The sequence below is a fragment of the Streptomyces pilosus genome, from assembly GCF_014649835.1.
Classification (GTDB): Bacteria; Actinomycetota; Actinomycetes; order Streptomycetales; family Streptomycetaceae; genus Streptomyces; species Streptomyces pilosus.
Window position 1 is genome coordinate 57444 of the sequence record NZ_BMTU01000009.1, and the last position, 57671, is coordinate 115114.

A 57671-nucleotide genomic window follows, 5' to 3' on the forward strand; every position below is an offset into this window, starting at 1 on the left:
CGCGTCCCTGCGGGCCAGCGAGGCGGCGCGGCGCGGAGCGCCCGGCGAGGTCCAGCCGTGCACGTCGGCCCGGATGAGGGCGCCGATCCACTCCTGGTACGGGTTGTCGTACGTGGCCGTCAGCGGGGGCCTCAGTCCGTTGGCGAGATTCCGGTAGGCCACCCGTTCCGCCGTGAACGTCTGGAGGTACGGCAGCCGCAGCAGCCACAGGTCGCCCACCTGCTCGGTGCTGAACCCGAAGCCGTGCGTCTCCAGCAGGTGCAGACCGAGGACCGCGTAGTCGACGTCGTCGTCGCGGCAGCTGCCGCGGACCCGGCCGCGGACGCAGGCCCGCCACTCGGGGCGCAGGTCGCGCGCCTCGCTCTCGGACGGCGGCTCGGGCAGGTAGTCCGTCAGGGGGAGGGCGTCCGCGCGGCGCAGGTAGCGGTCGATGCGGGCGCGCGTCCACACCTCGCCCTGCTCGACCGGCTTGCCGAGCATGTTGCCCGCGATCCGGCCCAGCCAGCCTCCCAGGATGCGGTCGGCGAGTCCTGACTCCGTGCCCACGGCGGTCGTAGCGGTCATGCATCCGGTGTACCCGGTTCCGGGCCGTCCGCGCCGTTCCACGGGGTGGGCGGGCCATGGCGGCGGCCGTGCGCGCCGGTTAGGGTCACAGCGGCGCGAACGGCCCCGGCAGGTGGGCGGGGCCAGGAGGAGCGAGGGGAACACAAGTGGCGGACGCTGCAGCAAGCGGCACGCGTACGGCGCGATCGGCACCACGGGTGCTCGTCGCCGCGGACAAGTTCAAGGGATCGCTGACGGCCGTCGAGGTCGCCGGGCGGGTGACGGCCGGGCTGCGCCGGGTCGTGCCGGACCTGGCGGTCGAGGCGCTCCCCGTGGCCGACGGCGGCGACGGCACGGTGGCCGCGGCGGTCGCGGCCGGGTTCGAACGGCGCGAGGTGCGCGTCACCGGTCCCGCCGGGGACCCGGTGACCGCGGCGTACGCGCTGCGGGACGGCACCGCCGTCGTGGAGATGGCGGAGGCCAGCGGGCTCCAGCGGCTGCCGGGGGGCGTCCTCGCGCCGCTCACGGCGTCGACGTACGGCTCGGGGGAACTGCTGCGGGCCGCGCTGGACGCGGGCGCGCGGACCATCGTGTTCGGGGTGGGCGGCAGCGCCACCACCGACGGCGGCGCGGGCATGCTGTCGGCACTGGGGGCCCGGTTCCTGACGGCCGGGGGCGAGCCGGTGGGGCCCGGAGGCGGCGGGCTCGCCGAGCTGGCGTCCGCCGACCTGTCCGGCCTCGACCCGCGTCTCGGGTCGGTGGGCTTCGTCCTGGCCAGCGACGTCGACAATCCGCTGACCGGTCCGCAGGGAGCGCCGGCCGTGTACGGGCCGCAGAAGGGCGCGTCGCCGGAGGACGTGGAGCGGCTGGACGCGGCCCTGACACACTTCGTGAAGGTGCTGGAGAGCGCGGCCGGGCCGCGGGCGGCGGAGCACGCGTTGTCACCCGGCGCGGGGGCGGCGGGCGGCGTCGGGTTCGGGGCGCTGCTGCTGGGCGCCGGGTTCCGGCCGGGCATCGAGGTCATGCTGGACGTGCTGGGTTTCGCGCCGGCGCTGGAGCGGGCCGACCTGGTGATCACCGGCGAGGGCTCGCTGGACGAGCAGACCCTGCACGGCAAGGCCCCCGCGGGTGTCGCCGCCGCGGCCCGCGCCGCCGGCAAGGAGGTCGTCGCGGTGTGCGGACGGCTGGCGCTGCCGCCGGAGGTCCTGGGCCGGGCGGGGATCCGGCGGGCCTACGCCCTGACGGACCTGGAGCCGGACGTGGCGCGGTGCATCGCCGACGCGGGACCGATCCTGGAACGCACGGCGGAGCGCGTCGCCCGCGACTTCCTCCTCTGACGCGGGGCGGGTCCGGCGGCCCCGTCCGGACCTGACGCGGCCTCACCGGGCGGGCCGGCCACGGCCCCCGCCCACGGGCCGGGACCGGGTTGCGGTCGCTCCCAGCAGTGGTTTAGTGGAGACGAAGGCACACGTGCAGGCAGACGTCCCAGACGTCCTCGCCGACACGGAGCGGCGTCACCACCCGGCCGCTGCGACTTCCGGCGTCCCGCGGCGTCTCGCCGAAAGGCGCAGCACGGAGGGAACCACGCCATGCCCACCAAGGTGATCCGCAACCCGGAGGGCAGGGAGCGGCCTCGGAACACCGCCTGGTACACGCTCTACCCGAGGCGGTGGCTGCGGCGCACCGCGCAGGCGGTGGGCAGACGGTGGCGCTCCTTCAGGACCGGCAGGGAGGCGCGCCGGAGCATCGTCCCGAACCGCAGCTGGCACCCCTGGCGGGTGTCCCTCGGCAGGCTGCTGCGCGCCTTTGCCTTCCTCGGGACGGCGATGCTGCTGACCTATGTGGCGCTGTCGGCGTACGACTCCTCGCAGGACGAGAAGTCGTGGTTCAACGGCGTGCGCAAGGCCGCGTGGTTCACCACCGTCCTGGGCTTCGTCAGCCCCGTGCTGACCGGGGCGCTCATCCTCGCCTTCTTCCTCCTGTACTGGTACCACAAGGCCAAGCGGCCGCTGATCAGGAAGGCGCGCACGCGACCGCACGACCTGGTCCCCACGGCCGGAACGCTCGTCGACCGGATCGTCGGCCGCCGCGAACTGGCCCAGGTGATGGCCCAGACCCTGCGCAACCGCAAGACCCGCAAGCCCTACCTGCTCGTCGGCGGGGTCGGCGTCGGCAAGACGGCCGTGCTCGTGGAACTCACCCGCATGCTGGCGCAGCAGTCCGCCGTCCCCGTGCCCCTGCGCCTGCGCGACATGGACGGGGACGGTGAGCTCGACTTCGAGAAGATGGCGCGGCGCCGCTTCGCCGAGGAAGCCGACCAGGGCGTGTTCGCCGTCGGCAACATCGACAAGGCGTGGCGGCAACTCCGGCTGGACGACAAGGCCGTGGTCATCGCCGACGGCCTCGAGGAGGCCCTCCTCGACGAGCGGTACCGGGAGGACCGCGACAACATCATCCGGCGGGCGATAGAGCGGGCGGACCGTCAGAGACTGCCCCTGGTCATCGCCTCGCGTCCGCACGCCCCCCTGGAGGGCACCAGGGCCGCGATCACCGACCTCGAACCGCTCAGCGAGGAGGCGGCCCTGGAGTACCTGGTCCGGGAACCGAGCGGGGCGGACGAACGCCGGCTGGACTGGGTGGTGGAGACCGCCGAGGTCTCCGACTCGCCCATCTACCTGCGGATCGCCCGCCTGCTGCAGGAGCGCGGACTGCTGGAGCACCTGACGCTGCGCAAGGACGACGGCCGGCTGAACACGCGCAGCAACGACTGCTCGACCATCAGGCTGTGGCTCCTCGACACCTACCGCCGGGCCCTGGAGGACGGCCTCATCTGCGACAAGCTGGTGATGGACCGTGAGGAACGGCGCGAGACCCTGTGGGTGGTGTCGGCACTGGCCTGCCTGGGGCTGCTCCAGGACAGCCTCGAGGTGTCGTTCGACGACTTCGTCGGCGCCCACCTGAACGACCTGCGCGAGCGCCGGCAGACCGGGGAACCGCCCGGTGAGGCGCCCGCCTGCAACTGGCGGGACGCCGTCCGTGCCGTCGTCTGCCCGGCCCAGCGCGAGGCCCTGTGGGACGTACTGGCCCGGAAGGTGCACGAGTCGTCGTCCTGGGGCAACCCGCTGGACTACCCCACCGAGTGCTACACCGAGCTGGCGAGGTACGCCGCCAACGGACAGCTCCTCGGACTGGTGAAGGGCTTCGAGAACAAGGTCCGGTTCCCCCACAGCATCGTCCAGGCCTATCTGGGTCACCGCCTGCTGACGGAGGTGGGGGAGGACCGGGTCGCCGACGTCGTCGAACCGGCCCTGCACAGCCCCGGCCCGTCCCGCGAGCTGCTCATCGCCCTGGTGCTGCTGTCCCGCCACCGGGCGGCGTCCACCGCCGCCCGGCGGGGCGCCGGGCCGGGCCGCGACCGGTGTCCGCCCCGGGGGGAGGACACACCACCGAGGCTCGCCGAACTGCTCACCGGGGCCGCCGCGAACCGGCACGACGCGAAGTACTTCGACCTGTACGCCGCCGCTCTGGAGATCGACAGCGTGGATCCGGCGCCGCTCCAGGACGCGCTGGCCCGTGACCTGGACGAGCAGTGGGCGGACCTGGAGATCAGGGGCGACCAGCGGACGGTGGAGGACGCGAAACTGGGGCTGGTGCGCCGTTTCGGCGCCGCGCTGCGCGAGCGCGACCGCCGCCGGAGGGAGGGCGGCCCGCGAACGGAGGAGGGGGACCCGCCGCCACCCCTTCCCTACGAGCAGCTGTTCAGGATCGGCACGCACGAGTCGTCCCACGCGGTCCGTACGGCGATCGCGCATCAGATGGCCGCCGGCGGGGACGCCTCCTTCCAGGCCGTGCGGCAGCTCTTCCCGCTCGACACCGACCCGGTGCACCAGTACCTGGACTGGAGCCACGAGGCCAAGCGGAAGCTCAACCGCGACTACACCGCCTGGCTCGCGGAGGTGGACGCCGGACGCGCCGCCGATCCCGGGGCGGTGGAACGCCGGGAGCGGGAACGCGCCCGCTTCGTGCGGGAACACGAGCGGCGCCGCACCACCCAGTGGCGTCACTTCGCCCTGCGGGCCTGGCTGGTCCCCATGTACGTCGCGTCCGTCTCCGTGAAGTACCGCGACGAGACGAAGGAACGCCTCGACCTCTGGCTGCGGCACCTGACCACCACGGCCGGCGGGGCCGGCACCGGGCCGCCACCCCCGGGGGCGGGCGAGCCCGACCTGCCGCTGTCCATGGAGAACGCGATGGCCCAGGGCTTCAAGAACGCGGCGAACCGGCGCAGGCGGCATCCGGACGCCTACGAGGAGAGCCGGGCACACCTGATGAAGCAGGCCGAGCGGATGCTCGTCTCCAGCCGCTCCTGGTACTCGCAGCTCAGCCTCCTGCACGCCCTGTGCCTGTGGGAGCTGCCCGACACCGCCGGGCGCACGGACGCCCCCGCGGCGCCGGCCGCTTCCGTCGAGCCCGTGCGGGCGGTCACCCGGTGGCTCACCATCGCCGGGACCGCCCGGGCGGGCCGGCCGGACGGGCACGGGGCCGGCGGCAGGATGCTCCACCCCTTCGTCGCCGAGGCGGGCGATCTGGTGACCCTGGCGCTGGAGACGGGACACCCGGAGCAGTTCCTCTGGATCGACGAGCACGGCGCCATCGGCAACGTCGGCTCCACGCCGGCGGACCCGGAGCGCTACCGCAAGCACAACCTGTGGATCGCACCGTCGTCCGGCTGGACGAGCCTGCACCCCCGGGCGCAGCGCCTGCTCGCCGACGCCCTGATCATGCTCAACCTCACCGAGCGGGAGGGCAGCCCGGACGACATCGAGGAACGCCTGGAACGCGCGAACAAGAACACCCTGCCGCCCTGTCTCACCCACGACCGCGGCCCGCTCCACCCGGAGCGCAGCGTGGGCCGGGTCGACCGGGACGAGCCGGGCTCCACCTGCCTGCCGACCTGCACCTTCCGTCTGTGCCCGTACCCGCCCAAGGCGAGGAGGACGCAGAAGGAGATCGACGAGCCGTTCTGCCGGCAGCAGCAGGCCCTCCTGCACAGCCGTCACCGCTGGCACCTGCCGGCCGTCACCCGGCGCACGGCGCCGTGGGTGAGCATCCCGGTGCGGGAGCTGCACGCCTTCTGGGAGGTGATGGCCCACCGGAAGCGCAAGGCCCCCGCGGAGGACGAGCAGATCCTCTGACACCCGCGGTGACGCGGGGGCACTGCGGGACGTGAGCGACGGCCGGTGACCAAAGAAGGGGCCCCGGACCCGGCCCGGGTCCGGGGCCCCCTCGGGGCGTACCGGTCTTACGGCAGCTGCGCGGCCCTCGCCTCGCGGCGGTTGTCGCGGAAGTTGTTCACCCGGCGGGCCGTGGCGAACAGCGGGATCACCGCGCCCATCACCAGCTGGAGCGCGCAGCCCGTCTGCAGCAGCAGCTGGCCGCTCGGCGCGTCGAACGCCCACGCCGCCAGCAGACCCATCGACAGCACGATCCAGGAGAGCATGGCCACCGCGAGGCGGCCCCGCGGCTTCGGGTACTCCACCCGGCTCACCATCAGCCAGGCCGTGCCGAGGATCGCCAGCAGCGTCGCCACGAACGGCAGCTCCAGCAGCACGATCGACACGACGGTCAGGGCGCCGAACGGGGACGGCATGCCCTGGAAGGTGCCGTCCTTCACCGTGACGCAGGAGAACCGCGCCAGTCTCAGCACCACCGCGAGGAGCACCACGATCGCCCCGACCGCGGCCACTCTCTGGTGCGCGTCGTCCGCGACCATGCCGTAGACCAGGACGAAGTACGCCGGCGCCAGACCGAAGCTGATCAGGTCCGAGAGGTTGTCCAGCTCCGCGCCCATCGGCGACGAGCGCAGCTTGCGCGCCACCAGGCCGTCGAAGAGGTCGAAGACCGCCGCGCACAGCATCAGGATGACGGCGGTGGCCGCGCTGTGGCGGGCCATGCCGGTCTCCTGGCTGCCCTGGAGGTGCGGGATCAGGATGCCGGTGGTGGTGAAGTACACCGCCATGAAGCCGCAGGTGGCGTTGCCCAGGGTGAGGGTGTCCGCTATCGACAGGCGGAGCGAGAGGGGCATCTCCTCCTCGTCGTCCGCCTCGTCGGCCTCGGGCACCCAGCCGGCCTGTGTCTCCGGATCAACCACGGTCAATGCGAGTCACCCCAGCCACGGTCTTCTGACCCACTTCGACGTCGACCTCCACGCCCTCGGGCAGGTAGATGTCGACGCGCGAGCCGAAGCGGATCAGACCGATGCGCTCGCCCTGCTCGACCTTGGTGCCCTGGGGCACGTAGGGGACGATGCGGCGGGCGACGGCGCCGGCGATCTGGATCATCTCGATGTCGCCGAGCTCGGTGTCGAAGTGCCACACCACCCGCTCGTTGTTCTCGCTCTCCTTGTTGAAGGCGGGAACGAAGCCACCGGGGATGTGCTCGACGGAGGTCACCGTGCCGGCCAGCGGGGCGCGGTTCACGTGGACGTTGAGCGGGCTCATGAAGATCGCGACGCGGGTGCGCCCGTCCTTCCACGGCATGATGCTCTGCACCACACCGTCGGCGGGCGAGATGACCCTGCCCCGGGCGATCTCGCGCTCGGGGTCGCGGAAGAACCACAGCATCCCCGCCGCCAGGGCGGTGGCGGGGACGGCGACGGCCTTCGCGGCACCCGAGCGGCGGGCACGGAGCAGGCTGACGGCTGCGGTGGCGACGGTCGGCAGGAGCCACGGCGAGGCTCCGCGCGCGAGGCGTACGCCGGCGAGGCTGTCGCGAGGTGCAGAGGTTTGGCTGTGGGGCATGGATGACCTTCGTAGCGGATGATGCCGCGCAACTGCGGGGGACGGCGGCTTTCCGGCGATCGTAGCGGCTTCCGGCCGCAACTGGGTAAGCCAGGCAACCAAGTCGACGGCTGAAGAGTGCATACGGGGTGTGATCCTCTTCTCCAAGAAAACACCCCGTACCCGGACATCTAGCCCTGGAATCGATACTCTTCGAGCAGTCGACGGCCGATGATCATTTTCTGGATCTCGGCGGTGCCTTCACCGATCAGCAGCATCGGGGCCTCACGGTAGAGGCGCTCGATCTCGTACTCCTTGGAGAAGCCGTAGCCGCCGTGGATCCGGAAGGCGTCCTCCACGACCTCCTTGCAGTACTCGGAGGCGAGGTACTTCGCCATCCCTGCTTCAAGGTCGTTTCGTTCTCCCGAGTCCTTTTTGCGCGCTGCGTTCACCATCATGGCATGGGCGGCCTCCACCTTGGTAGCCATCTCCGCCAGCTTGAACTGGATGGCCTGGTGCTGGGCGATCGCCTTGCCGAAAGTGTGACGCTGCTGGGCGTACCGGACGCCGAGCTCGAAGGCACGCTGAGCGACGCCGCAGCCACGGGCCGCGACGTTCACCCGGCCGACCTCGACGCCGTCCATCATTTGGTAAAAACCCCTGCCGGTGACCCCGCCGAGCACCCGGTCGGCGGGAATCCGCAGGCCGTCCATGATGAGCTCGGTGGTGTCGACGCCCTTGTAGCCCATCTTGTCGATCTTGCCGGGGACGGTCAGGCCGGGGCGGACCTCGCCGAAGCCCGGCTCCTTCTCCACCAGGAAGGTCGTCATCGACTTGTGCGGCGCCGTGCCCTCGGGGTGACCCTCGTCACTGCGCACCAGAACGGCGACGAGGGAGGACGTCCCGCCGTTCGTCAGCCACATCTTCTGGCCGTTCAGGACGTACTCGTCGCCGTCCTTCACCGCCTTCGACGTGATCGCCGACACGTCGGAGCCGAGGGCCGGCTCCGACATGGAGAAGGCGCCGCGGATGTCGCCGGCCGCCATGCGGGGCAGGAAGTGGTCCTTCTGCTCCTGCGTGCCGTGCTGCTTGAGCATGTAGGCCACGATGAAGTGCGTGTTGATGATGCCGGAGACCGACATCCAGCCCCGGGCGATCTCCTCGACGCAGAGGGCGTACGTCAGCAGGGACTCGCCCAGACCGCCGTACTCCTCGGGAATCATCAGGCCGAACAGGCCGAGTTCCTTCAGGCCGTCGACGATCGCCTGCGGGTACTCGTCGCGGTGCTCCAGTTCGGTGGCGACCGGGATGATCTCCTTGTCCACGAAGTCGCGGACGGTGGAGAGGATCTCCTGCTGGACGTCGGTCAGACCGGCGGTCTGGGCGAGACGGGCCATGGCCTACTTCTCCTGCTGCTTCGGTTCCGGGCGGCCCGGCTGCTCGCCGCCGCGCTCCTTGATGTACGTCTCCGTGGGCACCATCACCTTGCGGCGGAACACGCAGACCAGCGTGCCGTCCTGCTTGTAGCCCGTGGTCTCCACGTACACGATGCCGCGGTCGTTCTTCGACTTCGACGGCCACTTGTCCAGCACGGTCGTCTGGCCGTAGACCGTGTCGCCGTGGAAGGTCGGCGCCACGTGCCTGAGCGACTCGATCTCCAGGTTGGCGATGGCCTTGCCGGAGATGTCGGGGACCGACATGCCGAGCAGCAGCGAGTAGACGTAGTTCCCGACGACGACGTTCTTGCCGAAGTCCGTCGTCTTCTCCGCATAGTTCGTGTCCATGTGGAGCGGGTGGTGGTTCATCGTGAGGAGGCAGAACAGGTGGTCGTCGTACTCCGTGACCGTCTTCCCCGGCCAGTGCTTGTACGTCGCGCCGACCTCGAACTCCTCGTACGTGCGTCCGAACTGCATGGCGCTCAGCCCTCCGGGATCTCGAACTTGCCGGTGCGCCGCATGCCGGCCGCACGCCCCTTGCCGGAGATGACCAGGGCCATCTTCCGGCTGGCCTCGTCGATCATCTCGTCGCCGAGCATCGCCGAGCCCTTCTTGCCGCCGGCCTCGGACGTGTAGTAGTCGTACGCGTCCAGGATCAGCTCGGCGTGGTCGAAGTCCTCCTGCGACGGCGAGAAGATCTCGTTGGACGCCTCGACCTGGCCGGGGTGCAGCACCCACTTGCCGTCGAAGCCGAGGGCCGCGGCGCGCCGGGCGACCTCGCGGTAGCCGTCCACGTTGCGGATCTGCAGGTAGGGGCCGTCGATCGCCTGGAGGTCGTTGGCGCGGGCGGCCATCAGGATCTTCATCAGGATGTAGTGGTAGGCGTCCGCCGGGTAGCCGGGCGGCTGCTCGCCCACGACCAGCGACTTCATGTTGATGGACGCCATGAAGTCGGCCGGGCCGAAGATGATCGTCTCGACGCGCTGGGAGGCCTGCGCGATCTCGTTGACGTTGTTCAGGCCGCGGGCGTTCTCGATCTGCGCCTCGATGCCGATCCTGCCGACCTCGAAGCCCATGGTCTTCTCGATCTGGGTCAGCAGCAGGTCCAGGGCGACGACCTGCTGGGCGTCCTGCACCTTCGGCAGCATGATGCAGTCGAGGTTCGGGCCGGCGCCCTCGACGACCGTCACGACGTCCCGGTACGTCCACTCGGTCGTCCAGTCGTTGACGCGCACGACGCGGGTCTTGCCGGTCCAGTCGCCCTCGTTGAGGAACTTCACGATGGTGTGCCGCGCCTCGGGCTTGGCCAGCGGGGCGCAGGCGTCCTCCAGGTCGAGGAAGACCTGGTCCGCCGGGAGGCCCTGGGCCTTCTCCAGGAAGCGCGGGTTGCTTCCCGGGACCGCCAGACAGGAGCGGCGGGGGCGAAGGCGGTTGACCGTGGTCATGCGGGGACCTCCAAGGGGTCGAGCTTGTTCGCGTTGCGGATCTCGTCGACGATGCGGCCGATGATCCCGGTGATGTCGAAGTCCTTCGGGGTGAAGACCGCGGCCACTCCGGCGGCCCGCAGCTGTTCGGCGTCACCGCTGGGGATGATGCCACCGGCGATCACCGGTATGTCGGTGGCACCGGCCACCCGGAGCCGTTCGAGCACGTCCGGCACGAGCTGCGCGTGCGAGCCGGAGAGGATGGACAGGCCCACCGCGTGCACGTCCTCGGCGAGGGCGGCGTCCACGATCTGCTCGGGGGTGAGCCGGATGCCCTGGTAGACCACCTCGAACCCGGCGTCGCGGGCCCGCACGGCGATCTGCTCGGCGCCGTTGGAGTGTCCGTCCAGGCCCGGCTTGCCGACCAGGAAGCGCAGCTTGCCCACGCCCAGGTCCCTGGCCGTCAGGTCCACCTTGCGGCGGACCTCCGACAGGGCCGAGCCCTCCTCGGCGGCGACCGCCACCGGGGCGGAGGAGACACCGGTCGGTGCCCGGAACTCGCCGAACACCTCGCGCAGCGCCCCGGCCCACTCGCCGGTGGTGACGCCGGCCCGGGCGCACTCCAGGGTGGCCTCCATGAGGTTGTCCGTGCCGCGCGCGGCCTCCTTCAGCTTCTCCAGCGCCTTGCAGGGGCGCGGGTGGTTGAAGGGCGGCTGGTAGCGGCTGTCACGCCAGTTCTGCAGGGAGGCGATGACACGGGCCTCCACCGCCGGGTCGACGGTCTGGATCGCGGTGTCCAGGTCGGCGGTCAGCGGGTTGGGCTCGGTGCCCTGGAAGGCGTTCACACCGATGATCTTCTCCTCCCCGGACTCGATCCGGGCGCGGCGCGCGGCGTGCGAGGAGACCAGCTGGGACTTGAGGTAGCCCGACTCGACGGCGGCCATCGCGCCGCCCATCTCCTCGATCCGCTCCATCTCCGCGAAGGAGTCGGCGACCAGCTGCTCCACCTTCGCCTCGACCACCTTCGAGCCCTCGAAGATGTCGTCGTACTCCAGCAGGTCGCTCTCGTACGCGAGGACCTGCTGGATGCGCAGGGACCACTGCTGGTCCCAGGGGCGGGGGAGGCCCAGGGCCTCGTTCCAGGCGGGCAGCTGCACGGCGCGCGCGCGGGCGTCCTTGGAGAGGGTGACGGCCAGCATCTCCAGCACGATCCGCTGGACGTTGTTCTCCGGCTGCGCCTCGGTCAGGCCGAGGGAGTTGACCTGGACGCCGTAGCGGAAGCGGCGGTGCTTGGGGTTCTCGATGCCGTACCGCTCGCGGGTGACCCGGTCCCAGATGCGGCCGAAGGCGCGCATCTTGCACATCTCCTCGACGAACCGGACGCCGGCGTTGACGAAGAAGGAGATGCGGCCGACCACGTCGCCCATGCGCTCCTGCGGCACCTGGCCACTGTCGCGCACCGCGTCGAGCACGGCGACGGCGGTGGACATCGCGTACGCGATCTCCTGCACCGGCGTGGCCCCGGCCTCCTGCAGGTGGTAGCTGCAGATGTTGATCGGGTTCCACTTCGGGATGTGGGAGACCGTGTACGCGATCATGTCCGTCGTCAGGCGGAGCGAGGGGCCCGGGGGGAACACGTGGGTGCCCCGGGACAGGTACTCCTTGACGATGTCGTTCTGGGTCGTGCCCTGGAGCCTGGTGACGTCCGCGCCCTGCTCCTCGGCGACGACCTGGTAGAGCGCCAGCAGCCACATGGCGGTGGCGTTGATCGTCATCGAGGTGTTCATCTGCTCCAGGGGGATGTCCTGGAACAGCCGCCGCATGTCACCGAGGTGGGCGACCGGCACCCCGACCCGGCCGACCTCGCCGCGGGCGAGGACGTGGTCGGAGTCGTAGCCGGTCTGGGTCGGCAGGTCGAAGGCGACCGACAGACCCGTCTGTCCCTTGGCGAGGTTGCGCCGGTACAGCTCGTTGGACGCCTCGGCCGTCGAGTGGCCGGCGTACGTCCGCATGAGCCACGGACGGTCCTTCTGCCGCTCTGTCATGTCCCGGCCCTCAGATGTTCCGGAAGCGGTTGATGGCGTCGATGTGCTTCGCGCGCTTCTCGTGGTCGCGCACGCCGAGGCCCTCCTCGGGCGCCATGCACAGCACGCCGACCTTGCCCTGGTGCAGGTTGCGGTGCACGTCGTAGGCGGCCTGGCCGGTGTCCTCCAGGGCGTAGGTCCTGGAGAGCGTGGGGTGGATCTTGCCCTTGGCGATGAGGCGGTTGGCCTCCCAGGCCTCGCGGTAGTTGGCGAAGTGGGAGCCGATGATGCGCTTCAGGGACATCCACAGGTAGCGGTTGTCGTACTCGTGCATGTAGCCCGAGGTCGAGGCGCAGGTGGTGATGGTGCCGCCCTTGCGGGTGACGAAGACCGAGGCGCCGAAGGTCTCGCGGCCGGGGTGCTCGAAGACGATGTCGATGTCCTCGCCGCCGGTGAACTCACGGATGCGCTTGCCGAAGCGCTTCCACTCCTTCGGGTCCTGGGTGTTCTCGTCCTTCCAGAACTTGTAGCCCTCGGCGTTGCGGTCGATGATCGCCTCGGCGCCCATCGACCGGCAGATCTCCGCCTTCTGGTCGCTGGAGACGACGCAAATCGGGTTGGCGCCGCCGGCCAGCGCGAACTGGGTGGCGTAGGAACCGAGTCCGCCGCTCGCGCCCCAGATGAGGACGTTGTCGCCCTGCTTCATGCCGGCGCCGTTGCGGGACACCAGCTGCCGGTACGCGGTGGAGTTGACCAGACCCGGGGCGGCGGCCTCCTCCCAGCTCAGGTGGTCCGGCTTGGGCATCAGCTGGTTGGACTTCACCAGCGCGATCTCCGCCAGCCCGCCGAAGTTGGTCTCGAAGCCCCAGATGCGCTGCTCGGGGTCGAGCATCGTGTCGTTGTGGCCGTCGCTGGACTCGAGCTCGACCGACAGACAGTGGGCGACGACCTCGTCGCCGGGCCGCCAGGCGTTGACGCCGGGGCCGGTGCGCAGCACGACGCCGGCGAGGTCGGAGCCGATGATGTGGTACGGCAGGTCGTGGCGCTTGGTGAGCTCGCTGAGCCGGCCGTAGCGCTCCAGGAAGCCGAAGGTGGAGAGCGGCTCGAAGATCGAGGTCCACACCGAGTTGTAGTTGACCGAGGAGGCCATGACGGCCACCAGGGCCTCGCCCGGGCCGAGCTCGGGCAGCGGCACGTCGTCGAGGTGGATCGACTTGCGCGGGTCCTTGTCGCGGGTCGCGAGGCCCGCGAACATCTCCGTCTCGTCCTTGTGCACGGTGATCGCGCGGTACGACTCGGGGAGCGGCAGGGCGGCGAAGTCCTCCGACGTGGAGTCGGGCGACTGGATCGCGGCCAGGATGTCCTTGACGGTCACGGTGTTGCCTCCGGCGGTGAGCGCCCTGAGGGAGGGGCGCTGAGGGTTACGTCGGTGTGCTGCTGAGGGTCTGGCGGTGCCGTCGGTTCGGCGGTGGTGCTTCGGCAGCGCTTGGTGTGCGCGGGAGGGTGCCTGTGACGCAGGCGTCCGGACGTGCGGGCGGTGGGCCCGCCGGGACTCGCCCGGACTCCTTCAACGTATGGCACGCCGTGTCATCCGGCAAGGCACCGAGTGCCAGAACCTTGGCTCAGGTGAATTCTTTACCCATCAGATGAGCGATGATCGATCGAACGGCCCCGGAAGCAGCCCCTAAAAGGGGCCCTGACATGGCAAAACGGCCACCCGGTGGGGTGGCCGTCGTCACAGCGGCGAGGGGGCGGTAAAGGCGCCCCCGAGGGTGTCTCAGCGCTCCTTGAGCGCCTGCTCGATGGTCCGCATCACCTCGTCCAGCGGCGCGTCCACGTGCGCGACCGTCACCAGGACCTCGCCCTGCGCGGACGCGGAGGCGGCCGGCGGCCTCGGGGGCGCGGTGCGCCGGCCCGCCATGATGCCGCTGCCGAAGGTCTTGCGGACGATCGCGAAGGCGTGGTCCAGCTGGGCCTCCACGTCGCCCTGGCCGCCGGCCCTGAGCCAGCGCCGCAGCACGTGGTTGTGCGCGGTGACCACGGCCGACGCGGCGACCTCCGCGAGCAGCGGGTCGTCGTTGGCGTCGTCGTCGTGCGCGTGCTCGTCGAAGTGGCCGAGCAGATAGCGGGTGAAGAGCCGCTCGTAGCGGGCCACCGAGGCGATCTCGGCCTCCCGCAGGGTGGGCACCTCACGCGTCAGCTTGTAGCGGGCGACCGAGATCTCCGGCCGCGCCGCGTACATCTTCATGACCTCTTTGATGCCGCGGCACACCGTGTCGAGGGGATGCTCGTGGGCGGGGGCGGCGTTGAGCACCGCCTCGGCGCGCACCAGGGTGTCGTCGTGGTCCGGGAAGATCGCCTCTTCCTTCGAGCGGAAGTGACGGAAGAAGGTGCGGCGGGCGACCCCGGCGGCTGCCGCGATCTCGTCGACGGTGGTGGCCTCGTACCCCTTCGTCGCGAACAGCTCCATCGCGGCGGCCGCCAGTTCCCGGCGCATTTTCAGCCGCTGGGCGGCGGCACGGGAGCCCGCGGCGCTCTCCGGCGGCTCGGTCGTGGCTGGCGTACGTGCGGACTTGGCGGGCTGGGACATGCCCTGAACGTACTGCATGTGCGCAGCTCGGTGCGCGTGAGAGGGGCTTCCCCCGCCCTCGGCGGGCGGGGGAGGGGCGCTGCGGGCGGGCGGCGCGAACCGGTCGGGGTCGAGCAGTCCGCCCCACTCCGCGCCGCCTCCGAACCGGTCGCCGGGGCGCGACTCAGCGCTTGGCATATTCGCGGAAGCCACGGCCGGTCTTGCGGCCGAGGCAGCCCGCGGCCACCAGGTGCTCCAGCAGGGGCGCCGGGGCGAGACCCGGGTCGCGGAACTCGCGGTGCAGGACCTTCTCGATGGCGAGCGAGACGTCCAGCCCGACGACGTCCAGCAGCTCGAAGGGACCCATCGGGTAGCCGCCGCCGAGCTTCATCGCGGCGTCGATGTCGTCGAGCGACGCGTAGTGCTCCTGCACCATCTTGATCGCGTTGTTGAGGTACGGGAACAGCAGGGCGTTCACGATGAACCCGGCCCGGTCGCCGCAGTCCACGGCGTGCTTGCGGATCCTCCCGCACACCTCGCGCACGGTGGCGTGGACGTCGTCGGCGGTCAGCACCGTGCGCACCACCTCGACCAGCTTCATGGCCGGCGCCGGGTTGAAGAAGTGCATGCCGATCACGTCCTGCGGACGCGAGGTGGCACGGGCACAGGCGACGACCGGGAGGGAGGAGGTGGTCGTGGCGAGCACCGCCCCCGGCTTGCAGACCTTGTCCAGCGTCCCGAACAGCTGCCGCTTGACCTCCAGGTCCTCGGCCACCGCCTCGAGCGCGAGGTCCACGTCGGCGAAGTCGTCGTAGCTGCCCGTCGCCCGGACCCGCTCCAGGGTCTGCGCGGCGGCCTCCGCGGTCATCCGGCCCTTGTCCACCGAGCGCGCCAGCGACTTCCCGATACGCGCCCTGGCGGCAGCCGCCTTCTCCTCGCTGCGGGCCGCCAGGACCACCTCGTAGCCCGCCTTGGCGAACACCTCGGCGATCCCCGAGGCCATGGTGCCCGAACCCGCGACCCCCACCGAGCGCACGGTGCGGCCGGCGGCCGCGGAGGCGTCCCCGCGCGGGGTGAGGGCGTCCGGCACGACCGTCCCGCTGCCCGGCGCCTCGTAGGTGTAGAAGCCGCGTCCCGCCTTGCGGCCGGTCAGGCCGGCCTCGCTGAGCTGCTTGAGGACGGGGGCGGGGGCGTGCAGCCGGTCCCGGGACTCCGCGTACATGGCGTCCAGGACGGTGCGCGCGGTGTCGATGCCGATCAGGTCGAGCAGCGCCAGCGGGCCCATGGGAAGACCGCAGCCCAGCCGCATCGCGGCGTCGATGTCCTCGCGGGAGGCGTAGTTGGCCTCGTACATCGCGGCGGCCTGGTTCAGGTAGCCGAACAGCAGGCCGTCGGCGACGAATCCGGGCCGGTCGCCGACCGCCACGGGCTCCTTGCCCAGGTCCAGGGCGAGATCGGTGACCGCGGTGACGGCCGTGGGCGAGGTGAGCACGCTGGAGACGATCTCCACCAGCTTCATCGCCGGCGCCGGGTTGAAGAAGTGCATGCCCAGCACCCGCTCGGGGCGGGCGGAGTCGGCGGCGAGCCGGGTGACGGAGAGGGCGTTGGTGCCCGTCGCCAGGATCGTCTCCGGCCGCACCACCGCGTCGAGTTCGCGGAAGATCTGCTGCTTGACGTCGTACGACTCCGGCGCCACCTCGATCACCAGGTCGGCGTCGGCCGCGGCGGCGATGTCGGTGGAGGTGGTGACGCGGGCGAGGAGCTCGGCGCGCCGCTGACCGGTGAGCCGGCCGCGCTCGACGGCGCGGGCGGTCGAGGCCTCCAGGGCGGCGACGCACTTCGCCGTCTGGGCCTCGCTGATGTCGATGCCGACGACGTCGCGGCCGGCCGCGGCCAGGACTTCGGCGATGCCGGTGCCCATCGTGCCGAGGCCGACGACGGCGACGGTCCGCAACGGGGACAGAGGGGTGTCGGAGAGGGGAGTGGCCATCGCGGGACTCCAGAAATGAGGGTGACGACGGGAGACACGCCCGGGTGCGCCGAAGGGCGCACCGGGTACGTGCGGATGCGGGTGTCGACCGGGCTGCGAGCGCACACGCCCGGCGCCGCCGGGAAAGCGGCTGATGGATCCGACCGGCCCTGTCCCGGGGCCGAGCCGTACTGCGGTACACGGGGGTACCGAACCGACTGCGACTCACTGCGGCCGCGTCACCAGACCGCCGTGAGGAGGGTCGCGAGTGGGTAACTCGCTCGTCTGAGCTTAACTGGCGGGTAACGAGCGCGCCAGCCCCCGGGTTTGTGATGTACGTCCCGCAGACCCCGCCCGGCCCCTAACCTCGGGGACATGGACGAAGAGTTGCGATCGCTCACGGAGCGCTTACGGGCGGAGTCGGGCGGATCGGCCGCGTTCGACCGCCTGCTCGCCACGGACGACTCCGACACCCTGGCCGGCGTCCTCACCGCCCCCGGACAGCCGCTGTGGGCACGGGAACTGGCCGCGTTCCGGCTCGGAGTGGCGGGGGACCGGCGCGCGTTCGAGGCGCTCGTCCTCCTCCTCAACCACCGGGACCCGCCGCGCTGCGCCGCCGCCGCGCACGCCCTCGCCCGGCTCGGCGACCCGCGCACCGCCCGCGCCGCCGCCGCCCTCGCCACCAACGAACTCCGCGTCGCCTACGCCCTGCACCCGGTCCGCCTGCTGACCCGACTGCGCGCCCCCGAGGCGGTGCCGGCCCTGATCACGACCCTGCGCCGCAGACTGCGCCCCCACGACCCGTACCGCCGGGTCGCCCTGGCCTGTGTGGAAGGACTGGGCGAACTCGGCGACCCGCGCGCCGAACCCGTACTCGGTGAGGCCCTCGCCCACCCGGTACTCGCCGAGGCCGCGGTCCGGGCCCTGGCCCGCATCCCCCGCCAGGGCGGCACCGCCCGCGGCCGCATACCCGGACAGCGGTAGCACCGCCGCCGCCCGCCCGGCCGCGCGGGGAACGCCCGGGGTGTCCCGGGCGGCGGTGTCCCCTCGTCAGCCGGTGAGGTCCCTCGCGTACCGGACCTCCGGCACCGCGACCCCCGCCACCTCGAAGGGCTCCTCGGCGCCGTCCGGGGCGAAGCCCGCGCGCTCGTAGAAGCGGCGGGCGCGGGTGTTGTGCTTCAGGACCCACAGGTACATGCGCCGCCGGCCGGCGCCGGCGCAGCGGCGGGACGCCTCGGTCAGCAGGGCCCGGCCCACACCCCGGCCGATGCGCTCCGGGGGCAGGTACAGGGCGTACAGCTCGGCGTCCGGGGTGCGCACCTCGCCGTCCCGGTAGGGGCCGCACGCGGCCCACCCGGCGAGCTCGCCGCCCCCGGTCTCGGCGACCAGGTCGAGCACGCTGCCGTCGCCGGCCGACAGGCGCGCGCGGTGCCGCTCGGCGTCCGCCGCGACGTCGAGGCCGTCGAGGTACGACTGCGGGACGAGACCCCGGTACGCGTGCTGCCACCCGCGTACCCGGATCGCGGCGACGCCCTCGCAGTCGGCGGCGGTCATCGGGCGTATGCGGGGCCCGCCGGTCACCGGGCCCACGCGGGGCCCGGTCATGCGGCGACCACCGCGCGGGCCTCGACGTCCAGCGGGAACCCCGGGCGGACCAGGCCGGCGACCCGGACCGAGGACGCGGTCGGCAGGCGGTCGCCGGGCATGTGCCCGGCGCGGGCCGCGCGGACGGCGGGCATGTTCTCGAAGACCTGACGGGCCTGCGCCCCGGGGCCGCCCTCGCCGACGGGCGCGCCGTCCTCGTCCGGGGCGGGCCGGCCGGAGACGGCGACCGGGCGGCCGGTGCCGGCCACCACGTGGGAGTACCGGGCCGAGAGGGCCACGCCGTCGGGGGCGGGGAGGCGGGTGAGGTGGGTCATGGCGTTCATGATGACCCACGCGGCCGGCCGCCCCCCGTCCCCGACGGGGCGTCAGGCCTCAGCCGCGCGGGTCGAGCAGGCCGTGCAGCGTCGAGCCGCGGGCCGTGTCCGGTGCCGCCTTCGACGTCAGCGGCTTCGGGTCCGGCAGCCCCGCGCACACCGCCTCGGCCTCGCCGCGGCCTCCGCGCGGCACGGTCCCGTCGGTGAGGTAGGCCACCAGGTGCCGGTCCAGACAGGCGTTCCCGCTCAGCGTGATGCCGTGGTTGCCGCTGCCTGACTCCACCACCAGGCTGGAACGCCCCAGCAGCCGGTGGACGGTGACCGCGCCCTGGTACGGGGTCGCCGCGTCGTCCGTCGCCTGGAACAGCAGCGCCGACGGCAGCGCGTCGTTGTCGATGCGCTCCGGCCGCAGGGACTCGGCCGGCCAGAACGCGCACGGCGCGTTGTACCAGGTGTTGTTCCAGGTCATGAACGGTGCCCGCTCGTACATCTCCCAGGTGTCCTTGCGCCACTGCGCCCAGTCACGCGGCCAGGAGGCGTCCCGGCACTCGACCGCCGTGTAGACGCTGTAGCCGTTGTCCCCGGAGGCGTCGTTCGCGCCGAAGTTCTCGTACGCCTCCACCAGCGGACCGTCGTCCCCGTCGTTCACGTGGGCGGCGAACGCCTCCGCGAGATAGGGCCAGTAGCCGTTGTAGTAGCCGCCCGGGATGTAGGTGTCCTCCAGTTCGGCGGCGCCCACCTTGCCGCCGGCCGGGGCCTTCCTCAGCTCCGCCCGCATCGCGTACCACTTGGCCTCGATCTTCTCCGCGTCGGTGCCGAGCCGGTACGTGCTGTCGTACTTGGCCACCCAGTCCATGAAGGCCCGGTGACGGTTGTTGAAGGCGAGGTTCTGGTTGAGGTTGGAGTCGTACCAGACCTCGGTGGGGTCGACCATCGAGTCCAGGACCAGGCGCCGCACCCGGTCCGGGAACAGCTTGGCGTAGACGGCGCCCAGGTAGGTGCCGTAGGAGTACCCGAAGTAGTTGATCCTCTCGGCGCCGAGGGCCCGCCGGATCACGTCCAGGTCGCGCACCGCGGCGCCCGTGTTGATGTGCGGCAGCAGGTCGCCGTGCTTCCTGCCGCAGGCCTCGGCGAAGGACTTCGCGCGCACGAGGTTGGCCCGCTCCACCTCGGGCGACGTGGGCACCGGGTCGGGACGCACCGGCCCGAAGTGGTCCGGCGCGCAGTCCAGCGCGGGCTCGCTCGCGCCGACCCCGCGCGGGTCGAAGCCGATGACGTCGTACTGGGCGGCCACCTTCTTCGGCAGCGACGACGCCACGAACCCGGCGAGCGTCAGCCCGCTGCCGCCGGGGCCGCCCGGGTTCACCAGCAGGGGGCCCTGGTACTTCTTCGCGGTGTGCGGGACGCGGGACAGGGCGAGGGTGATGGTGCGCCCGGCGGGGTCGGCGTGGTCGAGCGGCACCTCGACGGACGCGCACTGCAGCGTCGGGTAGTCGTCGGTGGCGCACTTCTTCCACGCGGGCTCCGCCGCGTGGACGGTGTCCGCGGCGCGCGGCGTCCCCGCTTCGGCGGGGACGGCCGCGAGGCTTCCGGCCAGGACGACGGTGGCACCGCACAGCACGGCTGCGCGTCTTCTCATGGGTCCTCCCAGGACGGAAGTGCTGAGGACCGCGAGGCTCACGGCCCACGCGGCATCGTCCCGGTGCGGGGCCCCGGATGAACGTGTTGCGCCCATTGTTGACCCAATTGGGCCGCCGGAAGCGCTCGGATGCGCTGCCCGCGTGCCGGGCGGCGCCCGGGTCCTACAGGAGCGTGAGCTGGGTCGGCCCGGGTGTCCGGGGCTCGCTCGGTCCGGCGGCCCGCGCGCGCCGCGGCATGCCCGGGCGGGTGGGGCCGATGCCGTACTCCTCGGCCAGTTCGTGCACCTGACGGGTGATCTGCCGCTGGTACCACTTCGGGGCGTAGGCGCCGTCCGCGTAGAGCCGCTCGTAGCGGCCGGTCAGGTGCGGGTGGTGGCGCGCCAGCCAGGACATGAACCACTCGCGGGCGCCGGGCCGCAGATGCAGCACCAGCGGGGTGACGGAGGTGGCGCCGGCGGCCGCGACGGCCCGCACGGTCGCCCTCAGCTGGTCCGGGCGGTCGCTCAGGAACGGGATCACCGGTGCCATCAGGACACCGCAGCCGATGCCGTGCCCGGCGAGCGTGCGCACCACGTCGAGCCGCCGCTCCGGGGCCGGTGTGCCCGGCTCGACCGTGCGCCACAGCGTCTCGTCGGTGAAGCCCACCGAGACGGAGATGCCGACGTCGGTCACCTCCGCGGCCTGCCGGAGCAGTGGGAGGTCCCGCAGGATCAGCGTGCCCTTGGTGAGGATCGAGAACGGGTTCGCGTGGTCGCGCAGGGCGGCGAGGATGCCCGGCATCAGCCGGTAGCGGCCCTCCGCGCGCTGGTAGCAGTCGACGTTCGTGCCCATCGCGATGTGCTCCCCCTGCCAGCCGCGGGAGGACAGCCGGTGGCGCAGCAGCTCGGGTGCGTTCACCTTGACCACGATCTGGCTGTCGAAGCCGAGGCCGGTGTCGAGGTCGAGGTAGCTGTGGGTCTTCCTCGCGAAGCAGTACACACACGCGTGCGTGCAGCCCCGGTAGGGGTTGACCGTCCACTCGAACGGCATGCGGGAGGCCCCCGGCACACGGTTGACGATCGAACGCGCCCGGATCTCGTGGAAGGTGATGCCGCGGAACTCCGGCGCGTCGAAGGTGCGGGTGGTCACCGCCTCCGCGCCGAACAGCGCGGCGTCGGCCCGGCCGGGTCCGGAGTCCGGGGTGAGGTTCTCCCAGCGCATGACGCCTCCTCGGTAGCACTGGCCCACAGAATAGAACAAGTGTTCCCTTGATCGTGCGGGTGGCCATGTTCGGTCACATACGGAACCCCGATTTGAGCGGCCGGGCGCGGGGGTGGTTGGCTTGCCCCGACCCCGGTACCCCATGCCCTGGAGGAAAGCGATGGCGCAGGTCGAGGCCACTACGGAGCGGATCGTCGCGGCGGACGCGGAGACGGTGTTCGATGCCCTCGCCGACTACAGCGGCACCCGCGCGAAGCTGCTGCCCGAGCAGTACAGCGAGTACGAGGTCCGCGAGGGCGGCGACGGTGAGGGCACCCTGGTGCACTGGAAGCTCCAGGCCACCAGCAAGCGCGTGCGCGACTGCCTGCTGGAGGTGACCGAGCCCACCGACGGCGAACTCGTGGAGAAGGACCGCAACTCCTCCATGGTCACCACCTGGCGCGTCACCCCGGCCGGCGAGGGCCGCTCCCGGGTCGTCGTGACCACTGTCTGGAACGGCGCCGGCGGCATCGGCGGCTTCTTCGAGAAGACCTTCGCGCCCAAGGGTCTGGCCCGCATCTACGACGCGCTGCTGGCCAAGCTGGCCACGGAAGTTGAGAAGTAGGGGGCGTCGCGCGCCCTCAAGATCCGAGAACCGGCGGGGAGTTGACGTCTCACCGGTTCGAGTGATCCGCCGACGGACCGGCTCTGTCCCGTAACTCGTCGCGCTTGCTCGTAGTTGTCGCTTTTACGCGGGAAATGTCCGGCGGTGCGACGAGGGGAGCGGCACGTGGGCGGGATCACTCTGACGCAGGACGAGCCGGTCACGGCACCACCGGCCGGGGGCCCGCCGCCCCCGGCACCGGCCGTGGAGCCGGGCCTGAGCCCCCGCCGGGTCCGGCTCGTCTTCGTCGCCCTGATGCTGGCGCTGCTCCTCGCCGCGCTGGAGCAGATGATCGTCGCCACCGCGCTGCCGGAGATCGTCGGCGACCTGCACGGACTGGACAGCATGTCCTGGGCGGTCACCGCCTACCTGCTCACCTCCACCATCGGCCTCCCCGTCTACGGCAAGCTCGGCGACCTGCTCGGCCGCAAGAGCGTCTTCCAGTTCGCCCTCCTCGTCTTCGTCGTCGGTTCCGCGCTGGCCGGACGGGCGGCCACCATGGACCAGCTGATCGCCTGCCGCGCGGTCCAGGGCGTGGGTGCGGGCGGGCTGATGATCGGCGTCCAGGCGATCATGGCGGACGTCGTGCCCGCGCGGCAGCGCGGCCGCTTCATGGGACTCATCGGCGCCGCCTTCGGCCTCGCCTCCGTCGCCGGACCGCTGCTCGGCGGCTGGTTCACCGACCACCTCTCCTGGCGCTGGTGCTTCTACGTCAACGTCCCCTTCGGCCTCGTCACCATGGCCGTCGTGGCCCTGGTGCTCAAGCTGCCGAAACCGGCCGCGCGGGGCCGCTTCGACGTCCTGGGCACCCTGCTGCTGGCCGCCGCCTCCACCTGCCTGGTGCTGCTGACCACCTGGGGCGGCACCGAGTACGCCTGGGACTCCCGCACGGTGCTCGGGCTCGCCGCGGGCGCCGCCGCGGCCACCGCGCTCTTCCTCGTCGTCGAACGCTTCGCCGCCGAACCCCTCATGCCGCTGCGGCTGTTCCGCGACTCGGTGTTCAACATCACCGGCCTGGTGGGCCTGGTGACCGGCGTCGCCCTGTTCGGCGCCACCAGCTATCTGCCCACGTACCTGCAGATGGTCGACGGAGCCTCCGCCACCGAGTCCGGGCTGCTGATGCTGCCCATGATGGGCGGCATCGTCGGCGCCTCCGTCCTCTCCGGCCAGCTCATCAGCCGCTCCGGCCGCTACCGGTGGCACCCCGTCGTCGGCTCGGCCCTCTCCGTCGTCGGCATGTGGCTGCTCTCCCGCCTGGAGACCGGCACCCCCCGGCTGCACTACAGCCTCTGGATGGCCGTCCTGGGCGCCGGCCTCGGCATGGTGATGCCGGTGCTGATCCTCGCGGTGCAGAACTCGGTGCGCCCCGCCGACCTCGGCACCGCCACCAGCGCCAACAACTACTTCCGGCAGATCGGCGGCAGCGTCGGCGCCGCCGTCTTCGGCACGCTCTTCGCCGACCGGCTCACCGACGCGCTCGCCGAGCGCCTCCCCGCGGACGCGGCCACGCCGGACGCCGGGTCCCTCACCCCCGAGCTGGTGCACGCGCTGCCGCCCGGGCTGCGCGACGCCTACGCGCAGGCCTACGCGGACGCCATGCCGCGCATCTTCCTCTACCTGGTGCCGGTGCTCGTCCTCGGCCTGCTCATCGCCTTCTTCCTCAAGGAGAAACCACTGGTGTCCCACCTCACCCCCACCGCCGACCCCGCCCGGGAAGCACCGCGCTCCGACCCGCGCGTGCCGTCCGCCCGCCCTCACGCGGCCGGCGGTGCGGCGTCCGCTCCGCCGCGCCCGCCGTACACCGGAGGCATCCCCGTCTGCGGCACCGTCCAGCACTCCGACGGGACCGCCGTGCCCCGCGCGGCCCTCACCCTCATCGACGTCTCGGGACAGCAGACCGGACGGGGCGCCAGCGGCGAGGACGGCCGGTACGCGCTGGCCACGCCGGGCCCGGGCGCGTACGTCCTGATCGCCGCCGCCGGCGGCCACCAGCCGCAGGCGGTCTCCGTGACCGTCGGCGAGCGGCCCGTCGAACTCGACGTCGTCCTCGGTGGCGCGGGCCGTCTGGCCGGCAGCGTCGTCACGGCCGACGGCACACCCGTGCGGGACGCCGCCGTCACCCTCACCAACGTGCACGGCGAGGTCGTCGCCAGCACCCGCAGCGGCCGCGAGGGCGGTTACGTCATCACCGAGCTGGTGGCCGGCGAGTACACGCTCGCCGCGAGCGCCCCCGCCTTCCGGCCGGCCGCCCTCCCCGTCACCGTGCAGGCCGCCCGCGAGACCCGCCAGGACGTCGAACTCGCCGGCGGCGCCGTGCTCCGCGGCACCGTGCGGGCGGGCGGCGGGCGGCCCGTCGAGGAGGCGCGCGTGACGCTGCTGGACGCGGCGGGCAACGTCGTCGACACCCTCACCACCGGACCCGACGGCACCTTCCGCTTCGTCGACCTCTCCTCCGGCGAGTACACCGTCATCGCCGCGGGCTACCCGCCGGTCGCGACCGTGCTCCAGGTGGCCGGAGGGGGCCGTACGGAACGCGACCTCCAGCTGGGCCACGAGGACTGAAACGGTCCTCCGCACGGGGAAACGCGCGCCGGTGCGAGCACCGGCGGGCAATTCCCCTGTTGCCGCACATCGCGGCCGACCGTCCCCGTACGGTGGTCACGGCGGTACAGATCTTGCGCAGCCGGGGGAGAGAGGGCCTGGGCCATGGACCGTGGCACCGAGCGGAACGCACCTCCCCCTCGCCGCGCCGGGGACGGCACGGAGGGCGGACACGGCGGAGCCGGCCGGATCCCGCTGGCCGTGGTCGTCGTCGACCGCGACGGACGCGTCTCGCACTGGAGCACCGGCGCGCGTCGCCTGTTCTCGGTCACCAGGGAGGATGCGCTGGGCCGCCCCGCCGCCGACCTGCTGCCGGTGACCGGGGTTCTGCCCGAGGACGAGGAGGACACCCCGTACGGGGCGTACGCGCCCTACGACGGACCGGGCCCGGACCTCGGCGCCTCCCTCGGCGGCCGGCCCGCCTACCCCGCCGCGGGCCGGGCCCGGATCGCCGCGTCCGGGACGGGGCGCGTCGACGTGCTGTGGTGGGCCTACCCGCTGGCCGGCCCGGGACGCGAGCGACTGCTCGTGCTGGCCGCCGACGCGGACGGGCTGCGCACGGACGGGGCGGGGGTGTGCGAGCGCATCGCGCCCGGGTTCGCCCTGCACACCGCCTTCCCCGGATCCGAGGAACTCGCCCGCCGGCTCCCCGAGATCCTCCCCGGCATGAGCGTCGGCGACAGCGCCCGCGTCGTCGCGCAGGTCCTCGAACTGGGCTACCCCGTGCTGGAGTTCAGCCAGAACGACCGGGTGCCGGTCACCCCCGACTGGGGAGTGCCCCGGCGGGTGGAGCGCCGGGAGCGCCGCGAACGGGCAGCCCGCGCGCGGGCGGCCGGGGAACCGGTGCCCGAGCACCTGCGCGACGAGACCGAGGACCTCGAATACGCGGCCGTGCGGGAGCGCCTGGAGTTCCTCAACGAGGTCAGCTCACGCATCGGCACCTCGCTCGACCTCGCCCGCACCATCGTCGAGGTGAGCAAGGCCGTCGTGCCCCGCTTCACCGACGTCGCCGGCACCTACCTGCGCGAACAGGTGGTCGCCGGGGAGGAGTTCGACGAGGGTGTGCCCGACACCACCACCCTGTGGCACCGGGTCGCCCTGGAACACACCGACGAACCCGGCCGCTGGGACGACGTGGTGCCCGTGGGCGAGGCCATGCCCTTCCCCGAGCACACCCCGTTCTTCCGGTGCATGACCACCGGCGAACCCGTCCTGGTGCCGCGCATCAGCGAGGAGGCGGGACACGCCATCGCCTCGCAGTTCGACAAGCGCGACATCCGGCCGCTGATCACCGGACGCTCCATGCTCGTCGTCCCGCTGAAGGCACGGCAGGTCGTCCTCGGCTTCATGATCCTGCTGCGTCATCCGGAGCGGCAGGTGTTCAACGACATGGACCGGGTCACCGGCGCGGAACTCGCCGCCCGCGCCGGCCTCGTGCTCGACAACGCGCGCATGTACACCCACCAGGAGAACGTCGCGGAGACGCTCCAGGACAGCATGCTGCCGCACATCCCGCCGCGCATGGCGGGCTGCGACATCGCCACCCGCTACCTGCCGGGCACCCTCCTCGGACGGGTCGGCGGCGACTGGTTCGACTCGGTGAAACTGCCCAGCGCCCGTACCGCGTTCGTGGTCGGCGACGTCATGGGGCACGGTCTGAACTCGGCCGCGATGATGGGTCAGTTGCGCACCGCGGTGCAGACCATGGCGGCCCTCGACCTGCCGCCCGCCCAGCTCCTGCGCAACCTCGACGACCTGGCCCAGCGGCTCGGCGACACCCACCTCGCCACCTGCCTGTACGCGGTCTACGACCCGATCGCGGGCGAGCTGCACCTCGCCAACGCCGGGCACATCCCGCCGGTACTGGTGCGTGCCGCGGACGGGCGCAGTGAACTGCTCGACCTGCCGACGGGCGCGCCCGTCGGCGTCGGCGGGGTGCCCTTCGAAGCGGTGCGTGTCGCCGTCGCGCCCGGCGACCGGCTGGTGATGTGCACCGACGGACTGGTCGAGGTGCGCGGCGAGGACATCGGTGTCGGGCTCGCCACGCTGTGCGAGTCCGCCGCCCACCCGGCCGCCTCCATGGACGACGCCTGCGACACCATCATCAGGGCCCTCAACGTGCGCGGTGGCCGCAAGGACGACGTGGCGCTGCTGATGGCCCGGCTCGGCGGCATCGCCCCCGACGACGTCGCCGAGTGGCGGCTGACGCCCCGGCAGTCCGAGGTCGGCCGGGCCCGCGCGGTGGTCCGCGAGCAGCTGCACGCCTGGGGTCTGCCGAAGGTCACCGACAGCGCCGAGCTGATGGTGAGCGAGCTCGTCACCAATGCCGTGCGGCACGCGCACGCCCGCCCCGTGGCCCTGCGGCTGGTGCGCGGCGACACCCTGCTGTGCGAGGTGGAGGACGACGACCACGAGCTGCCGACGCTGCTCAACGCACGGCCGGCGGACGAGACCGGGCGCGGACTGCGCGTGGTCTCCACCCTCGCCCACGCGTGGGGCACGAGCCGCACCACGGCCGGCAAGAGCGTGTGGTTCGAGCTCGCGCTGCCGCGCCGCTGAGCGCCGACTCCGGTGGTACAGCGGCGCGTCCGGCCGCCGACGGCGCGTGAAGGAACGCGCTCGGGCGCTTGTCCGCGCGCCCGCGGCGCGGTACACCGTACTGGCCCGTCGTACGGGCGGGCCTGTGGGCGAACCCCGGGGAGTCGGTCATGAGCGTGACGAGTCGGTACCGGGCGGCCTGGGAGGGCTTCTGGCGGGAGGCACCGCGGGAGCCGGGGGCCGTGTTCTGGGACGCGGAACCCGCGCTGACCGCGGCCCGCCATCTCGCCCTGTTCGAGCCCCGTCTGACCGACCCCGGCCTGCCGTTGGTGGACCTCGGCTGCGGCAACGGCACCCAGACCCGCTTCCTCGCCGGGCGTTTCCCGCGTGTCGTGGGCGCCGACCTGTCCGCCGCCGCCCTGGAGCACGCCCGCGCCGCCGACCCGGCGGGACGGGCGGCGTACCGCCTGCTGGACGCCGCGGACAAGGCCGCCACCCAGGCCCTGCACGCCGAACTCGGGGACGCCAACGTGTACCTGCGCGGCGTGCTGCACCAGTGCGAGCCCGACGACCGGCAGGCGCTGGCGGACGGCGTGGCCACGGTGGTCGGCGGGCGCGGCCGCGCCTTCCTGGTCGAGCCGTCGGAGGCGGCCGGCGCCGTCCTGCGGAGCATGGCGACCGGACCCGGCGGCCCGCCGCCGGAACTCGTGCCGGTCCTCCGGCACGGCATAGCGCCCGGCACGGTCGCCGACGCGGACGTGCCCGAGTTCCTCACCGCGGCCGGACTGACCGTCCTGGCGAGCGGCACCCTGCCGCTGACCACCACCGCGTACGCCCCCGACGGCACCCGTGTCGCCCTGCCGTCCCGGTGGTACGTGACGGGCCGGGGCGCCTAGGGCCCGTCCCGCGGACCACCTTCGGAGGGCAGTGACGGCGCCAGGGGGCCCGCGTCCGGGTAGCAGGCGGGGCCCGGCGGCACAACCGGTCCGGGGCAGTGTCGTCGCGGGCGGGCTGTGGGGCCGCCCGCCATACCGTTGCGCGTTGAACGACCTCTACGGTGCCGGACACCGGGCCGCTCCCGCCGATCCACGCCCAGACAGCGGTCCGGATTCCCCCCCCCCCCCGCACCGAGGAGCCGCCATGCAGTCGTCGCCCCACCGGGGTCCCGCCGCCCCGCACCCGCGCACCCCGCTCGCGCCGGCCACAGGCTCCGCGCCGCCGCGTCCGCGGCGTGGCCGCTACGGCCTGCTGTCCCGGCTCGTGGCCGTCGTCGCCCTGGTCCTGGTGCCGGCACTGGCCGGCCCGGCGCCGACGGCCCACGCCGGGGCCGGCCTGACCCCGGTCACCGGCTTCGGCGCCAACCCGGGCGGTCTGAACATGTACCTCTACCGGCCCGCCTCGCTGCCCGCCGGCCCGGGGGTGGTGGTCGCCCTGCACGGCTGCGGCCAGAACGCCCGGACGTACGCCGACCACTCCGGCCTGACCGAACTCGCCGACCGGCACGGCTTCCTGGTGGTCTTCGCCGAGACCACGCGTGCCAACAACGCGGGCACGTGCTTCAACTGGTTCCAGCCGGCCGACAACCGCAGGGGACGGGGCGAGGCCGAGTCGATCCAGCAGATGGCCGCGCACACCGTCTCCGCCCACGGCGCGGACGCCGGGCGGATCCATGTCACCGGCCTGTCCGCCGGCGGCGGCATGACCTCGGTGGTGCTTGCCGCCTACCCGGACGTCTTCCGGGCCGGCGCGGTCGTCGCCGGGCTGCCCCACGGCTGCGCCGACGACCTGCCGGCGGCCTACACCTGTATGAACCCCGGGGCCGACCGGACCCCGGACCAGTGGGCCCGGCGGGTCCGCGACGCCCACCCGTCGTGGACGGGGCCGTGGCCGCGCATCGCCGTCTGGCACGGGGACCGGGACACCACCGTCGTGCCGCGCAACGCCGACGAGCTGCGCGACCAGTGGACCGGGCTGCACGGCCTGTCCCGGACGCCCACCCGGACGTCCCTCATCGGCCCGAACTCCACCCGGCACGAGGAGTACGCGGCCGCGGACGGGTCGGTGGCCGTCGAGGTCAACCGCGTGCCGGGCATCGGCCACGCCACCCCGGTCGATCCGGGCAGCGGGCCCGAGCAGTGCGGCAGCACCGGTACCGCCCACTTCGCGGACTCGATCTGCTCCAGCCACTGGATCGCCCGCTTCTTCGGCCTGGACGACACCGGTCCGGGCCACGAGGCGCTGCCCGCTCCGAGCGGCCTCGCCCCGGCCGGTGCCACCGACACCACCATCGGCCTGACCTGGAATCCCGTGGACGGCGCCGCGGGCTACACCGTCCACCGCGACGGTGTCCCGGTGGCCACGGCGGACTCCGCGTCCCACACCGACACCGGACTCGCCCCGGGCTCCTCCCACACCTACGCCGTCGCGGCCCGGGACACCGAGGGCAGGCCGGGCCGGCTCTCCGGCACGGTCACCGCGCGGACCACCGGTGCGACGGCCGCCTGCTGGACCGCCTCCAACCACGCCCACGTCCAGGCGGGACGGGCCACCACCAGCGGCGGTCTCACCCGTGCCAAGGGCTCCGGCCAGGACATGGGCCTGTACAACCTCCACGTCACCCACACGCTGAAGGAGTCGCCCGCCGGCTACTTCACCCTCGCCGACGGAAGCTGCCCCTGACCCGGGAACGGTCGTCGCCGCGGGTACTGCAGGCAGCACCCGCGGCGACCCGACGGGCCCCGCGAGGTCAGTGGGGTGACCGTCCATCGAACGAACAGGTTCTGTGTGCCGCCGACACATAGGTGTGCCGGTAGGGCGTCCGTACTGTTTCCGGCCATGACCGGTGGGCGGCCGAGGAGCCGGCCGACCCGCCGCCCGTCCCCATGTCCTCCCCCCACGTCCGTCCCCGCGTCCGCACCTCACCCCAGAATCGGTGAACCCATGTCCGAGACCACACCCGCCAAGCCGGGCGAGCCCCGCCCCGGCGGCATCGCCCGCGTCGTCGGCGCGAGCCTGATCGGCACCACCGTCGAGTGGTACGACTTCTTCCTCTACGGTTCCGCCGCCGCGCTGGTGTTCAACACCCTCTTCTTCCCCAGCAGCGACCCGCTGGTGGGCACGCTGCTCGCCTTCATGACGTACGCGATCGGGTTCCTGGCCCGGCCGATCGGCGGCATGGTCTTCGGGCACTACGGCGACAGGATCGGCCGCAAGAAGCTGCTCGTGCTCAGCCTGCTGATGATGGGTGGCGCCACCTTCGCCATGGGTCTGCTGCCCACCTACGGCAGCATCGGCGTCGGAGCCCCCATCCTGCTCACCGTCCTGCGCCTGATCCAGGGCTTCGCGCTGGGCGGCGAATGGGGCGGCGCGGTGCTCATCGTCTCCGAGCACGGCGGCGACAGGCACCGGGGCTTCTGGGCGTCCTGGCCGCAGTGCGGCGTCCCCGCGGGCAACCTGCTGGCCACGGCCGTCCTCGCGGTGCTGGCCTCCGTCCAGTCCGAGGCGGCGTTCCAGTCCTGGGGCTGGCGCATCCCCTTCCTGCTCTCCGGCGTCCTGGTGCTGATCGGACTGTGGATCCGCGTCTCGGTCTCCGAATCGCCGGTCTTCCTCGCCGCCCAGGCCAAGGCCGAGGCGGCCGCCGCCGAGGGCGTCGAGGAGAAGCCGCCCGTCGTCGAGGTCTTCCGCCGCAGCTGGCGCGAGGTGCTCGGGGCCATCGGGGTCCGGTTCGGCGAGAACATCTCCTACTACGTCCTGACCTCCTTCCTGCTGGTCTACGTCACGACCCACCTGGACCTGCCCAAGAGCACCGCCCTGAACGCGGTGCTGATCGCCTCGGCCGTCCACTTCGTCACGATTCCGCTGTGGGGGGCGCTCTCCGACCGGCTCGGCCGCAAACCCGTGACGATGATCGGCGCGGTCGGCATGGCCGCCTGGGCGTTCGCCTTCTTCTCCCTGGTCGACACCCGGTCCTTCGCCGTGATCACCCTCTCGGTCACGGTGGGCCTGCTGCTCCACGGCGCCATGTACGGACCGCAGGCCGCCTTCATCTCCGAGATGTTCGATACCGAGGTCCGCTACTCCGGCGCCTCCGTGGGCTCCCAGCTCGCCTCCATCCTCGCCGGCGCCCTCGCCCCGATCATCGCCGTCGAACTGCTCAGGCAGTACGGGTCCTCGACGCCGATCGCCCTCTACCTGTCCGCGGCGGCCCTGGTCACCGCCCTCACCGTCCTGGTCGTCAAGGAGACCCGCGGCCGCGACCTGACCCGGCCGGCCAAGGCGTCACCGCCGGCCCGGAAGGGACAGGAGCCGGTGCTCGCCCGCAGCGACCGGGCCTGACGCCACCGCCGTGCCGTGGTCCGCCCGTGGGGAAGCGACGGGCGGACCACCGGCATGCGGGGGCCGGCCGGCGGCGGGAACGGTCACCCCCTCCCGCTCGTACCCTCCCCGAGTCGCACCTGACCCGGAGCCGGGTCCGGCCGCCCGGGACCTCGCGGGCGGGACCCCTTCGCAGGCGCGGAACCCCGTCGCAGGCGCGGCACGCCACCGCCGGGGGCGCGGACGCCCCGCCTCCCGGCACCCGCGGCCGAGCACGGCGCTGCCCCCCGCCCCGGGGACGGGCGCGCCGGTGGCGGCGCGAGCCCGGCCGGCCTCGTCGGGGACCCGGCGCGCCCGGCAGCCCGCGCCCCCGTGTCCGTGACACCCCGACAGGCTGGAGCCCGGCGCCGTACGGGCGCCGGGCTCCGGCCTGCCGGACCGCGGACGGGCTCAGATGCCCGCGACGTGCCTCACCCCCCGACCCCGCCGGGCGCCGACGCCCGTACCGCGGCGGCGACTTCGGCGGCGGCCGGCGGGAAGAGGATGGAGTAGTGGTTGGTGCCGTCGACGCGACGGGCGGGCATCCGGTCCGGATCGAGGCCGGCCGCGGCGACACGGGCGGCGTCGTAGAGCGCCCGCGGTTCGTCGAGCAGGCCGCGCTCGGCCCACAGCAGGGCGCCGCGCACCTGCGGCTGGTGCACGGCGGCCAGGACCTCGGGATCACCGAGCACGTCGGCGCCGTCCGCGCGGACCGCGTCGAGCACGCAGCTGCTGCGCAGCTCGGGTGCCCGGCCCGTGAGGTCGCGTTCGACGTAGGCGGTCACCCACGGGCCCCAGTGCGGGGCGAGCGCGGGGTGGGCGCGGAAGAACGCGAGGTACTCCTCCCGGTCCGCGAAGGTCATGGACAGCCGTTGCATCGCCGGACCGATGACGGCCCGCAGCAGTTCGTCGATGTCGGTGCCCGCCGGAGCGGGGAAGCCCAGGCCGCCGTCGACCAGGACCACGCGCGGGAAGCGCTCCGGATGACGGGCGGCGGCCAGCGCCGCCACGAAGGCGCCCATCGAGTGGCCGAGGAGCACCGCCTGCCGCCGCCCGAGGTGGTCGAGGAGCGCGAGGAGGTCGCGGACGTGTGCGGCCAGACCGTACGGACCGGGCAGGGCCGCGCCGGCGGCCCGCCCCCGCAGGTCCGGCGCGTAGAGGTCGGCGTCCGGCAGCTCCTCGGCCACGGCCGCGAAGGCGAGGGAGTTGGCGGTGATGCCGTGCACCGCGATGACGAGCGGGCCGGGGCCCGGCCACCGGGTGACGGTCAGTCCGCCGCCGTGTACCGGGACGGTGAGGTCCTGCGGCACCGGGCCCGTGCCGGACGCGGTCATGAACTCCTCCTCCGGCCCAGGGCGGTGAGGCCGCCGGGGGCCGCGTAGACGGCGGCGACGAAGAGCGCGCCGAGGAACAGCATGGGCTCCACCCCGAGGTTCCAGCCGCCGAGCCGCTGGTCGAGGTAGGTGAACAGCACCCCGCCGACGACCGGCCCCCAGCGGGTGCCGCTGCCGCCCAGCACCACCATCACCAGCAGGGTGAGGGTGAACTCCGGGGTGGAGGTGTGCGGGGTGGCGCCCGCGGTCACCAGCAGGTGCAGCACGCCGCCGAGGACGGCGAGGGCGGACGCGAGCGTGAAGGCGCCCAGCTTGCAGGCGAACGGACTGCGGCCGAGGACGGCGACGCGCTGCTCGTTGTCGCGGATGCCCTGCCAGACGCGGCCGATCGGACGGGCGGTGACGGTCCACACGACGGCGGCGACCAGGGTCAGGTAGGCGAGGGCGAGCCAGTAGACGTGGGCGGTGTTCTGCACGCCGACCAGCGCCTCCGGCACCCCGTCGACGTGCAGCGGCAGGCCCTCCTCGCCGCCGGTGAGACCGCCGGGATTGCGTTCCACGTAGATCGATCCGGCCTGGGCGAAGGCGAGGGTGACCATGGCGAAGCCCACGCTGCCGAGCGCGAGCGTGCGCAGCGAGACGGCACCCAGGACGACCGCGGCCAGCGTGCCGAGGACCAGGGTGAGCACGGCGGCGGGCACCAGGCCCAGACCGAGCTCGGCCATGGCCAGCTGGGTGCCGTAGGCGCCGCCGGCGATGTAGAGGGCGTGCCCGAAGGACAACAGCCCGGTGCGGCCGAACATCAGGTCGTAGCCGAGCGCGAGCCCGCCGAAGACCAGGCAGAGCGCGAACAGCTGAAGCGAGCCGGGGGAGTTGACCGGACCGTCCAGCAGGACCGGGACGTCCAGTGCCGAGTACGGCAGCAGGGCGAGGAGCAGCAGCACCGCGGCCGGGAGGGTCAGCGGCCGGATCCGCCGCAGCCGTCCGGCCCGGTCCGGTGCGGGGTCCTTCACCGGGGCGGCGGCGGGCGTCGCCCGCGGGGTACGGGTGGCGGTCATGCCGTGCCTCCAGCGGCGTGGGTCCGGTGGGCGGTGAGCGCGCGGCGCAGCCGCCCCAGCGGTGAACCGGTACCGGCCGCCGGACGGGCCAGCACCACGGCGGCGAGCAGGAAGACGACGGCGAGGTCGCCGTAGCCGCCCGCGTAGTAGTTGGCGTACTGCTGCACCAGGCCCACGCTGAGCGCGGACAGCGCGACGCTGGTGATCGAGACCAGGCCGCCGATGATCACGACGACGAAGGCGAAGACCAGCAGCGAGGTGCCCTGGTGGGGGGAGAGCGAGCCGAAGTAGATCCCGCCGAGCACGCCGGCCAGCCCCGCGAGGGCCCCGCCGAGCGCGAAGACCAGGGTGAAGGCGCGGGTGACGTCGATGCCGAGCGCCGTCACCATCGCCCGGTCCTCGACCCCGGCGCGGACGATGAGCCCGTAGCGCGTACGGGACAGGAACAGCCGGACGCCGAACAGGACCAGCAGCGCCACCGCGATCAGCAGGAAGCGGTTGACGGGTACCCGGGCGCCGAGCACCCCGACGGTGCCGCTCAGCGCGTCCGGGACCGGGAAGGTGCGGGCGTCGGCGCCCCAGACGGTCTGCACCAGCGCCGGAACGGCCAGCGAGAGACCCACGGTCACCAGGATCTGCTCCTTGATCCGGCCGTAAAGCCGCCGGATGAGGACCAGCTCCACGACCACCGCCAGGGCGAGGCCGGTGGCGGTGCCCACCACGGCGGCGAGCAGCAGCCCCGGGATCCCGCCGACCGTCCCGGCGGTGCGCCAGGCGGTGTAGCAGGCGACGGTGAGGAACGCGCCGTGCGCGAAGTTCAGCACGTCCATCAGACCGAAGATCAGGGCGAGACCGGAGGCGATGAGGAAGTACAGGGCACCCAAACCGAGACCGGTCAGGGTGAGCAGGACGAGGGTGTCCATCAGGCGGCTCCGTTGCTCGAGTGACTGCCGACACCCAGCAGCGCGGTCGTCCGTGCCGGGTCCGCGAGCAGTGCGCGGGCGTCCCCGGTGTGCACCACCCGGCCGGCGTCCAGCACGACGGCGCTGCCGGCCAGCCGGCGCACCACGGCGAGGTTCTGCTCGACGAGCAGCAGCGGCACCCGCCGCGCGGCGCGCTCCAGCACCTCGGTGGCCTCGGTGACCACGCGCGGAGCGAGGCCCTTGGTGGGTTCGTCGACGACGACGAGGACGTTGTCGTTGAGCAGCGTCCGGGCGATGGCGACCATCTGCTGCTGGCCGCCGGACAGGGTGCCGGCGCGCTGGCCGCGGCGGGCGGCGAGTTCGGGGAACAGGTCGTGCACCAGGTCGTAGTCGTGGACGTGCCCCGGGCGTTCGGCGAGGGCGAGGTTCTCGGCGACGGTCAGTCCGGCGAAGACGCCCCGGTCTTCGGGGGCGTAGCCGATGCCGCGCCGGACCGTGCGGTGGGTCGGCTCGGCGGTGATGTCCTCGCCGGCCAGGGTGACCCGGCCGGCGGTGACCCGGCCGCCGTCGGGCAGCAGTCCGAGGATCGCGCGCAGGGTGGTGGTCTTGCCGACGCCGTTGCGGCCCAGCAGGGCGGTCACCCCGGAGGCGGGGACGTCGAAGCCCACACCGGTGAGGATGCGCGAGCCCGCGATGTCCACGTCCAGGCCCCGGACGGTGAGGATCGGTGGCGCCGAGGTCACAGCTCATCTCCCAGGTAGGCCTGCTGAACGGTCGCGTCCGCCATGACCTCGGCGGGACTCGCGGCGGCGAGCAGCCGCCCGTGGTGCATGACGGCGACCCGGTCGGCCAGGCCGAGCACCACGTCCATGTGGTGCTCGACCAGCAGCACGGTCCGGCCCTCGTCGCGGTGCAACGAGCGGATGAGTCCGGTGAGTTCGCCGGTCTCCTCCGCGGCCACCCCGGCCATCGGCTCGTCCAGGAGCATCAGCCGCGCTCCGGTCGTGCCGCCGCCGAGGGTGGGGGCCAGCAGCATCGCCAGCTCGAGTTTGCGTCTGTCCCCGTGGGACAGGCCGGCCGCGAGGTCGGCGCCGCGGCCGGCCAGGCGGACCCGGGCCAGTACGCCCCTCACGTCGTCCGCGCCGACCCGGCGCACCCCGGCGGAGCGGGCCGCCAGTTCCACGTGTTCGGCCACGGTCATGGTGGAGAAGACCGAGGACGACTGGAAGGTGCGCCCGATGCCCCGGCGGGAGCGCCGGTGCGGCGGCAGGGCGGTGACGTCGTGACCGTCGAGGCGGACGCTGCCGCCGGTCGGCCGGGTCAGGCCGCTGACGAGGTTGAACAGGGAGGTCTTTCCCGCCCCGTTGGGGCCGATGACGGCCAGCAGTTCCCCCTCGCGCACGTCGAGGGACACCTCGCTGATGATGTCGGCTCCGCCCACCGACCAGCTGATCCGGTCCAGTCGCAGTACGGGTGCCATGCGTCAGCCGATCCTCTTCTCGGCGGGCGCGACCTGATCGGCGGTGAAGGTCCGCGACACCTCCGGTGCGCCGCCCGTGGTGAACTTCGCCTGGAAGGTTGGCTGGAGCAGCGCGTGGTCAGCGGCCCGTACGGTGTTGTGCCCCTTGACCCCGGAGAAGGTGAAACCCTCCAGGGCCTCGACCATGGCGTCGGTGTCCCCGTCCGCCCCGCCGGCCCTGACCGCCTCGACGACCATCTGGGCGGCGTTGAAGCCGTCCGGAGTGAACAGGTCCTCCTGCCACATCTTCTTCCCGAAGTACGCGCGCATGGCCTCGGCCTCGGCGGTCCCGGCGGCGCCGGGCACGTAGTGGGCCAGCAGGGTGACCTTCTCGCGCGCCTTGCCGAAGACCGGGTAACTGGCGCGGCTGTCCAGGCCGGTGACGACCGTCGCGGCGTCCAGCACGCCCTGCTGGTCCAGGGTGGACCACATCGCCTGGGCGGTGTCCCCCGCCCAGGCCACGAAGACCATGTCGGGCGCGGCCGCCTTGACCTTGCTCGCCACGGGGGTCAGGTCGGTGGCGCCGGGCGGGGCCAGGACCGGGGTCACCGTGGTGCCGCCGGTGCCCAGCACGGACGTGACCGCCGCCGCGTTGGCCTGCCCGAAGGCGTTGTCCTGGGCCAGGACGACGACCTTCCTGCCCCGGGAGTCGCCCAGGATCCGCTGGGCGGTCATCACGTCCTGGTAGGTCTGGCGGCCGGAGCGGAAGGTGTAGCGGTTGGCGGCGGTGAGCGCGTCCGTGGCCGCGGGCCCGCTGATGAACAGCGTCCTGTTCTGCGCCGCCACCGGGGCGATCTGGGTGGCCACGCCGGAGGCCGCGGAGCCGGCGATGATCGGCACGCCCTGGCCGATGCGCTGCTTGGCCAGGGAGACGCCCTTGGCCGGGTCGCCGCCGTCGTCGTCCTTCAGCAGGGTGACCTTGACGCCGTCGACGGTGCCCGTGCCGTCCGTGGCATGGTCGAGACCGGCCTCGAAGCCCCGCAGGTACTGTTCGCCGTACGAGGCCAGCGGCCCGCTGGTGGAGGTGATGAGGGAGACCCGCACCTCCTCGGGACCGGCGGAGGTGCTGCTGCCCGGGCTGGAGCACGAGACGGTGAACGCGGTGGCGAGAACGGCCACGGCGGCGGGAAGAAGGACGGATCTACGCATGACCGGACGGCTCCTCGATGCGGCGGTGGATGCGCCCCGGAGCCGTGGTTCCGTCGGTGGAACACCGTGCCCTGGGCGGTACCCGGCAGTGTGTTGCGCGCCACCGAAGGCCCACAATGTGGGCCGCCCACATGCGAATCGGCTCGGCCATGGGGGCGGAACCCGTCCGCCGCCTTCCGGCAGGAGGGGCGGCACGGGACCGTCCGCGGACCCGGCGCGACGCGTCGCGCGGGACCGGTTCCCCGCCCGCGGCACGGACGGCCCCGGTCGGCGACGGCTGCCGGTGGTGTGGACCTGTGACTGTCGAGGGGCCCCTGGCCAGCATATTCTCCGGCATGTAGCGTCGTCCGCATGAAGATCCTCATCAGCGCCGACATGGAGGGCGCCACCGGTGTCACCTGGCCGGCCGACGTGCTGCCGGGGACTCCCCAGTGGGAGCGGTGCCGGTCCATGTTCACCTCGGACGTCAACGCGGCCGTGCAGGGCTTCTTCGACGGCGGCGCCGACGAGGTGCTGATCAACGAGGCCCACTGGACCATGCGCAACCTGCTCCTGGAGCGGCTGGACGAGCGGGCCGAGATGCTCACCGGCCGGCACAAGGCCCTGTCCATGGTCGAGGGCGTGCAGCACGGTGACGTCGACGGCATCGCCTTCATCGGCTACCACGCGGGCGCCGGCATGGAAGGCGTCCTCGCGCACACCTTCCTCGCCAACTCCATCACCGGCGTGTGGGTCGACGACGTCCGGGCCAGCGAGGGCCTGCTCAACGCGCACGTGGTCGCCGAGTACGGAGTGCCGGTGGTCCTGGTCACCGGCGACGACGTGGCCTGCGAGGACGCGCTCGGCTACGCACCCGAGGCGAGGAAGGTCGCCGTCAAGGACCACGTGTCCCGGTACGCGGCGGTGTGCCGCACCCCCGCCCGCACGGCCGCCGACATCCGCGCCGCGGCCAAGGACGCCACCGCGCTCGCGGTGCGCCACCAGCCCGTCGACGGCGGGCCGTTCACGGTGGCGGTGGAGTTCGACGCGGAACACCTGGCGATGGCCGCCACCGTCGTGCCGGGCGTGACCCGCACCGGTGAGCGGAAGGTCGCCTACACCAGCACGACCATGTACGAGGGAATCCGCACCTTCAAGGCGGTCACCACGATCGCCTCGAACGCGGTGGAGGAGCAGTATGGCTGACGAGCGGGCCCTGGACGAGGTCGTGACCTTCACGTCCGACCTGATCCGGATCGACACGACGAACAGGGGCGGGGGCGACTGCCGGGAGCGGCCCGCCGCCGAGTACGCCGCGGCCCGGCTCGCCGAGGCCGGCCTGGAGCCGGTGCTCCTCGAACGCACGCCCGGCCGGACCAACGTCGTCGCGCGTCTGGAGGGCAGCGACCCGTCGGCCGACGCGCTGCTCGTCCACGGTCATCTCGACGTCGTACCGGCCGAGGCGGCCGACTGGAGCGTCCACCCGTTCTCCGGGGAGATCCGCGACGGGGTCGTCTGGGGACGCGGCGCCGTCGACATGAAGAACATGGACGCGATGATCCTGTCCGTGGTGCGGGCCTGGGCCCGGGAGGGCGTACGGCCCCGCCGGGACATCGTCATCGCCTTCACCGCCGACGAGGAGGCCAGTGCCGCGGACGGCTCCGGGTTCCTCGCCGACCGGCACGCCCACCTCTTCGAGGGCTGCACCGAGGGCGTCAGCGAGTCGGGCGCCTTCACCTTCCACGACGGCGCCGGCCGGCAGCTCTACCCGATCGCGGCCGGCGAGCGCGGCACCGCCTGGATGAAGCTCACCGCGCGCGGCCGGGCCGGACACGGCTCCAAGGTCAACCGGGAGAACGCGGTCACGCGCCTCGCCGCCGCCATCAACCGGATCGGCGAGCACGAGTGGCCGCTGCGCCTCACGCCGACGGTACGGGCCGCGCTCACCGAGATCGCCGCCGTGTACGGCATCGACACCGACCTGACCGACGTGGACGCCCTGCTGGACAAGCTCGGCCCGGCGGCCAAACTCGTGGAGGCCACCGTCCGTAACAGCAGCAACCCGACCATGCTGGACGCCGGGTACAAGGTCAACGTGATCCCCGGGGAGGCCGTCGCGCACGTCGACGGCCGGTTCCTCCCGGGAGCCGAGGACGAGTTCCGGGCCACCATGGACCGGCTCACCGGGCCGGACGTCGACTGGGAGTTCGCGCACCACGAGACCGCCCTCCAGGCGCCGGTGGACACCCCGACGTTCGCCCGGATGCGGGCCGCCGTCGAGGAGTTCGCGCCCGAGGGCCATGTCGTGCCGTACTGCATGTCCGGCGGCACCGACGCCAAGCAGTTCTCCCGGCTCGGCATCACCGGCTACGGCTTCGCGCCGCTGAAGCTGCCCGAGGGCTTCGACTACCAGGCCCTCTTCCACGGGGTCGACGAGCGCGTCCCGGTCGAGGCGCTCCACTTCGGCGTCCGGGTCCTCGACCGGTTCCTGCGGACCGCCTGAACGAGTGGGGGAGACAGTGCAGACGGTGGCGTACGGCGAGTGGCCCTCGCCCATCGACGCGGCCACGGCCGCGGCCCACGACGGCAGCCCCGAGTTCGCGGGCTTCGTCGGCGACGAGGTGTGGTGGACCGAGCCCCGGCCCGCCGAGGCCGGCCGGCGCACCCTGGTGCGGCGGCACCCCGACGGCACGGCGGAGTCCGTGCTGCCCGCGCCGTGGAACGTGCGTACCCGGGTCATCGAGTACGGCGGCCTCCCGTGGGCCGGCACCGTACGCGACGGCGGCCCGCTCGTCGTGTTCGTCAACTTCGCCGACCAGCGCCTCTACCGGTACGAACCGGGCGCCGAGCCGCGACCCCTCACCCCCGTCTCGCCGGTGGGGGACGGACTGCGCTGGGCCGAGCCCGTGCTGCTGCCGGAGCGGGACGAGGTGTGGTGCGTCCTGGAGGAGTTCACCGGTGAGGGACCGAGCGACGTCCGCCGCGTCCTGGCCGCCGTGCCGCTGGACGGATCGGCCGCCGACGACCGCCGGCGCGTGCGGGAGCTGAGCGACGGACGGCACCGGTTCGTGACCGGTCCGCGCCCGGCGCCCGACGGACGGCGCGCCGCCTGGATCGGCTGGGACCATCCGCGCATGCCCTGGGACGGCACCGAGCTCCTCGTCGCCGACGTCTCCCCGGACGGCACCCTCACCGACGCGCGCGTGGTGGCCGGCGGCCCCGAGGAGTCCGTGCCCCAGGTCGACTGGACGCCCGACGGACGGCTGCTGTACACCAGCGACCGCACCGGCTGGTGGAACCTGTACCGGGACGGGGAGCCGCTCTGCCCGCGCGAGGAGGAGTTCGCCGGGCCCCTGTGGAAGCTGGGGCACCGCTGGTTCGCCCCGCTGGACGGCGGCCTGATCGCCGTCCTGCACGGCCGGGGCGCCCCCGCGCTCGGCATCCTCGACCCCGAGACCGGTGAGGTCGTCGACGCCGCCGGACCCTGGACCGAGTTCGCGCCGTCCGTGGCCGCCCACGGCGAGCGGGTCGTCGCCGTCGGCGCCGGGCCGCGCAGCGGCCACGAAGTGGTGGAGCTGGACACCAGGACGGGCCGGGCCCGTGTGATCGGCGCCGAGCACCGGGACGCCGTCGACCCCGCCTACTACCCCGAACCGCAGGTCCGCACCTTCACCGGACCGGACGGCCGCGAGATCCACGCCCAGGTCCACCCGCCGCACCACCCCGCCGTCACCGGCCCCGCCGGCGAGCTGCCGCCCTATGTGATCTGGGCGCACGGCGGCCCCACCGGCCGGTCGCCGCTCGTGCTCGATCTGGAGGTCGCCTACTTCACCTCCCGGGGCATCGGCGTCGCCGAGGTCAACTACGGCGGCTCCACCGGCTACGGGCGCGCGTACCGCAACCGGCTGCGGGGACAGTGGGGCGTCGTCGACGTCGAGGACTGCGCGGCCGTCGCGCGGGCCCTCGCCGACGAGGGAACCGCCGACCGCGACCGGCTCGCCGTGCGCGGCGGCAGCGCCGGCGGCTGGACCACCGCCGCCTCGCTCACCACGACCGACGTCTACGCCTGCGGCACCATCAGCTACCCGGTCCTCGACCTCGCCGGCTGGGGCACGGGGGAGACCCACGACTTCGAGTCCCAGTACCTGGAGAGCCTCATCGGCCCGCGGGCCGAGGCCGCCGACCTGTACGTGCGGCGATCACCCGTCGAGCACGCCGACCGGCTGTCCGTGCCCTTCCTGATGCTCCAGGGACTGGACGACGTGATCTGCCCGCCCGTGCAGTGCGAGCGGTTCCTGGCCCGGCTGGCCGGACGGGGCGTACCGCACGCCTACCTCACCTTCGAGGGAGAGGGCCACGGCTTCCGGCGGGCGGAGACGATGGTGCGCGCCCTGGAGGCGGAGCTGTCCCTGTACGCCCAGGTGTTCGGGATGAGACCGCCGGGTGTGCCGACGCTGGAGCTGGGCGCGTGAGCCGGGTGGAGGAGCTGCGGAGGCCGGCCCGCCTCGCCCCCGGCGCGCGGGTGGCCGTCGTCGCCCCCAGCGGCCCGGTGCCCGAGGACCGGCTCATGGCCGGGCTCGACGTCCTGCGCGGCTGGGGCCTCGACCCGGTGGTGGCCCCGCACGTCCTCGGCCGGCACGACGGCTTCCGTTACCTCTCGGCCGGCGACGCCGACCGGGCCGCCGATCTCCAGTCCGCCTGGTGCGACCCGGCGGTCGACGCGGTGATCTGTGCCCGCGGCGGCTACGGCGTGCAGCGCATGGTCGATTCCCTCGACTGGGAGGCCATGCGGGCGGCCGGGCCGAAGGTGTTCGTCGGGTTCAGCGACATCACCGCGCTGCACGAGGCGTTCGCGGTCCGGCTGGGCCTGGTCACCCTGCACGGGCCGATGGCCGCGGGCCTCGACTTCGTGAAGAGCGCGCGGGCCCAGGACCACCTCAGGGCCACCCTCCTCGCCCCCGAGACGGTCCGTACCCTCGTCTCCGACGGCACCCCCCTCGTCCCCGGCCGGGCCCGCGGCGTCACCCTCGGAGGCTGTCTCTCCCTGCTCGCCGCCGACCGGGGCACCCCGCACGCCAGACCCTCCGCGCGCGGCGGACTGCTGTGCCTGGAGGACGTGGGGGAGGAGACCTACCGGCTCGACCGCGACCTCACCCAGCTGCTGCGGGCCGGCTGGCTGGACGGCGTGCACGGGCTGCTGCTCGGCTCCTGGGCGCGGTGCGAGCCGTACGAGGGGGTGCGGGAACTGCTCGCCGACCGGCTCGGCGGGCTCGGCGTGCCGGTGGCCGAGCAGTTCGGCTTCGGCCACTGCGACGACGCGCTCACCGTCCCCTTCGGCGTGGCCGCGGAACTCGACGCGGACGCGGGCACGCTGACCCTGGACGAACCGGCGCTGGCCTGATCCACCGCCGGACCGGCGGCTGTGATCCACCGCCGGACCCGCGGGCGGCGCCGACGCCGCGCGCGGGTCCGGCGGGCCGTCGTAGGGTGGCGGGGTGCCGCACACCGCTTCCCGCTATCTCACCGAGGGCGCCCGCGTCGGGCTGCGTCACTTCACCCTCGCGGACGGCGCCGAGTTCACCTCCCGCGCCCGCGAGAGCAAGGACCTGCACCACCCCTGGCTGTTCCCGCCGGACAGCACCGCCGCGTACGCCGCGTACGCAGGGCGGCTGATCGAGGACCGCACCAAGGCGGGGTTCCTGGTCTGCGAGAAGGAGGCGGACGGCGCCCTCGCCGGGTTCATCAACATCAACAACATCGTCGAGGGCGGCTTCCTGTGCGGCGCGCTCGGTTACGGCGCCTTCGCACACGCGGCGGGACGCGGACTGATGCGCGAAGGGCTGCACCTCGTCGTGCGGTACGCCTTCGGTCCGATGCGGCTGCACCGGCTGGAGATCAACGTGCAGCCCGGCAACGCCGCCTCCATCGCCCTGGCCCGCGCCTGCGGGTTCCGCCTGGAGGGCTTCTCCCCGAAGATGCTCTTCATCGACGGAGCCTGGCGCGACCACGAACGCTGGGCGCTCACCAGCGAGATGACGGCGGGCCGTTGAAGGGCGGACTCCCCTGGGCGAGGATGAACCGCATGCGGAACATCGTCGTGGTGGACGCCCCCTCCAATCTGGGCCTGCGCCCGCCCGCCCCCGGCACCGTGCCCGGCTGCCACAAGCTCGCCGGCGCCCTGCGGGAACAGAGGATCCTGCAACGGCTGAACGCCGTCGAAGGCGGGGTGGTGGTGCCCCCGCGCTACGACCGGGGAGACTGGCGGGAGGGCGACGGCGTCTTCAACGCGGCCGCCCTCGCCGCCTACACCCGCACGTTGGCCGACCGGATCGAACACCACGTCCGCGCCGGTGACCTGACCGTCGTCCTCGGCGGGGACTGCTCCGTCCAGCTCGGCGCCTCGCTCGCCCTGCGCCGCATCGGACGGTACGGACTGGTCGCCATCGACGCGTCCCCCGACTTCCGGCACCCCGGCAACTCCGACGGGGTCGGCGCGGCCGGCGGCGAGGAGGTCGCGCTGGCCACCGGACGCGGGCAGGCGGACCTCACCGACCTGGAGGGGCTCCGGCCCTATCTGCGGGACGAGGACGTACGGTTCTTCGGCATCCGCGACTACTTCGAGGAGGAGCGCGCCGAACTCGCCGACCTGAAGATCCCCGTCGCCACCGTCGGCGACGTGCGGGCGGAGGGCGCCGGCGCGCTCGCCCGCGCAGCCGCCCTGTCGTACGCCGCACCGGGCCTCGACGGCTTCTGGGTCCACCTGGACGCCGACGTCCTCGACCCGGACGTCATGCCCGCGGTCGACAGCCCCGACCCCGACGGACTGGACCACGGCGAACTCCTCGACCTGCTCCGGCCGTTGCTCGGCTCACCGCTCTGCGCCGGCCTCACGGTCACCATCTACGACCCCGACCTCGACCCCGACGGGACGGCCGGTGCACTGCTCACCGACACGGTGGTCGCCGCCCTCACCCGATCCTGACCCGCACCGCCCCTGTTCAGGCGGGCCCGGGGCGGCTTCCATGGAGATCGTGACGACGATCCGACGTGAGGTACTGACGCTGCCCGCAGCACACCTGGGCCCCGACAACCCGCTGCCCCCGCTGCGGCCCCTCGACGAGATGCACCGCATCGAGGACCGCGACAAGGCCGGTCTGCCGCGCGACATGGCCCGGCAGATCGGCCACGCACCCCTGCACAGCCTGCTGCCCGTCCCCGTCCGCGACGGCTACGACCGCGACCGGGCACCCCGCCCCGTCGACGCCCTGGTGATCGAGAACGACCGGCTGCGCGCCACCGTGCTGCCCGCCCTCGGAGGCCGGATCGCCTCCCTCGTGCACCGGCCCACGGGCCGTGAACTCCTCTACCGCAATCCGGTGTTCCAGCCCGCCAACTTCGCGCTGAACGGCGCCTGGTTCTCCGGCGGCATCGAATGGAACATCGGCGCCACCGGCCACACCACGCTGTCCTGCTCACCCGTGCACGCCGCCCGCGTCCCCGCCCCCGACGGCGGGGAGATGCTCCGCCTGTGGGAGTGGGAGCGGCTGCGTGACCTCCCGTTCCAGGTCGACCTGTGGCTGCCGGACGGCTCCGACTTCCTCCACGTCGGCGTCCGCATCCGCAACCCGCACGAGAAGCCGGTCCCGACGTACTGGTGGTCGAACATCGCCGTGCCCGAGGAGTGCCGCGTCCTCGCCCCGGCCGACCAGGCCTACCACTTCGGCTACGAGCAGCGGCTGCGCCGGGTGCCCGTCCCGGAGTACGACGGCGCCGACCGCACCTACCCGCCCCGCAGCACGTACGCGGCGGACTACTTCTACGACGTCCCCGACGGCCGCAGGCGCTGGATCGCCGCACTGGACGCCGACGGCCACGGCCTCGTGCAGACGTCCACCGACGTCCTGCGCGGCCGCAAGCTGTTCGTGTGGGGCCGGGGGCCGGGCGGGCGGCGCTGGCAGCAGTGGCTCACCGAGCCCGGCACCGGCGGCTACTGCGAGATCCAGGCCGGACTCGCCCGCACCCAGCTGGAACACGTCTTGCTGGACGCGGAGAGCGAGGTGTCCTGGCTGGAGGCGTACGGACCGTTCGCCGCGCGGCCGGAGGGGGAGTGGCACGGCGTCCTGGACGAGGCGGAGAACCGGCTGGAGGAGGTGCTGCCGCGCGCCCGGGTCGACGCCGCGTACGCGGCCTGGCAGCCGCACGCGGACACCGGACCGGGCGAGCGGCTCGCGACCGGCTCCGGCTGGGGGGCGCTCGAAGTGCTACGCGCCGGACTGAAGTTGCCCGGCACGCCGTTCGACGAGACCACTCTGGGCGAGGAGCAGGAGCCCTGGCTGCACCTCCTGCGCGCCGGTTCCCTCCCCGAGCCGTCCGCCGGCCTGCCGCCCGGCGGGACGCTGGTCGCCCGGCACTGGCGGGACATGCTGGAGACCGCGCCCGCCACCCCGCTCACCGAGTACCACCTGGGCGTCGCCCAGTGGCACGCCGGCGACCGGGCGCAGGCGGTGCGCAGCTGGGAGCGGGGCCTGCGGAACCCCTCCTCGGCCTGGCCGGCGCTGCGCTGCCTGGCGGTCTCCGACCAGGAGGACCACAACCCGGGGCGGGCCGCCGACCGTTACCTGGAGGCCTTCGACGACCTGTGCCGCGAGGCCGGTGAGTCCGACGGCGCGTGGACGGCGGTCACCGCGGCGCTCGGCCGGGAGGCGGTCGACGCGCTGCTCGCGGTGGGCCGTACGGCGGACGCGCGCTCCGTGTGGGAGCGGCTGGACCCGGCGACCCGGGCCCGCGGCCGGTTCCGGCTGGCCGAGGTGGCGCTGCTGCTCGCCGAAGGACGGAAGGAGGAGGCCCGCGCCGTGTTCGACGCGGGCTTCGAGGTCGCCGACCTGCGGGAGGGCGACGAGGTCGTCGGACGGCTGTGGGCCGCCCTCACCACCGAACCCCTGCCGGAGCGCTACGACTTCCGGATGCGGCCCACTCCCTGACCGGCCCCCGTTCAGGCGCGGCGGTCCGCGTACTCGTAGACCGCCCCGTCCGGGTGCCGTGCGATGAGGTTGCGGCCCACCGGGGTGGGGACGGGCCCGGCGATGATGTCGGCGCCCATCTCCGCGAGCACCCGGCGGGCCTCCTCGACGTCCTGCACCGCGATGGTCGCGGCGACCCTGCGCAGCACGTCCAGTTCCTCCGCCGGACCGCTCATCAGCAGGAAGCAGCCCACGGCGGCGACGTGGACGCCGGCCCGCTCGAAGCGGAGGGCCTTGCCGCCGGCCAGCCGCTCGTAGAAGGGGATGGCGGTCTCGATGTCGTCGACGCAGACGCGCAGTGTGGCACCCAGAATCTCCATGGGGACGAGCCTAGTTGGGACCGCGCGGACCAGGGGGGTCGCCCCGGACGGTCTCCACACGGCTCTCCGCCCCGGAAAGCGGCGGGAGTTACCCGCCGCGGGCCACGGGTACCCGTGAGCCATGCAGCGTTTGGAGCACTTGGAGCATCTGGACAGGCACCTGGTCGACGAACTGGCGCAGGTGGCCCGCGAGTCCGTGCGCGAGGAACTGCGCGAACAGGCCCGGGGACAGCGCCGCAAGGCCGCCCTGTACGCCGGGTCGGGCGCCGCCGCCCTGTACGCGGGCGCGGCCGTCGCGCTGGCCGTCGGTCTCGCCCTCGCCCTGGCCCTGCCGGGCTGGGCCGCCGCGCTGATCACGGCCGTGATCCTGGGCGCGGTGTCCTACGCCCTGCGCAGCGCGGCCCGGCCCGGTGCCCCCTCCCGGCCGGCCGCGGGGCGGACCACCGCGGGCGGCGCCCCCGTCCCGCCGGTGCCCTCCACCCCGCCCACCGCGGGCGTCGTACCCCCGCGCCCGGACACGCCCCGGTCCTGACGTCCCGAGCCGGCACACACCGGCCCCACGGACGGACCACCCGGCGTAGCCGCGAACGGCCTCCGCCCGCCGGGCGCGCCCGCACGGTCCTGCCCGCGACCGCGCGGGCCGGTGCGCCGCCGCGGTGACCGAAGCACCTGATCGGCTGACGGCACGTCCTCCGGACCACCTGAGCCGGGGGCGAGGCCCGTCGGGCCTCGCCCCCGGCTCAGCCCGCCTGCTGGAGCTGCGGCAGCACCTTCGTGCGGTAGAAGTCGAAGAAGCCGCGCATGTCCGGGCCGATCTGGTTGACGTACACCCGGTCGAAGCCCGCCTCGGCGAACCCGCGGAGTTCGGCGACGTGCTCGTCCACGTCGTCGCCGCACACCCGGCTCTCGCGCACCATGTCCTCGGTGACCAGCGTCTGGGCCTGCTCGAAGTGCTTCGGTGAGGGCAGCACCTGGCCCAGCTCGCCGGGCAGTTGCTCGTTCGCCCACAGCCGGTGCACGGTGCGCACGCACTCCTCGCGGTCGATGCCGTAACAGACCTTGGTGCCGCCGCTGACCGGTTTCCCGCCGCCCCCGCCCTTGCGGTACTGCTCCACCATGGAGGCGTCCGGCATCATCGTGATGTAGCCGTCGCCGACCCGTGCCGCCAGTTTGGTCGCCGCCGGGCCGAAGCCGGATATGTCGATGGGGATGGGCCGGTCCGGGACGGTGTAGAGGCGGGCGTTCTCCACCGTGTAGTGCGTGCCGTGGTGGTTGACCTCCTCACCGCTGAACAGCCGGCGCATCACCTGGATGGCCTCCTCCAGCATCTCCAGCCGCACATGCGCGGGCGGCCAGTGGTCGCCGAGGATGTGCTCGTTCAGCGCCTCACCCGTGCCCACGCCCAGCCGGAACCCACCCGGGGACATCACCGCGCTCGTGGCCGCCGCGTGGGCCACCACCGCCGGGTGCGTCCGCACGGTCGGACAGGTCACCGCCGTCCCCACCGGCAGCGACACCGCCTCGGACAGCGCGCCGATCACCGACCACACGAAGGGGCTCTGCCCCTGCTCGTCGTTCCACGGATGGAAGTGGTCCGAGATCCACAACGCCTGGAACCCGGCCTGCTCGGCCATCCGCGCCTGCTCGATCAGCTCCGCGGGACCGTACTGCTCGCACGAGAGGAAATAGCCGTACTCGGGCATGGGGGTCGCCTCCGCGACGTGGGCGGTTCGGGACACGCGCCGGGTACCCGGACCGCCGGGCGGAAACCGGGGCCTGCGGGTGCCCCGGTCCTCCGGGTGCCCGGCCCGACGTTTGGCCGCCCCGGCCAGGGGGACGCGGAAGTCTCCCGACGTACGCGACAGCGCCGGAGGCGAACCGTGAGTCGACCCCGCATAGTGATCGTCGGTGCCGGCTTCGCCGGGTACCGCACGGCCCAGACCCTGTCCCGGCTGGCCAGGGGCCGCGCCGAGATCGTCCTGCTCAATCCGACCGACTACTTCCTCTATCTTCCCCTGCTGCCCCAGGTCGCGGCCGGCATCCTGGAGCCGCGCCGGGTCACCGTCTCCCTCTCCGGCACGCTGCCGCACGTACGGCTGGTGCTGGGGCAGGCCGACCGCATCGACCTCGACGCCCGGCAGGTGCACTACACCGGGCCCGAGGACGAGGGCGGCACCCTCTCCTACGACCGGCTGGTGCTCGCGGCCGGCAGCGTCAACAAGCTGCTGCCGATCCCCGGTGTCGCCGAGCACGCCCACGGCTTCCGGGGCCTGCCCGAGGCCCTGTACCTGCGCGACCACGTGACCCGTCAGGTGGAGCTCGCCGCCGCCACCGACGACCCCAAGGCCTGCGCCGCCCGCTGCACCTTCGTCGTGGTGGGCGCCGGCTACACCGGAACCGAAGTCGCCGCGCACGGGCAGCTGTTCACCGACTCGCAGGTCGCCAAGCACCCCATGCGGACCGGGATGCGGCCGCGCTGGATGCTCCTCGACATCGCCGACCGGGTCCTGCCGGAGCTGGACGAACGGCTCTCCCGCACGGCCGACGGCGTGCTGCGCCGGCGGGGCGTGGACGTACGGATGGGCACCTCCGTGAAGGAGGCCACACCCGACGGAGTACTGCTGACCGACGGGGAGTTCGTCGACACGAAGACCCTGGTGTGGTGCGTGGGCGTACGCCCCGACCCGCTCGCCGAGTCCCTGGGACTGCCGATGGAACGCGGCCGGCTGCTGGTCGACCCGCACCTTCAGGTGCCGGGCCGGCCGGAGGTGTTCGCCTGCGGTGACGCCGCCGCGGTGCCCGACCTGGAGAAGCCGGGGTCCTACACGCCGATGACCGCGCAGCACGCGTGGCGGCAGGGCAAGGTGGCCGCGCACAACATCGCCGCGTCGTTCGGCGACGGTGAGCGACGCGCCTACCGGCACAAGGACCTGGGGTTCGTGGTGGACCTGGGCGGTGTGAAGGCCGCCGCCAACCCGCTGGGCGTGAACCTCTCGGGCCCGGTGGCGGGCGCGGTCACCCGCGGCTACCACCTCGCCGCCATGCCCGGCAACCGGGTGCGGGTGGCCGCCGACTGGCTCCTCGACGCCGTACTGCCGCGCCAGGCGGTCCAGTTGGGGCTCGTACGGTCCTGGTCGGTACCGCTGGACACGGCGTCGCCCGAGCTGGCACGGGTGGGCGGACCGGAGCGGCAGCGGCAGTCCGCGGAGCGGCCGCCGGAGTCCGGGGACGGGACGCGGCCGGAGCCGCCCCGACCGGGCACGGAACCGGCGAGGAACCAGCCGGGCGGCGAGCCCGCGAGGAACCAGCCGGGCGGCGAGCCCGCCAAGAGCCAGCCGGGCGGCGAGCCCGCGAAGAACCAGCCGGGCGGCGAGCCCGCGAAGAACCAGCCCGCCGTCACGCCGCCGCCCGACCAGCCGCCGCCCGGCCCGGACGTCTCGCCCGGACCCGTCAGGCGCACCGACCGCTTCACCGAAGGAGACTCATGAACACCGGTGAACTCGTCGAGCTCGGCCAGCAGTTGCGCGTGGACAGCGTCCGCGCCGCGGCCGCCGCGGGCTCCGGGCACCCCACCTCGTCCATGTCCGCGGCCGATCTGACGGCGGTCCTGTTCGCCCGCCACTTCCGTTACGACTTCGACCGCCCCGACCACCCGGCCAACGACCGCTTCGTCCTCTCCAAGGGCCACGCCTCGCCCCTCATGTACGCCACCTACAAGGCGGCCGGAGCCATCGACGACGAGGAACTGCTCACCTTCCGTGAGAACGGCAGCCGCCTCGAGGGCCACCCCACCCCCCGCCGGCTGCCCTGGGTCGAGACGGCCACCGGCTCCCTCGGCCAGGGCCTCCCCGTCGGCGTCGGCATCGCACTCGCCGGCAGGCGGCTGGACCACGCCGGCTACCGCGTGTGGGTGCTGTGCGGGGACAGCGAGCTGGCCGAGGGATCCGTGTGGGAGGCGGCCGAGCAGGCCGCCTACGAGAACCTGGACAACCTCACGGCGGTCGTGGACGTCAACCGGCTGGGCCAGCGCGGACCCACCCGCCACGGCCACGACCTCGACGCCTACGCCCGCCGCTTCCAGGCCTTCGGCTGGCACACCGTCGAGGTGGACGGCCACGACGTGGACGCCGTGGACCGCGCCTACGGCGAGGCCCTCTCCACCAGGGGTCAGCCCACCGCGATCCTCGCCCGCACCCTCAAGGGCAAGGGCGTCGCAGCGGTCCAGGACCGCGAGGGCCTGCACGGGAAGCCGCTGCCGGAGGCCGAGGACGCCGTCGCCGAACTCGGCGGCCCGCGCGACCTGCGCATCCGGGTGCGGCCGCCGTCCTCCGACGGGGAGCGCCCCGCCCGGCTCGCGGCCGAGCCCGCCCTGCCCCGCTGGGACAAGGGTGAGGAGGTGGCCACCCGCAACGCCTTCGGCGAGGCGCTGGCCGCCCTCGGCGCCGCCCGCGGCGACGTCGTCGCCCTCGACGGCGAGGTCGGCGACTCCACCCGCGCGGAGTTCTTCGCCAAGCAGCACCCCGAACGCTACATCGAGTGCTACATCGCCGAACAGCAGATGGTGGCGGCCGCGGTCGGTGTCGCCTCGCGCGGCTGGACGCCCTACGCCTCCACCTTCGCGGCGTTCCTCACCCGCGCCCACGACTTCGTCCGCATGGCCGCGGTCAGCGGCTCCGGCATCAACCTCGTCGGCTCGCACGCGGGCGTCGCCATCGGTCAGGACGGCCCCAGCCAGATGGGCCTGGAGGACCTGGCGATGATGCGCGCGGTGCACGGATCGACCGTGCTGTACCCGTGCGACGCCAACCAGACCGCACGGCTGGTCGCCACCATGGCCGGCCTCGACGGCATCCGCTACCTGCGCACCTCGCGCGGCGAGAGCGAGGTCCTCTACGGGCCCGACGAGGAGTTCCCGGTCGGCGGCAGCAAGGTGCTGCGCTCCTCCGGCAGCGACCGGCTCACCCTCGTCGCCGCCGGCGTCACCGTGCCCGAGGCACTCGCCGCCGCCGAGGCACTGGAGGGCGAGGGCATCGCCGTACGGGTCGTCGACCTGTACTCGGTGAAGCCCGTCGACCGGGAGACCCTGCACGCCGCCGCCGAGGAGACCGGCTGCCTGATGACGATCGAGGACCACCATCCCGAGGGCGGTCTCGGGGACGCGGTCGCGGAGGCCTTCGGCGACGGACGCCCCGTCCCGCGCCTGGTGCGCCTCGCCGTGCGCGGCATGCCCGGTTCGGCCTCGCCGGACGAGCAGCTGCGCGCCGCCGGCATCGACGCCGCGTCGATCGCCGCGGCCGGCCGGCTGCTGGTGGGGGAGGCGATCGTGTCGTGAGCGGCGACGGGCCGCGCACCGTACGGGCCGGGGGCCGCACGGTGGAGATCCACCGGCCCGGCAAGGTGATCTTCCCGGGCGGCGGGGACACCGGGGAGTACACCAAGGGCGACCTCGCCGACTACCACCTGGCCGTCGCCCCGTACATGCTGCCGCACCTGCGGGGCCGCCCGCTGATGCTGGACCGGCGCCCCGACGGCGTCGACGGCCCGTCGTTCATGCAGAAGAACACCCCGGACCACTATCCGGACTGGATCACCCGCGCCGAGGTCGCCAAGGAGGGCGGCACCGTCACGCACACCGTGTGCGACAGTGCCGCCACCCTCCTGTACCTCGTCGACCAGGCGAGCATCACCCTGCACCGCTGGCTGTCCCGCACCACCGGGACCGGCCACCCGGACCGGCTGGTGTTCGACCTCGACCCCTCGGTCGACGACTTCGAGACGGTCCGGGAGGCGGCGCGGCTGCTGGGGGAACTGCTGGACGGGCTGCGTCTGCCCTCCGCGCTGATGACCACCGGCTCCCGGGGCCTGCACGTGATCGTGCCGCTGACCGGCAACCACGACGTCGACGAGGTGCGTGCCTTCGCCCGGGAGGTCGCCGACACCCTCGCCGACGCCCACCCCGACCGGCTCACCACCGCCGCCCGCAAGAAGGACCGCGGCGACCGGCTCTATCTCGACGTGCAGCGCAACGCCTACGCGCAGACCGCCGTCGCCCCCTGCACCGTCCGCGCCCTGCCCGGCGCGCCCGTCGCCGTGCCCGTCTCCTGGGACCAGCTGGACGATCCGGCGCTGCACGCCCGCCGCTGGACGGTGGCGAACGCCGTCGAGCAGATCCGCACCGACCCCTGGGCCGGCCTGCTGAGCCGCGGACGCTCCCTGGCCCCGGCCCGCCGGCGGCTGGCCGGACTGCGCTGAGCGGCGCGCCGGCGCCCGGCCGGGTCCGTCAACCCGGCCGGGGCAACCGGGTGAGCCCGGGAGGTTTGCCGATCAGACTTGCGGCCACACGGAGGGGGAGGTGGCCATGTCGAACACGAAGAACACCGAAGAGTCACAGGATTCACAGGAATCCCAGAACTCACAGTCCCGTAAGCAGACCGACGACAACAGAAGCACCAAACGGCCCGGCCCCATGGAGGTGCTGCGCCAGGCGCGCGGACAGCTCGCGGAGCTCACCGGTATGGAAGCCGAGTCCGTGTCGTCCTTCGAGCAGACGGAGGACGGCTGGGCGCTCGAGGTCGAGGTCCTCGAACTCGAGCGGGTGCCCGACACGATGAGCCTGATGGCGAGTTACCAGGTCGAGCTCGACCCCGACGGGCAGCTCACCGGGTACCGGCGGGTCCGCCGCTACGAGCGGGGCCGCGCCGACGCGCGCAGGTCCGGCGGCCGCTAGGCCGCCCGACCGACCACACGCCCAGAGACAAGGAGGAACAGTCGGAATGACAGTCGTACCGGCACAACAGTCCGGCGGTGGAGGCGGCAGCAGCGGCCTCTATGACGTGCTCGAGCTTGTTCTGGACAGGGGGCTCGTCATTGACGCATTCGTGCGCGTGTCCCTGGTCGGCATCGAGATCCTCAAGATCGACGTACGTGTCGTCGTCGCCAGCGTCGACACCTATCTCCGCTTCGCCGAGGCGTGCAACCGTCTCGACCTGGAGGCCGGGCCCCGCAAGAGCCCGGGCCTGCCCGAGATAGTCGGCGAGGTCACCGAGTCCGGTGCCCGCGGCAAGTCCAAGGGCGCCCTCTCCGGCGCCGCCGAGACCATCTCCGACGCCTTCAAGCAGGCACGTGACGACGGGTCCGAGGAAGAGACCAGGTCCCGCCCCCGCGCCCGTAAGAGCACCGCGTCCCGCCGTAAGGAGGAGCAGGAGTGAGCACCTACGTCTACGGCATCACGGCGGTGACGCACCCGTCGCTGCCCGAGGGCATGGGCGGGGTCGGCGACCCGTCGCGCCCGGTGCGCATCCTGCGGCAGGGCGAGCTGGCGGCCGTCGTCAGTGACGCCCCCGACGGGCTCCGTCCCAAGCGCAGGGAACTGCTCGCCCACCAGAACGTGCTCAGCGAGATCGGTGCGGCCGGCTGCGTGCTGCCCATGCGGTTCGGCAGTGTCGCCCCGGACGACGACTCCGTCACCGGTGTCCTCGCCGAGCGCGCCGACCACTACCTGGAGCGGCTGCGCGCGCTGGACGGCCGGGTCGAGTACAACATCAAGGCCAATCACGTGGAGGACGCGGTACTCCACCACGTGATGGCGGGAAACCCGGAGATCCGCGCCCTCGCGGAAGCCAACCGCCAGTCCGGCGGCGGCAGTTACGAGGACAAGATCCGTCTCGGCGAGATGGTCGCCGCGGCGGTCAAGGACAAGGAGTCCGAGGACGGCCCCGCGCTGGAGCGGGCGCTCGAAGGTGTCGCCGACGCCGTGAGCGTGGGCCCCGAGTCGACGGGCTGGCTCGCCAACGTCTCCTATCTGGTCAAGCGGGAGTCGGCGGAGGACTTCCTTGCCGCGGTGGAGCGGGTCCGCGCGGACATGCCCCACCTCGAGGTCCGTCTGAACGGCCCGCTCCCCCCGTACAGCTTCGTCGAGCCCGGACCGGCCGGACCGGCCGAGCCGGCGGGCACCGCGGCCGCGGGAGCGGACACCGAAGCGGGGTGACGTCATGGGCCTGATCTCGGAGGTGCTGCTGCTGCCGTTCGCACCGGTGCGCGGCAGCGCCTGGGCCGTCCGGCAGGTGCTGCAGGAAGCGGAGCGTATCTACTACGACCCCGCGACCATCCGCGCCGAGCTGGCCCGACTGGAAGAACTGCTGGAAGCCGGAGAGATCACCGAGGAGGAGTTCGACCGGCAGGAGGACGAACTCCTCGACCGGTTGGAGACCGCGACGCGCACAGGCGCGGGTAGTGGGGACGGGACGGCACGATGAATCGAACGGGAATGGGCCTCGCGATCGGGGCCGGATACCTCCTCGGACGGACCAAGAAGCTCAAGATGGCGCTCGCCGTCGGCGGGCTGGTGGCGGGCAAGAAGCTGAACCTGAGCCCTCGCATGGTCGCTGAGCTGGTGTCCCAGCAGCTGCGCGACAACCCGCAGTTCAAGGAGCTGGGCGACCAGCTGCGCGGCGACCTGCGCGGTGTCGGCAAGGCGGCCTCCGGCGCGCTGGTCGAGCGGCAGCTCGGCTCGCTCGCCGACCGGCTGCACGGCCGGACCGCTTCCGTGCGCGAGCAACTCGACGGCGGCGGCCCGCAGGGCCGGTCCGAGGACGACGAGGACGTCGACGACGAGCCGCAGGAGCAAAACCGCGGGCGGTCTCGCGACGAGGACCGCGACCGGGACCGTGACGAGGACCGCGACGAGGAACGGCCCTCCGCGAAGAAGGCCGCGGCCAGGAAGGCGCCGGCGAAGAAGTCCGCGCCGGCGAAGAAGGCCGCGGCCAAGCGGACGGCACCGGCGAAGAAGACGGCCGCCAAGAAGACCGCGGCCGCCTCCCGGGGCGCCCGCTCCCGCACGCCGAAGGGAGGCGGTGAGTGATGACCGAGACCCTCGGAAAGGCCGGCTCCGCCGCGCGTGACAACGTCAACGGCGCGTCGAAGAACCCCCTCGCCGACATCGCCCACAGCGAGGCGGCGGACCGGCTCAAGGCGGAACTGCAGGACTACCTCGCCGCCCAGGCCACCCGCATGCTGAGCGGACTCGGCCACAAGCTCGGCGAGACCACGAACAAACTGAACGACATAGCGGAGGGCAACAGCCCGGGCTTCGCCAAGCTCGCACTCGACGGCGGCCGCAAGCTCGCCGAGGGCAAGAGCCCGCTGCGCAGCGCCGTCGAGCTCGGCGCCACACGGGTCAAGGACAACGTGATGGACAAGGTGAAGGGCCTGGGCGGAGGCGGGAAGAGCAAGCGCAAGCGCTCCTCCGGCAACAAGCCCACCGTCATCATGGAGTACATCGACGTCGGGGTGCCGCTGCGCACGGCCTACGACCAGTGGACCCAGTACCAGGACTTCAGCACCTTCGCCAAGGGGGTCAAGAGCGCCAGCAAGGCGGACGACACCACCTCGGACTGGCAGGCGAAGATCTGGTGGTCCAACCGCAGCTGGAAGGCGAAGACCACCGAGCAGGTCCCCGACGACCGCATCGCCTGGTCCTCGGAGGGCGCCAAGGGCACCACCAGGGGCGTCGTCTCCTTCCACCGCATCGCCGAGAACCTCACCCGGGTGCTGCTGGTCATCGAGTACTACCCGTCGGGCTTCTTCGAGAAGACCGGCAACATCTGGCGCGCCCAGGGCCGCCGCGCGCGGCTCGACCTGAAGAACTTCGCCCGCTTCATCACCCTCAAGGGCGAGGCGGAGGACAGCTGGCGGGGCGAGATCCGCGACGGCGAGGTCGTCCGCAGCCACGAGGACGCGCTGGCCGAGGAGGAGGAGTCGGAGTCCGGGGACACCGAGTCCGGCGAGCCGGAGGAGGACGGGGAGAACGGGGAACCCGCCGGCGAGCACGACGAGGACGACGAGGCCCGCGACGAGGACGAGGAGTACGACGGGGACGAGGAGTACGACGAGGACGGAGCCTCCGGGGAGGCCGAGGACTCCGCGTCCGACGAGGACGAGCCCGGCACCGGAGCCGACGACGGCTACGAGGAGTCCGGGGAGGAGGAGTCCGGGGAGGAGCCCGCCGAGGACGCGTACGAGGACGACGAGTACGAGGACCAGGACGAGGACGAGGCGGCGGCCGAGGACGACGACGAGACCGCGGCCGAGGACGACGAGCCGGAGTCCGAGTACGAGGACGAGGACGAGGACGCCTACGAGGACGAACGCGACGAGAGCCGGAGCCGGCGATGACCACCCCCAGTCGGCTCCCCGACCCGTACGGCCAGGGCAGCAGCGCCAACCTCGCCGACATCCTGGAGAGGGTGCTGGACAAGGGCATCGTGATCGCGGGCGACATCCGCATCAACCTGCTCGACATCGAGCTGCTCACGATCAAGCTGCGCCTGGTCGTCGCCTCCGTCGACAAGGCGAAGGAGATGGGGATCGACTGGTGGGAGTCCGACCCGGCGCTGTCCTCGCGGGCCCGCCGCGACGAACTGACGAGGGAGAACGCCGAGCTGCGTGAGCGGCTGGCCCGGCTGGAGGAACTGGAACTGGAACCCCGGCGCGCACAGGAGGAGAGCACGTGACCGGACTGCGGTACGTCTACGCGGTCTGCCGCCCGTTCGGCACACCGCTGCAGGCGCAGCTCACCGGGGTCGGCGGCGATCCGCCCCGGCTGCTGCCGCACGGCGACCTGGTGGCGGTGGTCAGCCATGTGCCTGAAGGGGACTTCGGTGAGGAGCCGCTGCGCGCCCGGCTGGAGGACCTCGACTGGCTGACCGCGGTCGCCCGCGCCCACCAGGGCGT

At 73.0% G+C, this 57671-nt stretch carries 50 protein-coding genes (2 of these 50 cut by a window edge); 28 read left to right on the forward strand and 22 right to left on the reverse strand.

Annotated features, from left to right (window positions below):
* Window positions 1–564, reverse strand: the 5' portion of a protein-coding gene (locus tag IE118_RS22040) for an ADP-ribosylglycohydrolase family protein (RefSeq protein WP_189559719.1). It extends 519 nt beyond the left edge of the window; the window shows 564 of its 1083 coding nt (coding positions 1–564); its start codon is at window positions 562–564; its stop codon lies off the left edge, out of view.
* A gap of 146 nt (window positions 565–710) precedes the next feature.
* Here IE118_RS22040 and IE118_RS22045 point away from each other — a divergent pair, with 146 nt between their 5' ends.
* A complete protein-coding gene (locus IE118_RS22045) occupies window positions 711–1880 on the forward strand; it encodes a glycerate kinase (RefSeq protein WP_373303211.1) in 1170 nt (389 codons plus the stop codon).
* A gap of 252 nt (window positions 1881–2132) precedes the next feature.
* Window positions 2133–5738: an NACHT domain-containing protein gene (locus IE118_RS22050; RefSeq protein ID WP_189559720.1), complete on the forward strand. Its 3606-nt coding sequence runs from the start codon at window positions 2133–2135 to the stop codon at window positions 5736–5738.
* 107 nt (window positions 5739–5845) lie between these two features.
* Here IE118_RS22050 and pssA read toward each other — a convergent pair whose 3' ends face one another.
* The 9 genes from pssA to IE118_RS22095 form a co-directional block, all read right to left on the reverse strand.
* A complete protein-coding gene (pssA, locus tag IE118_RS22055) occupies window positions 5846–6664 on the reverse strand; it encodes a CDP-diacylglycerol--serine O-phosphatidyltransferase (protein ID WP_189559904.1) in 819 nt (272 codons plus the stop codon).
* Window positions 6665–6686: 22 nt separating this feature from the next.
* Window positions 6687–7343 carry a phosphatidylserine decarboxylase gene (locus IE118_RS22060; protein WP_189559721.1) on the reverse strand — a complete coding sequence of 219 codons (657 nt, stop codon included), beginning with the start codon at window positions 7341–7343 and terminating at the stop codon, window positions 6687–6689.
* A 170-nt stretch (window positions 7344–7513) separates the two neighbouring features.
* Window positions 7514–8719 (reverse strand): acyl-CoA dehydrogenase family protein, encoded by a 1206-nt coding sequence (locus IE118_RS22065; RefSeq protein ID WP_189559722.1) that lies wholly within the window; start codon window positions 8717–8719, stop codon window positions 7514–7516.
* A gap of 3 nt (window positions 8720–8722) precedes the next feature.
* Complete coding sequence (locus tag IE118_RS22070; RefSeq protein WP_189559723.1) at window positions 8723–9235, reverse strand: MaoC family dehydratase; 513 nt, start codon at window positions 9233–9235, stop codon at window positions 8723–8725.
* A 5-nt stretch (window positions 9236–9240) separates the two neighbouring features.
* Entirely contained in the window at window positions 9241–10203 is a 963-nt protein-coding gene (locus IE118_RS22075) for an HpcH/HpaI aldolase/citrate lyase family protein (RefSeq protein ID WP_189559724.1), read from the reverse strand.
* Complete coding sequence (locus IE118_RS22080) at window positions 10200–12227, reverse strand: ethylmalonyl-CoA mutase (RefSeq protein ID WP_189559725.1); 2028 nt, start codon at window positions 12225–12227, stop codon at window positions 10200–10202. The genes IE118_RS22075 and IE118_RS22080 overlap by 4 nt, the downstream gene beginning before the upstream one ends.
* Window positions 12228–12237: 10 nt before the next feature.
* Complete coding sequence (ccrA, locus tag IE118_RS22085; protein WP_189559726.1) at window positions 12238–13581, reverse strand: crotonyl-CoA carboxylase/reductase; 1344 nt, start codon at window positions 13579–13581, stop codon at window positions 12238–12240.
* Between the two features lie 402 nt (window positions 13582–13983).
* Window positions 13984–14796, reverse strand: coding sequence for a TetR family transcriptional regulator (locus tag IE118_RS22090; RefSeq protein WP_189559727.1), 813 nt, complete (start codon window positions 14794–14796; stop codon window positions 13984–13986).
* 163 nt (window positions 14797–14959) lie between these two features.
* Window positions 14960–16765: a 3-hydroxyacyl-CoA dehydrogenase family protein gene (locus tag IE118_RS22095; RefSeq protein WP_189559728.1), complete on the reverse strand. Its 1806-nt coding sequence runs from the start codon at window positions 16763–16765 to the stop codon at window positions 14960–14962.
* 354 nt (window positions 16766–17119) lie between these two features.
* Between IE118_RS22095 and IE118_RS22100 the strand changes: the two genes are divergently transcribed.
* Window positions 17120–17728, forward strand: a complete 609-nt coding sequence (locus IE118_RS22100; RefSeq protein ID WP_189559729.1) for an adenylosuccinate lyase — start codon at window positions 17120–17122, stop codon at window positions 17726–17728.
* A gap of 66 nt (window positions 17729–17794) precedes the next feature.
* Here the strand turns inward: IE118_RS22100 and IE118_RS22105 are convergent, their stop codons facing one another.
* From IE118_RS22105 to IE118_RS22120, 4 genes are all read right to left on the reverse strand, one after another.
* Window positions 17795–18349: a GNAT family N-acetyltransferase gene (locus IE118_RS22105; RefSeq protein WP_229846893.1), complete on the reverse strand. Its 555-nt coding sequence runs from the start codon at window positions 18347–18349 to the stop codon at window positions 17795–17797.
* A complete protein-coding gene (locus tag IE118_RS22110) occupies window positions 18346–18663 on the reverse strand; it encodes a RidA family protein (protein WP_189559730.1) in 318 nt (105 codons plus the stop codon). The genes IE118_RS22105 and IE118_RS22110 overlap by 4 nt, the downstream gene beginning before the upstream one ends.
* Before the next feature lie 58 nt (window positions 18664–18721).
* Complete coding sequence (locus IE118_RS22115; RefSeq protein WP_189559731.1) at window positions 18722–20302, reverse strand: alpha/beta hydrolase; 1581 nt, start codon at window positions 20300–20302, stop codon at window positions 18722–18724.
* A 163-nt stretch (window positions 20303–20465) separates the two neighbouring features.
* A complete protein-coding gene (locus IE118_RS22120; protein ID WP_189559732.1) occupies window positions 20466–21503 on the reverse strand; it encodes an Rv2578c family radical SAM protein in 1038 nt (345 codons plus the stop codon).
* Window positions 21504–21663: 160 nt separating this feature from the next.
* On the opposite strand from IE118_RS22120, the gene IE118_RS22125 reads away from it, so the two are divergent.
* From IE118_RS22125 to IE118_RS22150, 6 genes are all read left to right on the forward strand, one after another.
* A complete protein-coding gene (locus tag IE118_RS22125) occupies window positions 21664–22107 on the forward strand; it encodes an SRPBCC family protein (protein ID WP_189559733.1) in 444 nt (147 codons plus the stop codon).
* Between the two features lie 165 nt (window positions 22108–22272).
* Window positions 22273–24708 carry an MFS transporter gene (locus IE118_RS22130; RefSeq protein WP_189559734.1) on the forward strand — a complete coding sequence of 812 codons (2436 nt, stop codon included), beginning with the start codon at window positions 22273–22275 and terminating at the stop codon, window positions 24706–24708.
* Between the two features lie 144 nt (window positions 24709–24852).
* Window positions 24853–27306 carry an ATP-binding SpoIIE family protein phosphatase gene (locus tag IE118_RS22135; protein ID WP_189559735.1) on the forward strand — a complete coding sequence of 818 codons (2454 nt, stop codon included), beginning with the start codon at window positions 24853–24855 and terminating at the stop codon, window positions 27304–27306.
* 149 nt (window positions 27307–27455) lie between these two features.
* A complete protein-coding gene (locus IE118_RS22140) occupies window positions 27456–28181 on the forward strand; it encodes a methyltransferase domain-containing protein (protein WP_189559736.1) in 726 nt (241 codons plus the stop codon).
* Window positions 28182–28425: 244 nt separating this feature from the next.
* Window positions 28426–29964 (forward strand): extracellular catalytic domain type 1 short-chain-length polyhydroxyalkanoate depolymerase, encoded by a 1539-nt coding sequence (locus IE118_RS22145; protein WP_189559737.1) that lies wholly within the window; start codon window positions 28426–28428, stop codon window positions 29962–29964.
* A gap of 261 nt (window positions 29965–30225) precedes the next feature.
* Window positions 30226–31620, forward strand: a complete 1395-nt coding sequence (locus IE118_RS22150; protein WP_189559738.1) for an MFS transporter — start codon at window positions 30226–30228, stop codon at window positions 31618–31620.
* Between the two features lie 449 nt (window positions 31621–32069).
* Here IE118_RS22150 and IE118_RS22155 read toward each other — a convergent pair whose 3' ends face one another.
* The 6 genes from IE118_RS22155 to IE118_RS22180 are packed head-to-tail and all read right to left on the reverse strand — an operon-like array spanning window position 32070 to window position 37621.
* Complete coding sequence (locus IE118_RS22155; protein ID WP_189559739.1) at window positions 32070–32972, reverse strand: alpha/beta fold hydrolase; 903 nt, start codon at window positions 32970–32972, stop codon at window positions 32070–32072.
* Window positions 32969–34030 (reverse strand): branched-chain amino acid ABC transporter permease, encoded by a 1062-nt coding sequence (locus IE118_RS22160; protein WP_189559740.1) that lies wholly within the window; start codon window positions 34028–34030, stop codon window positions 32969–32971. The genes IE118_RS22155 and IE118_RS22160 overlap by 4 nt, the downstream gene beginning before the upstream one ends.
* Window positions 34027–34953, reverse strand: a complete 927-nt coding sequence (locus IE118_RS22165) for a branched-chain amino acid ABC transporter permease (protein WP_189559741.1) — start codon at window positions 34951–34953, stop codon at window positions 34027–34029. The genes IE118_RS22160 and IE118_RS22165 overlap by 4 nt, the downstream gene beginning before the upstream one ends.
* The gene (locus tag IE118_RS22170) at window positions 34953–35696 is read right to left on the reverse strand and encodes an ABC transporter ATP-binding protein (RefSeq protein ID WP_189559742.1); all 744 of its coding nucleotides are present in this window, start codon (window positions 35694–35696) and stop codon (window positions 34953–34955) included. The genes IE118_RS22165 and IE118_RS22170 overlap by 1 nt, the downstream gene beginning before the upstream one ends.
* On the reverse strand, window positions 35693–36433 hold the full coding sequence (locus IE118_RS22175) for an ABC transporter ATP-binding protein (RefSeq protein ID WP_189559743.1): 741 nt from the start codon (window positions 36431–36433) through the stop codon (window positions 35693–35695). Before IE118_RS22175 ends, IE118_RS22170 begins: the two co-directional genes overlap by 4 nt.
* A 3-nt stretch (window positions 36434–36436) precedes the next feature.
* Window positions 36437–37621 (reverse strand): substrate-binding domain-containing protein, encoded by a 1185-nt coding sequence (locus IE118_RS22180; protein WP_189559744.1) that lies wholly within the window; start codon window positions 37619–37621, stop codon window positions 36437–36439.
* A 351-nt stretch (window positions 37622–37972) separates the two neighbouring features.
* On the opposite strand from IE118_RS22180, the gene IE118_RS22185 reads away from it, so the two are divergent.
* The 7 genes from IE118_RS22185 to IE118_RS22215 all read left to right on the forward strand — a co-directional run bounded on the left by IE118_RS22185 (window position 37973) and on the right by IE118_RS22215 (window position 46581).
* Entirely contained in the window at window positions 37973–38806 is an 834-nt protein-coding gene (locus IE118_RS22185) for a M55 family metallopeptidase (protein WP_189559745.1), read from the forward strand.
* A complete protein-coding gene (locus tag IE118_RS22190) occupies window positions 38799–40103 on the forward strand; it encodes a M20/M25/M40 family metallo-hydrolase (protein ID WP_189559746.1) in 1305 nt (434 codons plus the stop codon). Before IE118_RS22185 ends, IE118_RS22190 begins: the two co-directional genes overlap by 8 nt.
* A 16-nt stretch (window positions 40104–40119) precedes the next feature.
* A complete protein-coding gene (locus tag IE118_RS22195; protein WP_229846904.1) occupies window positions 40120–42072 on the forward strand; it encodes a S9 family peptidase in 1953 nt (650 codons plus the stop codon).
* Window positions 42073–42077: 5 nt separating this feature from the next.
* Window positions 42078–43001, forward strand: a complete 924-nt coding sequence (locus IE118_RS22200) for a S66 peptidase family protein (RefSeq protein WP_189559906.1) — start codon at window positions 42078–42080, stop codon at window positions 42999–43001.
* A 94-nt stretch (window positions 43002–43095) separates the two neighbouring features.
* Window positions 43096–43650, forward strand: coding sequence for a GNAT family N-acetyltransferase (locus IE118_RS22205; protein WP_189559748.1), 555 nt, complete (start codon window positions 43096–43098; stop codon window positions 43648–43650).
* Window positions 43651–43682: 32 nt separating this feature from the next.
* A complete protein-coding gene (locus tag IE118_RS22210; RefSeq protein WP_189559749.1) occupies window positions 43683–44582 on the forward strand; it encodes an arginase family protein in 900 nt (299 codons plus the stop codon).
* 40 nt (window positions 44583–44622) lie between these two features.
* Window positions 44623–46581: a DUF5107 domain-containing protein gene (locus IE118_RS22215; RefSeq protein ID WP_189559750.1), complete on the forward strand. Its 1959-nt coding sequence runs from the start codon at window positions 44623–44625 to the stop codon at window positions 46579–46581.
* Between the two features lie 11 nt (window positions 46582–46592).
* Here IE118_RS22215 and IE118_RS22220 read toward each other — a convergent pair whose 3' ends face one another.
* Window positions 46593–46940, reverse strand: a complete 348-nt coding sequence (locus IE118_RS22220) for a VOC family protein (RefSeq protein WP_189559751.1) — start codon at window positions 46938–46940, stop codon at window positions 46593–46595.
* A gap of 121 nt (window positions 46941–47061) precedes the next feature.
* Here IE118_RS22220 and IE118_RS22225 point away from each other — a divergent pair, with 121 nt between their 5' ends.
* Window positions 47062–47472, forward strand: a complete 411-nt coding sequence (locus IE118_RS22225) for a phage holin family protein (protein WP_189559752.1) — start codon at window positions 47062–47064, stop codon at window positions 47470–47472.
* A 208-nt stretch (window positions 47473–47680) separates the two neighbouring features.
* Here the strand turns inward: IE118_RS22225 and IE118_RS22230 are convergent, their stop codons facing one another.
* Complete coding sequence (locus tag IE118_RS22230) at window positions 47681–48643, reverse strand: TIGR03557 family F420-dependent LLM class oxidoreductase (protein WP_189559907.1); 963 nt, start codon at window positions 48641–48643, stop codon at window positions 47681–47683.
* A gap of 177 nt (window positions 48644–48820) precedes the next feature.
* On the opposite strand from IE118_RS22230, the gene IE118_RS22235 reads away from it, so the two are divergent.
* The 11 genes from IE118_RS22235 to IE118_RS22285 form a co-directional block, all read left to right on the forward strand.
* Window positions 48821–50428 (forward strand): NAD(P)/FAD-dependent oxidoreductase, encoded by a 1608-nt coding sequence (locus tag IE118_RS22235; RefSeq protein ID WP_189559753.1) that lies wholly within the window; start codon window positions 48821–48823, stop codon window positions 50426–50428.
* Entirely contained in the window at window positions 50425–52272 is a 1848-nt protein-coding gene (locus IE118_RS22240) for a transketolase (RefSeq protein ID WP_189559754.1), read from the forward strand. Before IE118_RS22235 ends, IE118_RS22240 begins: the two co-directional genes overlap by 4 nt.
* The gene (gene ligD, locus IE118_RS22245; protein WP_189559755.1) at window positions 52269–53192 is read left to right on the forward strand and encodes a non-homologous end-joining DNA ligase; all 924 of its coding nucleotides are present in this window, start codon (window positions 52269–52271) and stop codon (window positions 53190–53192) included. The genes IE118_RS22240 and ligD overlap by 4 nt, the downstream gene beginning before the upstream one ends.
* 106 nt (window positions 53193–53298) lie before the next feature.
* The gene (locus tag IE118_RS22250) at window positions 53299–53667 is read left to right on the forward strand and encodes a gas vesicle protein GvpO (RefSeq protein ID WP_189559756.1); all 369 of its coding nucleotides are present in this window, start codon (window positions 53299–53301) and stop codon (window positions 53665–53667) included.
* 46 nt (window positions 53668–53713) lie between these two features.
* On the forward strand, window positions 53714–54148 hold the full coding sequence (locus IE118_RS22255; protein ID WP_189559757.1) for a gas vesicle structural protein GvpA: 435 nt from the start codon (window positions 53714–53716) through the stop codon (window positions 54146–54148).
* Window positions 54145–54927, forward strand: a complete 783-nt coding sequence (locus IE118_RS22260) for a GvpL/GvpF family gas vesicle protein (RefSeq protein WP_189559758.1) — start codon at window positions 54145–54147, stop codon at window positions 54925–54927. Before IE118_RS22255 ends, IE118_RS22260 begins: the two co-directional genes overlap by 4 nt.
* 4 nt (window positions 54928–54931) lie before the next feature.
* The gene (locus tag IE118_RS22265; RefSeq protein WP_189559759.1) at window positions 54932–55195 is read left to right on the forward strand and encodes a gas vesicle protein GvpG; all 264 of its coding nucleotides are present in this window, start codon (window positions 54932–54934) and stop codon (window positions 55193–55195) included.
* Window positions 55192–55800 carry a DNA primase gene (locus tag IE118_RS22270; protein WP_189559760.1) on the forward strand — a complete coding sequence of 203 codons (609 nt, stop codon included), beginning with the start codon at window positions 55192–55194 and terminating at the stop codon, window positions 55798–55800. The genes IE118_RS22265 and IE118_RS22270 overlap by 4 nt, the downstream gene beginning before the upstream one ends.
* Window positions 55800–57113 (forward strand): SRPBCC family protein, encoded by a 1314-nt coding sequence (locus IE118_RS22275; protein WP_189559761.1) that lies wholly within the window; start codon window positions 55800–55802, stop codon window positions 57111–57113. Before IE118_RS22270 ends, IE118_RS22275 begins: the two co-directional genes overlap by 1 nt.
* On the forward strand, window positions 57110–57451 hold the full coding sequence (locus IE118_RS22280; protein WP_189559762.1) for a gas vesicle protein: 342 nt from the start codon (window positions 57110–57112) through the stop codon (window positions 57449–57451). Before IE118_RS22275 ends, IE118_RS22280 begins: the two co-directional genes overlap by 4 nt.
* Window positions 57448–57671: the beginning of a GvpL/GvpF family gas vesicle protein gene (locus IE118_RS22285; protein WP_189559763.1), read on the forward strand. 556 nt of this gene lie beyond the right edge of the window; the window shows 224 of its 780 coding nt (coding positions 1–224); the start codon lies at window positions 57448–57450; the stop codon falls past the right edge of the window. Before IE118_RS22280 ends, IE118_RS22285 begins: the two co-directional genes overlap by 4 nt.

Coding starts and splice junctions, on each gene's coding strand:
- IE118_RS22050 (WP_189559720.1), top strand. CDS start 2,133: ATGCCCACCAAGGTGATCCGCAACCCGGAGGGCAGGGAGCGGCCTCGG.
- IE118_RS22060 (WP_189559721.1), bottom strand. CDS start 7,343: ATGCCCCACAGCCAAACCTCTGCACCTCGCGACAGCCTCGCCGGCGTA.
- IE118_RS22065 (WP_189559722.1), bottom strand. CDS start 8,719: ATGGCCCGTCTCGCCCAGACCGCCGGTCTGACCGACGTCCAGCAGGAG.
- IE118_RS22070 (WP_189559723.1), bottom strand. CDS start 9,235: ATGCAGTTCGGACGCACGTACGAGGAGTTCGAGGTCGGCGCGACGTAC.
- IE118_RS22075 (WP_189559724.1), bottom strand. CDS start 10,203: ATGACCACGGTCAACCGCCTTCGCCCCCGCCGCTCCTGTCTGGCGGTC.
- IE118_RS22080 (WP_189559725.1), bottom strand. CDS start 12,227: ATGACAGAGCGGCAGAAGGACCGTCCGTGGCTCATGCGGACGTACGCC.
- IE118_RS22090 (WP_189559727.1), bottom strand. CDS start 14,796: ATGTCCCAGCCCGCCAAGTCCGCACGTACGCCAGCCACGACCGAGCCG.
- IE118_RS22095 (WP_189559728.1), bottom strand. CDS start 16,765: ATGGCCACTCCCCTCTCCGACACCCCTCTGTCCCCGTTGCGGACCGTC.
- IE118_RS22100 (WP_189559729.1), top strand. CDS start 17,120: ATGGACGAAGAGTTGCGATCGCTCACGGAGCGCTTACGGGCGGAGTCG.
- IE118_RS22105 (WP_229846893.1), bottom strand. CDS start 18,349: ATGACCGGGCCCCGCGTGGGCCCGGTGACCGGCGGGCCCCGCATACGC.
- IE118_RS22110 (WP_189559730.1), bottom strand. CDS start 18,663: ATGACCCACCTCACCCGCCTCCCCGCCCCCGACGGCGTGGCCCTCTCG.
- IE118_RS22115 (WP_189559731.1), bottom strand. CDS start 20,302: ATGAGAAGACGCGCAGCCGTGCTGTGCGGTGCCACCGTCGTCCTGGCC.
- IE118_RS22120 (WP_189559732.1), bottom strand. CDS start 21,503: ATGCGCTGGGAGAACCTCACCCCGGACTCCGGACCCGGCCGGGCCGAC.
- IE118_RS22125 (WP_189559733.1), top strand. CDS start 21,664: ATGGCGCAGGTCGAGGCCACTACGGAGCGGATCGTCGCGGCGGACGCG.
- IE118_RS22135 (WP_189559735.1), top strand. CDS start 24,853: ATGGACCGTGGCACCGAGCGGAACGCACCTCCCCCTCGCCGCGCCGGG.
- IE118_RS22140 (WP_189559736.1), top strand. CDS start 27,456: ATGAGCGTGACGAGTCGGTACCGGGCGGCCTGGGAGGGCTTCTGGCGG.
- IE118_RS22145 (WP_189559737.1), top strand. CDS start 28,426: ATGCAGTCGTCGCCCCACCGGGGTCCCGCCGCCCCGCACCCGCGCACC.
- IE118_RS22150 (WP_189559738.1), top strand. CDS start 30,226: ATGTCCGAGACCACACCCGCCAAGCCGGGCGAGCCCCGCCCCGGCGGC.
- IE118_RS22155 (WP_189559739.1), bottom strand. CDS start 32,972: ATGACCGCGTCCGGCACGGGCCCGGTGCCGCAGGACCTCACCGTCCCG.
- IE118_RS22160 (WP_189559740.1), bottom strand. CDS start 34,030: ATGACCGCCACCCGTACCCCGCGGGCGACGCCCGCCGCCGCCCCGGTG.
- IE118_RS22165 (WP_189559741.1), bottom strand. CDS start 34,953: ATGGACACCCTCGTCCTGCTCACCCTGACCGGTCTCGGTTTGGGTGCC.
- IE118_RS22175 (WP_189559743.1), bottom strand. CDS start 36,433: ATGGCACCCGTACTGCGACTGGACCGGATCAGCTGGTCGGTGGGCGGA.
- IE118_RS22180 (WP_189559744.1), bottom strand. CDS start 37,621: ATGCGTAGATCCGTCCTTCTTCCCGCCGCCGTGGCCGTTCTCGCCACC.
- IE118_RS22185 (WP_189559745.1), top strand. CDS start 37,973: ATGAAGATCCTCATCAGCGCCGACATGGAGGGCGCCACCGGTGTCACC.
- IE118_RS22190 (WP_189559746.1), top strand. CDS start 38,799: ATGGCTGACGAGCGGGCCCTGGACGAGGTCGTGACCTTCACGTCCGAC.
- IE118_RS22210 (WP_189559749.1), top strand. CDS start 43,683: ATGCGGAACATCGTCGTGGTGGACGCCCCCTCCAATCTGGGCCTGCGC.
- IE118_RS22215 (WP_189559750.1), top strand. CDS start 44,623: ATGGAGATCGTGACGACGATCCGACGTGAGGTACTGACGCTGCCCGCA.
- IE118_RS22220 (WP_189559751.1), bottom strand. CDS start 46,940: ATGGAGATTCTGGGTGCCACACTGCGCGTCTGCGTCGACGACATCGAG.
- IE118_RS22225 (WP_189559752.1), top strand. CDS start 47,062: ATGCAGCGTTTGGAGCACTTGGAGCATCTGGACAGGCACCTGGTCGAC.
- IE118_RS22230 (WP_189559907.1), bottom strand. CDS start 48,643: ATGCCCGAGTACGGCTATTTCCTCTCGTGCGAGCAGTACGGTCCCGCG.
- IE118_RS22240 (WP_189559754.1), top strand. CDS start 50,425: ATGAACACCGGTGAACTCGTCGAGCTCGGCCAGCAGTTGCGCGTGGAC.
- IE118_RS22250 (WP_189559756.1), top strand. CDS start 53,299: ATGTCGAACACGAAGAACACCGAAGAGTCACAGGATTCACAGGAATCC.
- IE118_RS22255 (WP_189559757.1), top strand. CDS start 53,714: ATGACAGTCGTACCGGCACAACAGTCCGGCGGTGGAGGCGGCAGCAGC.
- IE118_RS22265 (WP_189559759.1), top strand. CDS start 54,932: ATGGGCCTGATCTCGGAGGTGCTGCTGCTGCCGTTCGCACCGGTGCGC.
- IE118_RS22270 (WP_189559760.1), top strand. CDS start 55,192: ATGAATCGAACGGGAATGGGCCTCGCGATCGGGGCCGGATACCTCCTC.
- IE118_RS22275 (WP_189559761.1), top strand. CDS start 55,800: ATGACCGAGACCCTCGGAAAGGCCGGCTCCGCCGCGCGTGACAACGTC.
- IE118_RS22280 (WP_189559762.1), top strand. CDS start 57,110: ATGACCACCCCCAGTCGGCTCCCCGACCCGTACGGCCAGGGCAGCAGC.